Origin of the sequence: Streptomyces sp. NPDC047043 (assembly GCF_040644055.1) — a bacterium.
Lineage (GTDB): Bacteria > Actinomycetota > Actinomycetes > Streptomycetales > Streptomycetaceae > Streptomyces.
This window is the reverse complement of the sequence record NZ_JBEYVO010000027.1, coordinates 123,082-177,859: the sequence shown is the minus strand read 5'-3', so window position 1 is coordinate 177,859 and position 54,778 is coordinate 123,082. Positions and strand designations below refer to the sequence as shown.

Below are 54,778 nucleotides of genomic sequence, written 5' to 3'. Positions count from 1 at the left end.
GGCCCGAGGACGTGATCGCCTCCGTGCGCGCGGCACAGGGCGACCCCGCGGCGCAGGTCGTCGCGGGCCCCGGCGACCTCGCCGACCCGGCCGTGCCCGCCCAGCTGATCGCCACGGCCGCCTCCGCGCTCGGCGGCCGGCTCGACATCCTCGTCGCCAACCACGCCCTCAGCGGCAGCGACGGCACCCTCGACACGATCGACGCCGCGATGCTCGACGCGCACTGGGCGGTCGACACGCGCTCGGTGCTGCTGCTCGTCCAGGCGTACGCCCGACTGCGCGCCGAACTGTCGCCCCGCACCCCTGGCGGACGCGTCGTGATGATGACCTCCGGCCAGGACATCGCGGACGGCATGCCCGGTGAGATCGCCTACGCCCTGCAGAAGGGCGCCCTCGCCTCGATCACGCGCTCCCTGTCGACCAGGCTCGCCGAGCAGGCGATCACGGTGAACACCGTCAACCCCGGTCCCGTGGACACGGATTACGCGACCGGGGCGACGTACGAGGCGGTCGCCGCGCGCTTCCCCTCCGGCCGCTGGGGCATGCCGGACGATCCGGCCCGCCTCATCGCATGGCTCGCCACGGACGAAGCGGGTTGGATCACCGGTGAGGTCATCAACTCCGAAGGAGGTTTTCGGCGTTGACCTCGTGCGTCACAGCTCGGACAGCTCGTCCACCAGATCGTCCAGGCCCAGCGAGCCCTGGGAGAGGGCGGCCATGTGCCAGGTCTTGAGGTCGAAGCCGTCGCCCTGCCGCTCGCGCGCCTTCTCGCGGCCCAGCAGCCAGGCCCGCTCGCCCAGCTTGTAGCCGATGGCCTGGCCCGGCATCGACAGATAGCGGGTCAGCTCGCTCTCCACGAAGTCCGCGGGACGGCTGCTGTGCGAGGCGAAGAACTCCTGCGCCAGCGCGGGCGTCCAGCGCTCCCCGGGGTGGAAGGGCGAGTCGTCCGGGATCGTCAGCTCCAGGTGCATACCGATGTCGATGATCACTCGCGCTGCGCGCATCATCTGGGCGTCCAGGTAGCCCAGCCGGCGCTCCGGGTCGGTGAGGAAGCCCAGTTCGTCCATGAGCCGCTCCGCGTACAGCGCCCAGCCCTCGGCGTTGGCGCTGACCATGCCGACACTGGCCTGGTAGCGGGAGAGGTTCTCGGCGACGTGCTTCCACTGCGCCAGCTGGAGATGGTGGCCGGGTACACCCTCGTGGTACCAGGTGGACACCAGGTCGTAGATCGGGAAGCGGGTCTGGCCCATGGTCGGCAGCCAGGTGCAGCCCGGGCGGGAGAAGTCGTCCGACGGGGGCGTGTAGTACGGCGCCGCCGCGCTGCCGGGAGGCGCGATCCGGGACTCGACCCGGCGCACCCGCTCGGCCAGGTCGAAGTGGGTGCCGTCGAGCTTGTCGATCGCCTCGTCCATCAGGGACTGCAGCCAGCGCTGCACCTCGTCGACGCCCTCGATGTGCGTGCCCTGCTCGTCCAGGTGCGCCAGCGCCACCCATGGCGTGGCCGCACCGGGCAGGATCTTCTCGGCCTCGGCCTTCATCTCGCCCAGCAGCCGGTGGTACTCGGACCAGCCGTACGCGTACGCCTCGTCCAGGTCGAGGTCCGTGCCGTTGAAGTAGCGCACCCAGCGGGCGTACCGCTCGCGGCCCACCACGTCGGGCGCGCCCTCGACCGCCGGCGCGTACACGTCCCGCACCCAGTCGCGCAGCGCCACGACGGCCTCGGTGGCCGAGCGGGCCGCCGCGTCCAGCTCGGACCTGAGCGCCTCGGGCCCGGCGGCCGCGTACTGCTCGAACCAGCCGTGGCCCTCGCCGTCCGCGTCGGCCCACTGGCCGAGCTGCTCGACGAAGGTGGCGGTGGCGCGCGGCCCGCCGTACAGCTTCTGCTCCAGGCCGCGGGCGAGGGACTCCCGGTAGCCCTCCAGCGCGGCCGGGACCGCGCGCAGCCGCTCGGCGATCGCCGTCCAGTCCTCCTCGGACTGCGCCGGCGTCACGGTGAACACCTGACGCACCGCATGGGCGGGTGAGCTCAGATTGCTGACGGCACGCAGACCCTCCTCGGCCTCGTGCACGGCGAGCCCGGCGAGCAGCCGCTCGCGCAACAGGCGCGCGCACCGGCGCTCGACATCACTGTCCGCGCCGGGCTGCCGCTCCGCCTCCGCCAGCCGGGCCAGCGTCCGGCGCGACAGCTCCGCCTGCGCTTCCTCGCCCGCGGGCGAGAGGTCGGGCAACCTGCTGGAACTCTCCTTCACGCCGAGGAAGGTGCCGGTGATCGGATCGAGGGCGACGAGCTCGTCGACGTACGCGTCGGCGACTTCGCGGGGCAGCGGGCTCTTGATCTCAGACATGCGGCCATCCTCGTACGACGGCCCGCCGCACGTCACCCGGATTGAGCCGAGGGCGTAGGGCGCGTCCGCCGGAATCCGCCGACCTGAGGCCCTACGGCGGGAGCAGCGGCCCGCAGTCCCACTGCTGGAATATCAACCGCGTTTCCACCCGGGCCACTTCGCGCCGCGACGTGAACTCGTCCAGGACCAGCCGCTGCAGATCCGCCATGTCCGCGACCGCGACATGGACCAGATAGTCGTCCGGGCCCGTGAGATGGAAGACGGTCCGCGACTCCGGCAGCGCCCGGATCCGCTCCACGAACGGCCCCACCAACTCCCGCCGATGCGGTCTGACCTGCACGGACAACAAGGCTTCCAGCCCTCGCCCGAGCTTGGCCGGATCGAGCCGCAGCTGATGCCCGAGGATCACACCGGAACGGCGCAGCCGGGTCACCCGGTCCAGGCACGTCGACGGCGCGACCCCGACCTGCGCGGCGAGGTCTCGGTAGGTGGTCCGGGCGTCGTTCTGCAGCAGCCGCAGCAGATGAAGATCCACCGGATCCAGTACGACAGATTCGGCCATCGGCCGAACGTAGCACGGTATTCGATTCCTGTGACCCGGTCGTTGTTCACTCTTCCGGCATGGACTCTACGAGAGCTCTGGCCACGGAAGCCGTGCACGCGGGACGCGACGACCTCGCCCGACAGGGACTGCACGCGCCGCCGATCGACCTGTCGACCACCTATCCCTCGTACGACAGCCGTGGTGAGGCCGCCCGCATCGACGCCTTCGCCACGACCGGTGCCGAGCCGGAGGGCCCGCCCGTCTACGGCCGCCTCGGCAACCCGACCGTCGCCCGCTTCGAGACCGCGCTGGCCCGCCTCGAGGGCACCGAGTCCGCGGTCGCCTTCGCCAGCGGAATGGCCGCCCTGAGCGCCGTCCTTCTCGTACGGGCGTCGATGGGCCTGCGCCACGTCGTGGCCGTACGCCCGCTGTACGGCTGCAGCGACCATCTGCTGACCGCCGGACTGCTCGGCTCCGAGGTCACCTGGACCGACCCGGCCGGCATCGCGGACGCGCTGCGCCCGGACACCGGTCTGGTGATGGTCGAGTCCCCGGCCAATCCGACGCTCGCCGAAGTCGACCTGCGGGCCGTCGCCCACGCCTGCGGCTCGGTCCCGCTGCTCGCGGACAACACCTTCGCCACGCCGGTGCTCCAGCGCCCCGCCTCGCTCGGCGCCCGGCTGGTGCTGCACAGCGCCACCAAGTACCTGGGCGGACACGGCGACGTGATGGCGGGCGTGGTGGGCTGCGACGAGGAGTTCGCCGGGCGGTTGCGGCAGGTCCGCTTCGCCACGGGCGGCATCCTGCACCCGCTCGCCGGCTACCTGCTGCTGCGCGGCCTGGCGACCCTGCCGGTGCGCGTGCAGGCGGCCTCCGCGAACGCCGCCGAACTCGCCCGCCGCCTCACCGCCGACCGGCGCGTGACCCGCGTCCACTACCCGCGCATCGGCGGCGCGATGATCGCCTTCGAGGTCGCGGGCGACCCGCACGAGGTCATCGCCGACGTCAACCTGATCACCCCGGCGGTCAGCCTCGGCAGCGTCGACACCCTCATCCAGCACCCGGCATCCATCAGCCACCGCATCGTGGACGCGGAGGACCGGCGAGGATCCGGGGTGAGCGACAGGTTGCTCCGGCTGTCGGTGGGCTTGGAGGACGTCGAGGACCTATGGGCGGACCTGGACAGGGCACTGGGGACGGGGCCGCGCCCCGCCGGGGGCGCGGGGAACTGCGCGAGCAGCCACAACGCACCCGCAGCCGCCGACGACCACCCAACCCCTATGGCGCTTCGGCGTTGGTGACCCGCACCGCACCTTCGCCCAGCGGGGCGTCCCCGTCCAGCCGGGCAGTGATGACCAGGGTCCCCTCCTCGATCTGATAGTCGAGGGGGAGGCCCAACCCCCGCATCGCCGCGACCATGCCCGTGTTGGACGCCTGCGTCACGGCATACACACTCTCGCACCCCGCCTCGACCGCCATCGCCACCAACCGCTCCAGCAGCTCCCCACCGACACCGCGCCGCTGCCACTTGTCCTCGATCAGCAGCGCCACCTCCGTCTCGTCCCCGTCCCACAGCAGATGGCCGAGACCGACGAGCCGCCCCGACGCGGTCTGCACCGCCAGCGTGCGGCCGAACCGCGGACTGAGCAGATGGTTCAGATAGCGGTCGGCGTCACCGACCGGCCCGTGGTACCGCATCCCGAGCGTCCGCGCGGAGCACCGCTCGTGCATCTCCTTCGCGGCCTCCACATCACGCGGGTCGGCCCGCCGCACGGTGATCTCGTTGCCCTCGGGCAGCGTCAGCACGTCCTGGCTGTGCGGCACCCGCGGCCCGAGCCGGGCGTCCAGCTCCACCAGAGCCCGCGCCCGGGCGAACTCGGTCGGCGTGAACGGCAGATACGGCCGCTCCACGGTGATCACTCCACCTTCCGGCGCCCGCAGCCGCATCACGGTGTCCTCGAGAACTCCCTCCACCGGCACACCGTCCGGCCCGCGCCCCCCGCCGACCGGCGCGCCGGGCAGCTGACGGATGGTGTACCGGCCCAGCAACTGCCGAAGCGCCAGCGGCAGTTCGGCCGCGTCCAGGGCGGTACGGGCGGCCAGGCCCAGCACCCGGGTCGGAGCGTCCACCAGGTCGTGGGCGTCGGCCCGCTCGATCCAGGTGTCCACGCCGCCGGCCCCCGAGACCACCTGGGTGAGCTCGGACGCCATGAGCCCACCGGGAGCCCGCAGCAGGAACTCGTCCACCGTGCCCTCGGCCAGGGGATGCGTCTGCAGGCTGAGGATGTCGACCCGCTGCCCGGCGAGCGCCGTGCACAGCGCGGCCAGCGACCCCGGTTCGTCCTTCACCGTCGTCCGCATCCGCCACAGCGCGCTCTCCCCGGGCACGCTCCCCGGCGCCTGCACCGACGTCTCGGGCGGCCCGGCCTGCTGGTCCTGCGACAGCGGCCGGGCACCGGTATGGTCCGCCGGCGGCGCATGACCGTGGCGGCGTGACCACCATGTGTGGACCAGGGCGGCGAGTTCGCCGACGCTCCTTTGCCAGTGGTGTGCGGGACGGCTGTGCTTCGCAGGCGTCACTTCAGACATTTCTCGAGTCATGCAGCCACTGTGAAGGAAGGGTGTTGCGTGATCACGAACGCTTTGTGACTGATCGGTAAAGCGTGGTTATGCTCCTTTTGTTGATTTTTCTACGGTTGTCCTGCGCGGCGTCCCCCTCACATCAGGCGGCCGCCTCCGGCGACAGCGCGCTGCGCAGCCGACGGGCCTGCGTCACCACCCGTGAGGAACCGCGCCGGTCCGCCGTCTGCGCCAGGTGCGGTATCTCACCCCGCGCCCCGGACCGCTCGGCGCACTCCGCGGCCACGGCCAGCAGTTCCCCGAGCCCGCGGGCCGACGCCGCCGTGCCGTTGATGGCGAGCTCGGCGAGCAGGGCGGGCAGGGTGTGCCGCAGCATCTCCCAGATGGTGGCGTTGGCCCCGGTGGCCGCCGCGGCCTTCGCCGACTCCGCGAGCCGCAGCGGCTTCACGGCCCCGCGCCGCACCAGCTGCCCGAGATCCGCGCCCAGCCGCGCCGTGTCGAGCTGCCCGCGGGCCGCCAGCGTCAGCAGCGCGTCCACGGCGGCGAGCCGGTCCTCCGGGTGCCGTGCGCCGAGCCCGTACGCCAGGCACAGATGCACGGCCTCGCCCGCCTCGCCCCCGGACTCGGCGAGTTGGGGCAGGACGGCGGCGGCACCCCGGGAGTCGTCGACGGCCACGGCGGACAGGTCCCGCAGTATTCGCGCGGCCACGAGCTCGCGCCGCTCGGGGAGCAGGGCCAGCCAGTGCTGCCGTACGGCGTCGCTCCAGTGGTAGCAGTACCAGCGGTCCCCGTACACGCTGACGGGACGGCCCAGGGGCCGGTACTCCGCCGGGAAGTCCTGCTGCAGTTCCAGGAGTTCACCGCACTCGAGCAGGATGCGACTGCCGAAGATCCGCCGTCGGACGGTCGGCATCCCGGGGCCCGCTGCGCTCAGCCAGTGGGCGAGCCGCGTGCCCTCCGCCGTGCCGAGCGTGGCCGCGCGCTTCGCGGCCCGCGCGGCCGCCGTCCGGTCCGCGCGCCGCACCCGCAGCAACGCCTGCGCGAAGTCCGCCGGTGACACCCGCACGCCCAGGCGCCGGTACTCGTCGAGGCGGTCCACCAGCTCGTCCGGCTCCAGGAGGCCCGTGCTCCACGTCGGGGCCGACAGCAGGAACGGCAGCGGGTCGGTCTGCAGCCGGTACGCCACCTCCCACAGGCGCGCCGCGAAGGCCCGGGCAAGCCCGCTGTGCCCGCACTCGCGGGCCGTGGACCCGTGCTGGACGAACGCGTGCAGTGTCTTGAGGCGGACCCTGCCGCGCAGGGTGGCGAGGAGGAGGTCCAGGCCGTCCTGCGCATCCGACACGGCGAAGTCGGCCCCGTCGAAGCGGGATTCGGAGTCGTAGTCCGCGCTGTTCCACCAGCGGCGCGCGAGCACCGGCCGAAGCGCCTCCAGCAGGGCTTCCCGGTCGCGGTACGCATGGCGCACCAGACCGTCCAGCGCCCGCTCGAACTCGGCCACGCCGGACTCGGACGCCATGGCCGCCCCCACCTCTTCGGCCACCTCGGCCGCGGAGACCGGAGCGGGGGCGAGGCGTGTGGGCACAGGGACGGGCGGGAGCACCTCCTCGTACGCCACCGCGGGCGCCTGCTCGGGCACGGTGCCCAGAAGCTGAGCCGCCCGGCCCCGCAGCCCAGGGATCAACTGCTCGGACTCCGCCGCCAGTTGGGCGAGCACGTCAGTGTTCTCGACCTTCTTGAGGTGCCGCTCCACCAGCTTCAGCGCCCGCTCCTGGACGTCCGAGTCCTCGTGCCCGAAGGCCTGCGCGACCGCGGGCAGCAGCTCCTCGGCCGTGCCCGCGTCCCGGGTGAGTACCTTGCCGAGCAGCACCAACTGGGCGCGCACCAGCTTCTTCTCGGTGCGGAACAGCACCGCCGCCGACATCTCCGCCAGCTGACGCGGCGCCAGTTCGCCGTCGAGGGCCGGCGCGGCCAGCAGCGACTGGGCGTACGAGGCCACCGGAGAGACCGCGTCGGAGGCCAGGGCCAGCCAGTCGGCGGTCCGCTCCCGCTCCTCGCCCCGAGTGAGCTCGAGCAGCTTCAACAGGCGCAGGAACACCCGGTGTTCGGTGGTCGTGCCACCCCGCAGCAGACGGGCCACACAGGCGTCGACCATCACCTTGCGGTCGAGAACCCCCTCGGCCGTGAGACGGACGAGCGCCCCGGTCCAGCTGTCCGGCCCCTCCCCGCGCGGCCACTCGAGCAGACCGCCGACGTCGTTCGTCTCGAAGAGCGCGGCCACGAGCTGAGGCAGATACGGATCCGGCCGCAGGCGGTCGAGCAGCGTGCCCTTGCGCTGCATGGCCCAGCTCAGGTGGCTGATCCAGCCCCGCACATAGGCGTCGGTGACCGGCACCGGGCAGCCCGACAGCCACACCAGACCCGCCATCAGCTCGTACGGCACCCCGGACGTGGCCGGCCGCTGTGCCAGCCGGTGCGTCAGGTCGGCGAGCCACTCCTGGGAGCGGTCGCCGAGGAGGCGCAGCAGCAGGGTCGGCGAGGTCTGCGACCAGCGCATGTCGGCCGCGGCGATCCAGGCCGCGACGGCCGCCGCACCGGTCTGGCAGGCCACCCCGGCCACGAACAGCGGCGAGTACGCGCGGCGGGCATCCGCCTCCCAGGGCGCCGCCCTCAGCTCCTTGCGGAGCGCCTTCAACTCGGGGACGACAGACCGCCGTTCGGCATCCGTCATCTCGTCGAGCAGGTCGACCACCGTGGCCGTATGCCCCGCCCGTACCGCCTCCATCAGCGAACTCATCGCACACCCCCGTCGACCCGCGTCCTGTCCTGCTCCACCGCGGCGCCCCGCCGCACCATCCGCACCGCCAGCGCGTGCTTGCACGGCCCGCGCCCACCCCGGTACCTCGCCCACCACAGGCAACTGCAGGTGAGCACCCCCGCCTCGTCCCGCACCCGGTGCACATGCCCGTCCTCCGCGGTCACCGTCCCGAGGGCGCCGTCCAGGGCGACCGCGCCGGCGGCCACCAGCGCCCGGGCCGAACGCAGCCTGGGGTTGTGGCGCTCCACCCGCTCGGCGTCGTAGGGCAGCTCGCGGTGGAAGTAGGCCGCCTCCGCCGTGTCGTAGCCGACGCGCCCCGAGGTGCCGAGCCGGACCAGGGCCGCGCGCACCCGCTCGGCCGTGAGCCCCGAGGCGGCGGCGAGGTCGGCGACGTCGATGCGGGGCTCCCACGCCAGGAGCACCGAGACGAACTCCGCGTCCTCGGCGGCCTCGTCGGTGGCCAGCGCGTCGAGGACCCCGCCCTCGCCGGAGAAGCCGCGCGCGGCGTCCGGCGATAGGGTCAGCGTCAGCCGCATGCCGGGCAGCACGGCCTCCCAGGCGCTCGCCGTGGAGGCGCTGCCGGTGGCCGCGGGGCCGTACACCCGCAGAGCCGTCGCGTGCCGCAGCACCCGCTGGAGTGCGATCAGCCGCTCCGGGCCCGGCAGGCACACCGCGCCCGGCACCGCCCGCGTCGTCGGCCGCAGCGTGCGGCCCGCGGGCACCACCCAGCGCGCACCGGCCGAGGCGCCCCGCCCACCCCCGCGGGGCAGGGCGCGCAGGAACCGGACGGCCTCGGCGGCGGGCAGCTCGGCGCGCAGGTCGAAGCCGGCCGCGATGACCTGGGCCTCGGCGAATCCGCGCAGCCAGCGGTCGGGCAGCGGCACCTTCTTCTCCACGACCGGGCCGTCCAGCGTGGTGACCGCCAACTCCTCGGGGCCCACGCGCAGATGGAGCGGGTCGTCCGAGCCGATGCGGGAGAGGGCCTCGCGCAGCGGGTTGTTGACGTCGACGTTCGTCGTGCCGTGCCCCACCTCGCCGCCGTCGAGGCCCTCCTCCAGCACGTCCAGGCGGGCGTACACGCCGCCGCAGCCCGAGAAGGACTCGAAGCGCAGCCGGTCGCCGTTGCCCGTCACCACCGGGTCGAGCGAGGCGCGCAGCTGCCGCTGGTAGTAGCGCGCGGCGGCCACGTCCGCCACCGCCAGCAGCCCCGCGGAGGCCACCTGAGGACTCGTCAGGAACCCGGCGAAGAACCGGGGATGGTCCTCGGCACCGGACGGCGTCGCACCCCGGGAGGTCTCGAGTCCCAGGCGTCGCTCACCCGCCGAGGACTCCAGCACGGAGGGTCGGCGATAGGCCACGGCCTGCAAAGATCGCGTCATGGAAAAACCGTAGAGGCGACCACTGACAATCGGCCCTGACCTGCGAAAACGCCCTGCCGACGGGGGAGTTCGGGGGCCGGAACGGCGCCGCGCACCGGGGGATGACGCCGGTGCGCGGCCCTGATGAGAGGGTAACGGGAGTTACTGGCCGACCCGGCCCGGCTGCAGCGTCTGCGTGAACAGCACGGTGCCGTCGTACTCGCGCAGACGGACCGTCAGCTCGCCGCTGTCGCCGTCGATGTCGACCTCGCCGAAGAACTGGTAGCCCTCGGCCGGGGAGACGTTCGCGACGGTCGGTGCCTTGACGAAGACCCGGTCCGGGCCGAACGTGCCGTCCAGCGCGTTGGCCGCGAAGGCGCCCGCGTTGAGCGGGCCGGAGACGAACTCCCAGAACGGCTCGAAGTCCTTGAACGCGGCCCGCGACGGGTCGTAGTGCTGCGCCGAGGTGTGGTGCACGTCGGCCGTCAGCCACACCGTGCCGGTGATCCTGCGGTGCTTGATGAACCGCAGCAGCTCCGCGATCTGCAGCTCGCGGCCCAGCGGCGCGCCCGGGTCGCCCTGTGCGACGGCCTCGAAGTTCGCCTTGCCCTCGACTCCGTCGGGCACGACCAGGCCGAGCGGCATGTCCGCGGCGATGACCTTCCACACGGCACGCGACCGGGACAGCTCGCGCTTGAGCCACTCCAGCTGCTCGGCGCCGAGGATGCCCTGCGGGTCGGTGGTCTGGCTGTCGGGCGAGTTGGCGTTGCGGTACGTCCGCATGTCGAGCACGAACACGTCCAGCAGCGGGCCGTGGTTGACGACGCGGTAGATCCGGCCGTCCGGGTGCCCGCTGATGGTGGAGATCGGGAAGTACTCGGAGAACGCCTGCCGCGAGCGCAGGGCCAGGTCGTCCAGCTTCGTGCCGGCCGGGTAGGGGGTGCCGGTGCCGATGACCTCGCCCGGGTACCAGTTGTTGCGCACCTCGTGGTCGTCCCACTGGATGACGTTCGGCACCTGGGCGTTGAACCGGCGCAGCGCCTCGTCCAGCAGGTTGTAGCGGAAGTTGCCGCGGAAGTCGGCCAGGGAGACGGCGACGTGCGACTTCTCCTCGGTGGTGACGTTGCGGTAGAGGCTGCCGTCGGGGAGCGCCTGGGTCGCCGAGATCACGCCGTCGGCGTAGATGTTGTCGCCGCTGCACAGGAAGAAGTCCGGGTCGACCTTCGCCATGGCGTCGAAGATGCGGTAGCCGCCGATCGACTCGTTGATGCCCCAGCCCTGCCCCGCCAGGTCGCCGGACCACACGAACTTGACGCCCTTGCGCCGCTTGACGGGCGCCGTGCGGAAGGTGCCGGTGACCGGCTCGCCGGTGCGGCGCGGGTCGTCCGGGTCGGCCAGCAGCACCCGGTAGTGGATCTGCTCGCCCGACGGCAGCCCGCGCAGCCGGGTCGTGCCGGTGAAGTCCGAGTCCGCGCCGAGCAGCGGACCGTGCCATCTGTGCGGGTTGCGGAACGACTCGGTCGCGGACGTCTCGACGATCATCCGGGCCGGCCGGTCGGAACGCACCCACACCAGCCCGGAGTCGGTGGTCACGTCTCCGGCCTGCACGCCCCAACCCGCCTTGGGACGCCCGGACAGGGCGAACGCCGGTGCCGCGCCGAGGGCGGTGGGCAGGGTCAGGGCCGCCGACGCGGCGAGCGAGCCGCGCAGCACGCTGCGGCGGCCGGGGAACGGACGGTGTGACATGGATGCGCCTCCAGGGACGGGATCCGGCCAGTGTGCGATGCCACAACTACTGGTGCGCCGCAGCGCACACGGAAACCACAAGTGAACAACTGACCGCAGGGACAAGGGAACCGGCACGCGACAAGGGGGATCCCGGTGGCGAAAGGGATGAGCCCCCCGCCCGTTTTCCGCGCCGGTCACCCCGTGGTCATACGGCGGTCGCCTGGGCCATCAGCCGTACACCCGCCCGGATCCGCGCCGGCGACTGATGCGCGTATCCCAGGACCAGCCGTACCCCCTCGTCCCGTTCGCGCTCGCCACGCGCGTGCGTGTAGTCCGTCAGCGGGCGTACCGCCACACCGGCCGCGGCCACGCGCGCGAGGAAGCGCTCCTGGGGCCCGTACCGTGCCGGCAGCGCGGCGATGACGTGCAGTCCCGCGGCGATTCCCGCCACCTGCGAGCCCGGGAAGTGTTCCCCCAGGGCGGCCACGAGTGTGTCGCGCCGCTCGCGGTAGGCGCGCTGGCAGCGGCGCAGCTGGCGGTCGTAGTCGCCGCGCTCCACGAAGCGGGCGAACAGCGCCTGGTCCAGGGTGGGATGGCCGAGATCCATGGTCCGCTTGCGCTCGACGACCTCGCCGGCCAACGACTCCGGTACGAGCAGCCAGCCGAGCCTGAGGCCCGGTGCGAGGGACTTGCTGACCGAGCCCGTGTAGGCCACGTGTTCCGGGTCGAGCCCCTGGAGCGCGCCCACCGGGGCGCGGTCGTAGCGAAAGTCGCCGTCGTAGTCGTCCTCCAGGACGAATCCGTCCACCGACCGCGCCCAGTCGAGCAGTTCGGTGCGGCGGCCCGCGGAGTACGCGATCCCGGTGGGGAACTGGTGGGAGGGCGTCGTCACGACGGCCCGCACGCCCGACTCCCGCAACGGCCCGACGACGAGTCCGTCCTCGTCCAGGGGCAGCGGCACGGTGGTGACACCGGCCGAGGCGTACAGAGCGTTGTGCTGTGGGCTCCCGGGATCCTCGACGCCGACGGTGCGCAACCCGCGCGCGTGGAGCGCGAATCCGAGCAGCGTCGTCGCCTGGGCCACGCCGGAGACGACCACGATCCGCTCCGGGTCCGCGACCACGCCCCGGCGCCGCGCCAGCAGCTCCGCCAGCGCCGTACGCAGCTGCGGCAGCCCGCGCGGGTCGGGATAGCCGAGGTCGCGGTGGGGCAGATCGGCCAGCACCGCGCGGTGCGCCGCGGCCCAGGCCGTGCGCGGGAACAGCGACAGGTCCGGTGTGCCGGGCACGAAGTCGGCCTGTGTGCCGGGGGAGTGCGGGGCGAGGTCACGCGCGCGTGCGGGCGCGGCCCGCACGGCACCGCCGACCCACGTGCCCGCGCCCCGGCCGCTGCGCAGATAGCCCTCCGCCGTCAGCTGCTCGTACGCCTCGGTGATCAGCCCCCGCGACACCCCGAGGTCGGCGGCGAGATCCCGGCTCGACGGCAGCCGCGTGCCCGGCGCCAGCCTCCCCGAGCGCACCGCCTCCCGCAGCGCCGCCTGCAACGAGCGGCCACGCGTGCGTGCCGGAGCGGAGGCGGCCGGCAGCAGCAGCTCCCAGGCGGGCGAGGCGGCATGCGACCGCTCCGGGCCGGGAGGTGGAGTTCCGTCCCGATTGGTCTCCGATGACGTCATGGAAATGGACCTTAAACCGGACCGCCATCCTGCCTAGCGTCGCTGCCATGAACGCCACCACCATGCGCGGAGCCCTGCTCGCCGCGCTCGCCTGTGTCCTCGTCGGAGGGTCCTTCACCGCCAACAGCGTCCTGGGCCACTACCCGTACGCGGGCGGCCAGTTCCTGCGCTACGGCCTGGCGTGTCTGCTGCTCGCCCCGCTGGCCGGCACGGGCTCGACGGCGCGGCTGCGGGCGCTCACGCCCCGTCAGTGGGCCCGCCTGGCGCTGCTCGCCGCCGTCGGCATGGTCGGCTTCAACCTGGCCGTGATCGCCGCCGAGCGCACAGCGGAACCGGCGGTGCCGGGCGTCTTCGTGGGCTGCGCGCCGGTGGTCGTGGCCGTCGTCGTCCCGCTCCTGGAGGGGCGCCGGCCCCAACGCCTGGTTTTGTACGGGGCGTTGCTGGTGGCCGTCGGTGCCTTCGCGGTGCAGGGCTGGGGGCGTACGGACGGCGTGGGCATCGCCTTCTCGGCGTGCGCGCTGGCCGGCGAGGTCGGTTTCGCCGTGCTCGCGGTGCCCGTGCTGCGGCCGCTGGGGCCGCGGCTGCTGTCCGCCACGGTGTGCGGCATCGCCGCGGTCGAGTCCGCCGCGGCCGGTCTGCTCGCGGACGGCACGGCCTGGCTGCGGCGGCCCGACGGCACCGAGGCCGCCGCGCTGTTGTGGCAGGCGGCGGTCGTCACCGTCGTCGGATTCGTGTGCTGGTACATGGGCATGCAGCGGATCGGCGCCGAGCGGGCCACGCTGTTCTCCGGCCTCATCCCGGTCGCCGCGGCCGGCACGGCCCCGCTCGTCGGAACGGGCTCCTACGGGGCCGCACAGGCCGTGGGAAGCGCCCTGGTCGGCGCCGGAGTCGCCCTCGGATCCGGCGCGTTGAGCAGGCGGCCGGGCAGGTCAGCGGCTGCCGTCGAGGATGACGCGGGCGACCAGCGCCGGGTCGTCGTTCATCGGGCAGTGCCCGCAGCCGGGCAGTCGCACCAGGCGGGCGCGGGGGATGATCTGCTTGGCGCGCACCCCCTGACGGCGTACCAGCAGCATGTCACGGGTGCCCCAGGCCACGGTGACGGGAAGCCCGGGGATGTCGTCGGTGAAGTGGATGGCGCTGCCGGCCCGGAGGGTGTCGTCGAACCCGGTGGCCTGCGCAAGCGCCAGCGTCTCGGCGACCACGGCCTCGGGTGAACGGCGGCCGGGGCGGGCGTAGATCGTGCTCGTCAGCATCGTGCGGCCGGCCGCCGAGCGGGACAGCTGCTCGACCAGGGGCAGCGGCAGCCGCCGGGAGATGTGCCGCATCGTGAGCAGGATGCCGAAGGCGTAGCGCCGCTCGGCCTCCGACCAGAACCCGGCCGGGGACAGCGCGGTCACCGAGCGCACGAGCTTCTCGCGGCCCAGTTCCAGGGCGAGCAGCCCGCCGAGCGAGTTGCCCGCCACATGCGGACGTTCGAGCTCCAGCGCCTCGCAGAACGCGCCGAACACGGCGGTCGTCGTGGGCAGGTCGTACGCGAGTCCGTCGGGCAGCCCCGGAGACGCGCCGAACCCCGGCAGATCCACGGCGATCACATCGCGCTCGGTCGCGAGGATGTCCACCACCGGGTCCCAGGCCTGCCGGTGGTGACCGATGCCGTGCAGCAGGAGCAGCGGCTCGCCGCTGCCCACGCGCGCGTAGGAGACGGTCACGGGCTGCGGGCCACCCGCAGAGGGGACCTTGAAGGAGACGGTGGCGGACATGGGTGCTCCTCGTCTGGGGCTCGCTGACGGACGCCGTGTAGACAGCTTGTCAGCAATTGCTACCGACGGGTAGCCCCTGATCGGGTCGACCTCTCAGTCGTGCCACCTCAACGCGCCCTGCGCACCTCCAGGTTGAACTCCGCGTGCCCGAAATGCCGGAAAAGGTCGAGCCATAGAGGGAGCATCATCTCCACACTGCGGGCCGAGCGGATACCGCCCAGGTCCAGCACCCGGTGCGGCGGCCATCCGAACTCCCCGAGCAGCGCGGTGACCTGCTCCTTGGCGGCGGCGTCCTCGCCGCAGACGAAGAGCTGGTGCTCGCCCGGCACCAGCGACGGGTCCACCATCACCGTGCAGTTGACGGTGTTGAGCGCCTTCACCACGCGCGCGTGCGGGAACGTCCGCTGGATCTGCTCGCCCACGCTGTCCGACTCGACGGGGGACAGCCGCAGCTCCCCCTCCTCGAAGGCCAGGGGGTTGGAGACGTCGACGACGACCTTCCCGTCGAGGTTCGCCGCCCCGGCCGCCTCGAGCGCGGCCAGGGCCACCCGCCCGCCGACGGCGACCACGACCACCTCGGCGGAGGAGGCCGCCTCCGCGAACGTGCCGGCCCGTGCGCCCGCGCCCGTGCTCCGCGCCCACTCCAGGGCGGTCGGGTTGTCCTTGGTGCGCGAGCCCAGGGCCACCTCGTGGCCGAGCTCCGCCAGCTTGCCGGCGAGCGTACGGCCCACATCGCCCGTGCCCAGTACCGCGTACCGCATGGCCACCTCCGCAAGGCCGCCCGCCCTGGGCGGCTCTGGGTCATTCTGCTCCGGGACACGCGGTTTTTTCCTAGACATGACCGCAGGCGTCGCATGGGATGGGGCGGTGACCACGGACACCGGGACCGACGTCTTCGAAGAGCACCGCCCCGTCCTGCTGGGGGTCGCCTACCGCATGCTCGGCCGGGTGGCCGACGCCGAGGACGTGGTCCAGGAGGCCTGGCTGCGCTGGTCCGGCGCCGACCGCAGCGAGGTGCGCGAGCCGCGCGGCTACCTGGTGCGCATCACCACCCGCCTCGCCATCGACCGGCTGCGCCAGGTCAAGGCCCGCAACGAGGCGTACGTCGGACCGTGGCTGCCCGAGCCGTACGTGACCGACTTCGGGGACACCGTCCCGGACACCGCCGAACGAGCGGTGCTCGCCGACTCCGTCTCGCTGGCCGTCCTCGTCGTCCTGGAGTCGCTGTCGCCGCTGGAGCGGGCCGTGTTCGTGCTCAGGGAGGCCTTCGGCTACCCGTACGCGGACATCGCCGTCATGCTCGAGCGGGGCGAGCCGGCCGTGCGCCAGCTCGCCGGGAGGGCCCGCAAGCACGTCGAGGAGCGACGGCCGCGCTACGAGGTCGATCCCGCCCGGCGCCGTGAGCTCACCGAGCGGTTCCTCGCCGCCGCGGGAGGGGGCGACCTGGACGGGCTCATGGCGCTGCTGGCGCCCGACGTGCGGCTCGTCGGGGACAGCGGCGGAAAGTCGCGGGCGCCGCTGCGGGTCCTGGAGAGCGCCGACAAGGTGGGCCGCTTCCTGATCGGGGCCGCCCAGAAGGGCGTACCGGACCCGTCCTTTCGCTTCATGGAGCTCAACGGCGGCCCCGCCCTCGTGGCACTGTCCGCCGGCCGGCCCGACAGCGTCTTCCAGCTGGACGTCTTCCAGGGCCGAATCCAGGCGGTCTACATCATCCGCAACCCTGACAAGCTGCTGTCACTGACCGTGACCTGACCGGCCGCAGCAACCGCTCTCTGTCTTGCCTGTGGGATCGAGGATTGGTCTTGACCAAGGGTTTGGGCCGCCCTATGGTCGCAGATAAGTGCAACAACCTTTAATAAACAAGGGCGCTAAAACGCCGCCGGACCACGGCGATTGCGGAGGACAGGGTGGGGACCACGCAGCTGGAATCGGTGCCGGAACCGAAGTACTGGCACCTCAAGACCGTGCTCAGTGAGGCATTGGACTCCGAGTTCTCCGTGGGCGAGATCCTGCCCAACGAGCGCGACCTCGCCGCCCGCTTCGGCGTCGCCCGCGCCACGCTCCGCCAGGCCCTGGAACAGCTCGAACTCGAAGGCAGGCTGCAGCGCCGCCGCGGTGTCGGTACGACCGTCGCCCCGCCGCGCGTGGGCGTGGCCGTCGGCACCGAGCAGCACGCCTGGCCCGGGGCCGCCGGTGACGTGTGGCAGGCCGTCGACTGCACGGTGACGGCGCCGCCCGCCGCGGTCGCCGCCGCGCTGGAGATCGACCCGGACGAGCCCGTGCACACGGTGCGCCGCTCGCGCATGACGCACGGCCAGCCCGTCGCCGCCGAGCTGCTCTACATCCCGGCGTCCTCGGTGCCCGACCTCTCCGCCATAGACGCACCCTCCGGACCGGCACGCGCGCGTGCCGTGCTGCGCGAGCTGCAGCGGCTGGAGCTGGAGGGCCGGGACAGTTCGGTGGAGCTCGGCTCGGCCCGCGCGGACGACGCCAAGGAACTGGACCGGCTGCCCGGGGCGCCCGTCCTCGTCGTCACCACCCGCTTCCTCGCCGACGGCCGCACCGCGGCCCTCTCCGTCGCCACGTACCGCGCGGACACCTGCCGCCTGACCTTCGGCGATTCGGGCAGCGTGGAGATCCACCCGAACCCCGAGCGCCGGGCCTCCTGAGCCGCCCTGCCGCCCCAGCGACCGCGCCCCGGAACTCCTCCGGGGCGCGAGCCGTTTCACCCGCAGGGTTGCGTCGTCGGCGCGGGGGTGAAGCCGCCCGTCAGCGTCGCGCCGTCACCGTGCCCTCGACCGCGAACAGCTGTTCCTCCACGTGATCGAGGGCGAGCCGGAGCGCTCCCGTCGCGACGGCGGCCTCGCCCAGCAGGGACAGCGTCACCTTCGGGGGACGCAGGCAGTACCGGGCCAGTTCGCTGCGCAGGGGCTCCAGCACGCCGTCGAGGCCGGCCGCCCAGCCGCCGACGACGACCAGTTCCGGGTCGAGCGCCAGGACCAGTGCGGCCACGTCGTGGACGAGCCGCTGGATGAACCGGTCGACGGCCGCACGCGCCCGCTGGTCGCCCTCGCGGGCCTGCGCGAAGACCGCGGCGACGGCCTGCTCGTCGAGAGGGTGCAGCGGCTCGTCGGTGGTGGACAGCAGGGTCTCCGGGGTCACCTCACGGCCCAGCAGGTGCAGCGCGCCGATCTCACCGGCCGCGCCCCCGTAGCCGCGGTGCAGCTGCCCGCCGATCAGCGAACCGGCGCCCGGGCTGAGGCCGGCCAGCACGAACACCATGTCGTCGGACTCGATCGCCGCGCCCTTCCAGTGCTCGGCGACCGCGGCGGCATTGGCGTCGTTCTCGACCAGCACCGGGCACTTGAAGGAGCGGCCCAGCCGCTCGCCGAGATTCAGTCCCGTCCATTCGGGCAGCGCCGTGCCCAGCCGTACGGTCCCGTCCGCCTCGACGATCCCCGGCGTGGCGACCCCCACGGCCCGCAGGGAGTCGCGCGGCACGCCCGCCCGGCGCAGCAGCTCGGCCACGGCGGTGCGCAGCCGTTCCAGCCGCTCGTCCGCCGCAGCCGTCTCGTCGACCTCCTTGGCCTGCGCGCCCAGCACCCGGCCGTCCAGGTCGGCCAGGAGAGCGGCGACCCGGTGCGGCCCGATCTCCAGGCCCAGCAGATGCCCCGCCTCGGCCCGGAACCGGAACCTCCGTGCGGGCCGCCCCTGCCGCCGTACGACACTCTCGTCGGCCGCCTTCTCGACGACGTAGCCCGCCTCGATGAGCCCCTCGACAACGCCCTCGACGGTGGGCCGGGACAGCCCGGTCACCCGGGTGATCTCCGTCAGCGTCGCGGAGTCCGTGGCGCGCAGCGCGTGCAGCACCACCGCGGAGTTGATCCTTCGCAGCAGCGAGGGATCCCCGCCGGTCAGCCGCCCCAACGTCCGTCCTCCCAGCTCGTGCGCGTGTTGGCCGGATCGTACTCGGCGCGGCGGACCCCGGCGAGTGCCAGGGGCTCCTCAGGCAAATCAGCCCGGCGCCACGAACCCCGACTCGTACGCGGCGATCACGGCCTGCGTCCGGTCCCGCGCCCCCAACTTCGCCAGTACGGCGCTGACGTGCGACTTCACCGTCTCCGTGCCGACGACCAGCCGGGCGGCGATCTCCGCGTTCGACAGGCCACGGGCCATCAGCCGCAACACCTCGGCCTCCCGCTCGGTCAGCCGGGCCCGCTCCATCGCGGCCCGGGCCGCCCGGTTCCCGCCGTCGTCGCCGTACTCGGCGGCCAGCCGCCGCACGGAGGCCGGGAACAGCAGCGACTCGCCCTCGGCGACCAGCCGCACCGCATGCACGATCTCGGCCGGCCTCGCCCGCTTCAGCAGAAACCCGTCGGCTCCCGCCCGCAACGCCTCGTACACGTACTCGTCGTTCTCGAACGTCGTCACCACAAGGATCTTGGGCGGATCGTCCACCGTCCGCAGCACCGCGCGCGTGGCCTCGATGCCGTCCAGCAGCGGCATCCGTACGTCCATGGCGACCACGTCCGGCCGCAGTTGCCGCACCAGCGGGATCACCGCCGCCCCGTCGGCCGCCTCCCCGACGACCTCGATGTCGGGCTGCGCCTCCAGCACGGCCCGCAGGCCGGCGCGTACGAGCGGTTCGTCGTCGACAAGGAGAACGGTCACCGGCATCCGGCCAGCCTAGATCAACTCAGCGGCAGCTCCACATGTACCTGCCAGTCGCCCTCGTCCGGCCCGGTGCGCGCGCGGCCGCCCAGCAGCGCCGCGCGCTCCCGTATGCCGCGCAGACCGCTGCCCCTCCCGGGCCCCGGTATCTCGGCGGTCAGCGGATTGCGGACCTCGAGGGTGAGGGTGTTGCCGGTGACGTCCACGCGCACGCGTGTCGGCACGGCGCCCGCGTGCCGCAGCACATTGGTCAGGGCCTCCTGCAGGATGCGGTAGCCCTCCCGGGAGACCGGGCCCGGGACGGACTCCAGCGCACCGGAGACCTCCGAGTCGACCTTCGCGCCGGACGCGCGCGCGGACTCCAGCAGGCGGTCCGCCTCCGCCAGTGTCGGACGGCTGCTCACCGGCCGCTCCGCCTCCCGCAGTACGCCCAGCACCCGCTCCAGGTCCTCCAGCGCGGCCCGGCCGGTGTCCTCGATGGCGGCCAGCGCCCGGTCGGTGAATTCGGGGTCGCCCGCCGCGCGGGCCGCACCCGCCTGTACGACCGCCACCGTGAGGGCATGGCCGATGGAGTCGTGCAGTTCACGGGCGATGCGATTGCGCTCCAGGAGCTGATCCGTGCGCTCCTCCAGCGCCTCCAGGCGCTCGGCCGCGGACGGGCCCAGGAGACGGCGCGCAACCGCGGTGATCAGTGCACCCAGGCCGACGACGACCCCGTAGAGCGCGATGAGCGGCAGCGGCACCAACAGCCAGTACACCCAGTGCGGTTGGGCCTCGCGCAGCAGCGGGACGGCGTCGTCCGGCGAGTGTCCGAGCGCGATGCGGGCCAGCTCGTAGACGAGGCCCGGAAGCCACACACAGCTCGCCATCGCCACCGCACCCAACACCATGCGCGTCTCCAGCCACAGCATGGTGCGCAGCCGGTCCCGCCAGGCCGTCGCCGGGCTCACGGAGATCCCCGAGTCCTGCTCACCCGGCGTCAGCAGCAGCCGCGCCTGCACCCCCTCGCCCATCCGGACCGCGGGGATGAGCCCCACCGGGACGAGAACGGCCGCAGGAATCCAGGGAGTCGACATATCGATGTACAGCCACACGCTGACGATGAGCATCGGCACCCACAGGTGCAGCAAGCGCGTGTACGTCGTCCCCCGGAGCAACGGGCGCAGAAAGCGGGCCATTTCGTCATCGTGCCAGGCGCCACTGACAACGGACTTCCCCCGCGCGGGGGAGACGATCCGCACCGCCGGGGGAGGAGACCACCCCGCCCGACCGGCCACGCTGCTGCCATGACCAGCATCGACGTCCACGATCTCACCAAGGAGTACGGCACTCGACGCGCCGTCGACCACCTCACCTTCAGCGTCCGACCCGGCCGCGTCACCGGCTTCCTCGGCCCCAACGGCGCCGGAAAGTCCACCACCATGCGGCTGGTGCTCGGCCTCGACCGACCCACCTCCGGCACCGCCACGATCGGCGGCCGGCCCTACGCCGCACTCCGCGAACCCCTGCGCCACGTCGGCGCCCTGCTCGACGCGCAGGCCGCGCACGGGTCCCGTACCGGTCGGGACCACCTGCGCGTACTGGCGGCGAGCAACCGCATCCCCGGCCGCCGGGTCGACGAGGTGCTGGAGGAGACCGGGCTCGCCCCGGTCGCGCGGCGCCGCGTGAAGACGTACTCCCTGGGCATGCGTCAACGCCTGGGCATCGCCGCCGCGCTGCTGGGCGAGCCCGAGGTGGTCATGCTCGACGAGCCCTCCAACGGCCTCGACCCCGAAGGCATCATCTGGATCCGCGCGTTGCTGCGCCGGCTCGCGGGGCAGGGCCGCACGGTGCTGGTCTCCAGCCACCTCATGAGCGAGACGGCATCCTTCGCCGACCACCTCGTCGTCCTCGGACGCGGACGCCTCCTGGCCGACACCCCGATGCGGGAGTTCATCCACGCGCGCGTGCAGCCACGCGTACGCATCCGTACGACGGACGCGACGGCACTCAAGAGCGTCCTCGCCCGCCACGGCCACCACGCCGTGGAGCACGACGACGGGTACTGGACCGTGGACCACGCGCGCGTGGACGACATCGGACGGCTCGCCTCCGCCGCCGGCGTGCCGATCCTCGAACTCACCGCGGAAGAGGGCACGTTGGAGCAGGCCTATCTGGATCTCACCGGCGCCGAGACCGAGTTCACCGCACAGCCTCAGGAGGCCTGACCATGGCATTCACGCCCGCGCTCCACTCGGAGTGGCTCAAGATCCGTACGCTGCGGTCGCTCGTCGGCGGCCTGTGCGCGGTGCTGCCGGCCACCACAGTGTTCTCGGCGCTCGCCGCGACCGACAGCGGCGGAGCGGACTTCGACCCGTTGTTCTCGCTCTTCTTCGGCGTCAGCTTCGGCCAGATCGCGGCGATCGCCTTCGGCGTGACGGCCGTGTCCGCGGAGTTCCGGAGCGGCGCCCTGCACGCCACGTTGGCCGCGGTGCCGAGTCGTGGGCGATGGTTCGCGGCGAAGACGGTGGCGGTGGCCGTACCCGTGCTGCTCGTGGGGCTGGTGACGGGAGCCGTGAGCATGGCCGTCGGGAAGGCCGTCCTGGGGGTGAAGGCGGACGGGCTGACCTGGAGCGAAGAGCTGCGGGGCGTGGTCGGTTGCGGGATCTACCTGACGCTGATGGCCTTGCTGGCGGTGGGTCTGACCGCACTGCTGCGCAGCGGCGTCGCCACGCTGAGCATCCTGATCCCGTTCCTGCTGATCGTCTCGTTCGTGATCGGGGACATGTCCGGTTCCGTGGCGGATGTCCTGCCGGACCGGGCGGGGCAGGTGGTGTTCCACGAGTCGTGGGACGGAGCGTTGGGGCCGTGGACGGGGCTTGCGGTGACGGGGCTCTGGACGGGGGCGGCGTTGCTGGCGGGGGCGTGGAGTGTGCGGCGCAGGGACGCCTGACACCTCACCAAATGTCAGTGCCAGCCGCTTTACTGGACCACATGAACATCGCACAGCACATCGCTCTCATCGACGAGCTGTGCTTCCGCCCCTTTCCGGCGGGGCACGGCCACCACGAAGCCGTGTTAGAGAGCAGCCACGGCCTGCGAAGCGGCGACAGCGCGGAGCGGGCGGTGACGGCGGACCAATACCGCAAGGTCAAGGACGCCATCTACGAGCAACTGGAGGCGCGCTGGGGAGAAGAGGATCCCTTCAACCTGCAGACCGCCCTGCTGCGCACCGAACGAGAGCAGATACCCGAGCCGTGGGCCGCCATCAGCGCACGCGCGAGCGTGGCCGACGTCTGGGAGGTGGAGGGGACGGGCCGCTGGGTCGCCGTGTTCGTCGCCGACCGGGACGAGGCGGACGAGATCCAGCTCGTCGCCGTGGTCACCGAGATAGCCGCACCCTGACCGGCTAACCCCCCGAGGCCGCCACCCGCAACCGCCCGAACTCCTCCGCCATCGTCTGCGCCGTCCAATGCGCGTTCAGCCCGCTGGGGTTGGGCAGCACCCACACCCGCGTGTCCCCGATGACCCGTTCCTGTGGCCCCACCTGGGCCTTGCGGTCGTCGAATGCGACGCGGTACGCCGTGACCCCCACCACCGCCAGCCACCGCGGCTTCAACCGGCCCACCTTCAGCGCCAACTGCCGCCCGCCCTCGCGGTACTCCTCCGCACTCAGCTCGTCGGCCCGCGCCGTCGCCCGGGCCACCACGTTCGTGATGCCGAGCCCGTACGACAGCAACTCCCGCTGTTCCGACGGCTTCATGAGCCGCGGCGTGAAGCCCGACAGGTGCAGCACCGGCCAGAAGCGGTTGCCGGGCCGGGCGAAGTGATGGCCCGTCGCCGCCGTCATCAGACCGGGGTTGATGCCGCAGAACAGAACATCGAGGCCGTCCGCGACCACGTCCGGGACGAGACGGTCGCGGGCGGCCTCCAGTTCCGCCGGAGTGAAGCGGGTCAGAGGATCGCCCCCGGCGTGTAGCCCGCGGCCTCCGGGTGCTGCTTGACGATCTCCTCGATACGGCCGACGACGATGCCGACCTGGTCGGCCGCGGCGCCCGTGAAGGACAGCTTGTCGGCCATCAGCGCGTCCAGCTCGGCCCGGTCGAGCGGCAGCCGAGCGTCGGCGGCCAGCTTGTCGAGCAGCTCGTTGCGCTCGACGCCCTGCTCGCGCATCGCCAGCGCAGAGGCGACGGCGTTCTCCTTGATCGCCTCGTGCGCGACCTCACGGCCGACACCCGCGCGCACCGCGCCCATCAGCACCTTGGTCGTGGCGAGGAACGGCAGGTAGCGGTCCAGCTCGCGCGCGACGACCGCCGGGAACGCGCCGAACTCGTCCAGCACCGTCAGGAACGTCTCCAGCAGACCGTCCAGCGCGAAGAACGCATCCGGCAGCGCGACCCGGCGCACCACCGAGCAGGACACGTCGCCCTCGTTCCACTGGTCGCCGGCCAGCTCACCGGTCATCGAGGCGTAGCCGCGCAGGATGACCATCAGGCCGTTCACGCGCTCGCACGACCGCGTGTTCATCTTGTGCGGCATCGCGGACGACCCGACCTGGCCCGGCTTGAAGCCCTCGGTCACCAGCTCGTGCCCGGCCATCAGCCGAATCGTCTTCGCGAGCGAGGACGGCGCCGCCGCCAGCTGCACCAGCGCCGTCACGACCTCGTAGTCCAGCGAGCGCGGGTAGACCTGGCCGACCGAGGTGAAGGCCTGCGAGAAGCCCAGGTGCTGCGCGATCCGGTTCTCCAGGTCGGCCAGCTTGCCCGCGTCCCCGCCCAGCAGGTCCAGCATGTCCTGCGCCGTGCCGACCGGGCCTTTGATGCCGCGCAGCGGGTAGCGCCCGAGCAGCTCCTCGACCCGGCCGTACGCGACGAGCAGCTCGTCGGCGGCCGTAGCAAACCGCTTGCCCAGCGTCGTGGCCTGCGCGGCCACGTTGTGCGAGCGGCCCGCCATGACCAGCTCGCCGTACTCGCCGGCGAGCTTGCCCAGGCGCGCCAGGACGGCCACCGTTCGGTCGCGCATCAGCTCCAGCGAGAGCCGGATCTGCAGCTGCTCGACGTTCTCGGTGAGGTCGCGGGAGGTCATGCCCTTGTGCACGTGCTCGTGCCCGGCGAGGTCGTTGAACTCCTCGATCCGCGCCTTCACATCGTGCCGCGTGACCTTCTCGCGCTCGGCGATGGAGGCCAGGTCGACGGTGTCGAGGACACGCTCGTAGTCGGCGATCGCCGCGTCCGGCACCTCGATCCCGAGGTCCTTCTGGGCCCGCAGCACGGCGAGCCAGAGCTGCCGCTCCAGCTTCACCTTCTGCTCGGGCGACCAGAGCGTGGCGAGCTCGGCGGAGGCGTAGCGTCCGGCGAGGACGTTCGGGATGCGGGGCTTGGCGGGCGCAGAAGTCACGTGTACGGATTCTACTGGCGATTCCTGCAGGCCAGCGCCACAGCCCCCTTTGTCGGAAGCTACGAGACCTGGGTCACCGCAGCTCCTGCCCTGTGTCATGCAACTCCGAGTCCGCGAGCTCCGCCAGCACATCCGCATGGCACAGCTCGGGCGCGCACCAGCAGGCCAGTGTCCGCCCGCGCAGCTCCGGCACCAGCTCCAGCAGTTCGGGGCGCTCCAGCAGATATGCCCGGTACATCGCCATGACCTCGGCGCGGGTGCCGTCCCGGCGGCGCTTCGGGGTGTCGTAGGCGAAGGGGTTGTAGAGCGGGTGCCGGGGCAGGTCCCAGCCGCCCAGGGTCCAGCGGCGGCCGACGTAGACGACGTCTTCGGGGGCGTGTTCCAGCCGGGGGCCGAACTCGTGGATCCGGCCCCTGACGTTGATCACCCGCGTCGCCATGGGCGGTTACGCCGCCGGGCCCTCGTAGGGCAGCAGTTCGGGGCGCTTCGGGGGCAGGCCGTCGCCCGAGGAGCGGCCGGTCAGGCGGCGGCCGATCCACGGCAGCAGGTGCCGGCGGGCGAAGCGGACGTCGGCGACCCGGCGCATGGCCCATCCCGGGGGCGGGGTCGCCTCCATCGGCGTGTGCCAGTCGGCATCCTCGGGGTTGTAGCCGAGTGTCTGCCAGACCGCCTCGGCGACCCTGCGGTGGCCCTCGGTCGTGAGGTGCAGCCGGTCCACGTCCCACAGGCGCGGGTCGCTGAGCGAGGGGGCTCCGTAGAGGTCGACGACCAGTGCGCCGTGCTGTGCGGCGAGGTCGTCGACGGTGACGAAGAGCTCTTCCATGCGTGGCCGGAAGCGCTCCAGGACCGGACCCTGGCGGCCGGGGCTGCGCATCAGCACGAGCTGTTTGCAGGAGGGGGCCAGCCGTTCGACGGCCTCGGTGAGCAGGCCCTTCACCCGTCCCATGTCGCACTTGGGGCGCAGGGTGTCGTTGAGGCCGCCCACCAGCGTGATCACGTCGGGTCGCATGGCCGCGGCGACGTCGACCTGTTCGTCGACGATCTGTCCGATCAGCTTGCCGCGCACGGCGAGGTTGGCGTACCGGAATCCGGGGGTGACGGCGGCCATCCGTCCGGCGAGGAGGTCGGCCCAGCCTCGGTACGTGCCGTCGGGCAGCAGGTCCGACATGCCCTCGGTGAAGGAGTCGCCGACGGCGACCAGGCTGGTGTGAGTGGGGTTCTTCTGCATGGCGTCAGAGATGGTATCCCGGGCCCATACCCGTCGGTCGGTCGGCCCGGGCACCTCTCCGCGCGGCTCAGGCCGGCTGTCCGAACAGCTCGCGCAGTACGTCCTCCATGGTCACCAGGCCGGCCAGCCGTCCGTCGTCGCCGAGTACGGCGGCGAGGTGCGTGCGGCTGCCGCGCATCGCCGTGAGGACGTCGTCCAGCGGTGTGGTCTCCCGTACGCGCGCGATGGGGCGCATGTCCTGCACCCGGAACGGCACGTCCCGTGGCATGGCGTCGAGCGCGTCCTTCACGTGCAGGTAGCCGACGATCCTGCGGTTCTCGTCGACCACCGGGAAGCGGGAGAAGCCGGATTCGGCCGACAGCTGCTCCAGCTCCTCCGGTGTGACGCCCACGCGCGCGTAGACGACGCGTTCCAGTGGCATGACGACGTCGCGCACCGGGCGGCGGCCCAGCTCCAGCGCGTCGTGCAGCCGCTCCCGGGCGCGCTCGTCGATCAGGCCCGCCTCGCCCGAGTCGCGTACGATCCGGGCCAGCTCGGCGTCCGAGAAGGTGGCCGTGACCTCGTCCTTGGTCTCCACCCGAAGCAGCTTCAGCAGGGCGTTCGCGAAGGCGTTGATCGCGAAGATCACGGGGCGCAGTGCCCGGGAGAGGGTGACGAGCGGTGGGCCGAGGAGCAGGGCGCTGCGCACCGGTTCCGCCAGTGCGATGTTCTTGGGCACCATCTCGCCGAGCAGCATGTGCAGATAGGTCGCCAGGGTCAGCGCGATCACGAAGGACACCGCGTGTCCGGCGCTGGTCGGCACGCCCAGGGCGTGGAACACGGGCTCCAGCAGATGTGCGATCGCCGGTTCGGCGACCACGCCCAGGACCAGGGTGCACAGCGTGATGCCGAGTTGGGCGGCCGCCATCAGGGCGGACACGTGCTGCAGTCCCCACAGCACGCTCCTGGCGCGCCGGTCGCCCTCCTCGGCGTGCGGTTCGATCTGGCTGCGGCGTACGGAGATCAGCGCGAACTCGGCGCCGACGAAGAAGGCGTTGACGACGAGGGTCGCAAAGCCGATCAGCAGCTGTACGGCGGTCATCGGGCGTCCCCCTGCTCGTCCTTGGCGTGGGTCTCGTCGGCGGTGGCGGCTGCGTCGGTGAAGGGTGCGTGCATCAGCACCCGTGCGGCCCGGCGCCCCGAGGCGTCCACCACGTCGAGCCTCCAGCCGGCGACCTCCACACGGTCGCCGACGGCCGGGATGCGGCCGAGCTCGGTCGCGATGAGGCCGGCCAGTGTCTCGTACGGCCCCTCGGGCGCCCTGAGTCCGATGCGCGCGAGCTGGTCCACGCGCGCGGAGCCGTCGGCCGAGTACAGGGTCCGGCCCTCTTCGTCGCTGCCGGCGGTGGCCAGGTCGGGTGTCTCGTGCGGGTCGTGTTCGTCGCGGACCTCGCCGACGACCTCCTCGACGATGTCCTCGAGGGTGGCGACGCCCGCGGTGCCGCCGTACTCGTCGATGACCACGGCCATGGTGCGCTTGCCGGACAGGCGGTCCAGCAGCCGGTCGACGGTGAGGGTCTCCGGGACCAGGAGCGGTTCGCGCATCACCTCGGAGACGTGCACGCGGGTGCGGCGCTCGGCGGGTATCGCCAGGACGTCCTTGACGTGGGCGGTGCCGACGACGGAGTCGAGGTTGCCGCGGTAGACCGGGAACCGGGAGAGCCCGGTCGCCCGGGTTGCGTTGGCCACGTCCTCGCAGGTCGCCTGGACCTCGAGGGCGATGACCTGGACGCGTGGCGTCATCACGTTCTCCGCGGTCAGGTCGGCGAGGTTCAGGGTCCGCACGAACAGCTCGGCGGTGTCCGCCTCCAGGGCGCCCTCCTTGGCGGAGTGCCGGGCCAGTGCCGCCAGCTCCTTGGGGCTGCGGGCGGAGGCCAGTTCCTCGGTGGGCTCCAGGCCGAAGCGGCGCACCACGCGGTTGGCCGTGTTGTTGAGGTGCGTGATGAAGGGGCGGAAGGCCGCGCTGAACAGGCGCTGTGCGTTGCCCACCCGCTTGGCCACGGCCAGCGGTGAGGAGATGGCCCAGTTCTTGGGCACCAGTTCGCCGACGACCATCAGGAAGACGGTCGACAGCGCCGTGCCGAGCACCAGGGCGAGCGAGCTTGCCGCGGAGGAGGAGATGCCGAGCGCTTCGAGCGGGCCCGCGATCAGCTTGGCGATCGAGGGTTCGGCGAGCATGCCGACGACCAGGTTGGTGACGGTGATGCCGAGCTGGGCGCCGGAGAGCTGGAACGTCAGGCTCCGGACGGCCTTGAGGGCACCGGACGCACCCGTCTCGCCGCGCTCGACGGCCCGTTCCAGCTCGCCGCGCTCGACCGTGGTCAGCGAGAACTCGGCCGCAACGAAGGCGCCGCAGGCGAGCGAGAGCAGGATCGCCACCAGCAGGAGGAGCACTTCGGTCATCGGGTCACCTCCGTCCCATCGTCGGACAGGGGCGGGAGGAACGCGCGATGTCGTGCACTGCGCGTACTACTGGGAGGCTCGCCCATGGGCGGACGCTCACACCTTTCATTGGAGGGCCGGATCGGATTCGGATGCGGTCCCCCAATGGTAAAGGATCGGCAAAGGTGATCAGTGTGTGAGGTGCTTCACCCACCGCCGCCAGTGTTCCTCGGGTGTGTACCCGGCCGCCCGCCAGGCGTGCTGCCCGGTCTCGTTGCGCACCAGCACCATCGCATCGCCGCGCCGGCCGCCGAGCCGTACGAAGCGCTCCTCCGCGGCGGCGAGCAGCGCCGAGCCGATGCCCTGTCGGCGCCGCTCCGGGTGCACCGCCAGCCGGTACAGATGGCAGCGCCAGCCGTCGAAGCCGGCGATCACCGTGCCGACCAGTTCGCCGCCGAGCTCGGCCAGGATCAGCGCCTCGGGGTCACGGGCGACCAGCCGCTCCACGCCGTCCCGGTCGTCGCTGATGCTCGTGCCCTCCGCGGCCGTCTTCCAGAAGGCCAGCACGGTGTCGAGGTCGGCGGGCGCCGCGGCCCGTATGTGCAGATCAGTCATGCCGTGATCCCATCACGGGCGCCGGACGGGGAGGCGGAATTCCGGCATGCGGACGGTCGGCGGACGGTCATCGCCCGCGCAGCTTCTCCATGACCGGCCCGAACGCCTCCATGGACCCTTCGAGCACCGTCAGATACGTGAAGCCGTACCTCTCGCGCCGCTCCAGCACCTGCGCGACGATCTCGTCCACGGTGCCGATCAGCACGATGGGCAGCTCCAGTGCCTGTTCGAGGGTCAGGTTCGGTATCCGGCGCAGGAAGGGAGCCGCCACGGCCTCGCGGTCGTCGGTGACGACCACCGACTGGATGAGCAGGTTCAGTTCGGCCGGTTCCTTACGGCCCTGGGCCAGCCGGCTGTAGCGGGCGACGCGCTCGTCGAGTTCCTCGGCGGTGGCCGGGGTCACCTGTCCGTCGGTGCTGCCCGGCACCAAGGAGGCGCCCGCAAAGGCCGCGATGTCGGCGTGCTCGGCGGCCAGCTCCAGCATCCGGTTGCCGTTGCCGCCGATCAGCAGCGGCACGCGCGGTTTCTGGGCCGGCTGCGGCTGGTGCTCGTCGGAGCTCAGCAGGCGCTCCAACTCCTCGACGGTGTGCCGCAGATGGTCCACCCGCTCGCCCGGCGAGCCGAACGGCAGCCCGGCCTCGTCGTGCTCGGCCTTGACGTAACCCGCGCCGAGTCCGAGTTCGAGGCGTCCGCCGGTCAGGGCGTCGGTCGTGGCCACTTCGCGGGCGAGCAGTGTGGGGTTCCAAAATCCCGCGTTGAGCACGAACGTGCCCACCCGCGGCCGCTCGGTGACCGCTGCCGCCGCGACCAGCGCCGGGAACGGCGAGGGCTTGCCGAGATGGTCGGGGATGAGGATCACGTCGTAGCCGAGTTCCTCTGCCTGCCGGCACCTGGCGCGCCATGCGTCGGTGGGGGCGGTGGCGTTGAGGTTGACGGCGAAACGGAACGGGCGCGGCATGAACTCTCCTCAGCAGCAAGCGACTTGAGTGCTCACTGTGATTGCACCACTCGGGTGGGACGTGCCGCCAGTACGTCCATGGCGGATGCACGCATCGCGCCCCTTCACCGGCCCCGCAAGCGCTCCACGACGGGACCGAACGCCTCCATGTACGGTTCGAGCACGGTGAGATACGAGAAGCCGTACCGCTCGCGCTGTGCCAGCACCTTCGCGACGATCTCGTCCAGGGTGCCGATGAGGATGGTGGGCAGGTCCAGCACGGCCGGCAGGCTCAGTTCCGGACGTCGTTCCAGCAGCGGCCGCAGCACGGCCGCCGGATCCTCGGTGACGACCGCCATCTGGAGGAGCAGGTTCAGTTCGGCCGGTTCCTTGCGGGCCTGGGCCAGCCGGAGGTAGCGGGCGACACGCTCGTCGAGTTCCTCGGCGGTGGTCGGGGCGAGCTTTCCGGTCGTGCTGCCCGGTTGGAGATATGCCCCCGCGAAGGCCGCGATGTCGGCGTGCTCGGCGGTGAGCCGCAGCATCCGGTTGCCGTTGCCGCCGATCATCAAGGGCACACGGGGCTTCTGGACGGGCTGCGGCTGCCCGTCGGACGTGAGCAGCCGCTCCAACTCCCCGATCGTGCGCTGGAGATGGTCCACCCGCTCGCGCGCCGAGCCGAAGGGCAGTCCTGCGGTGTCGTGCTCGGTCCGTACATAGCCGGTGCCCAGGCCGAGTTCGAGGCGCCCGCCGGTCAGGGCGTCCGTGGTGGCGACCTCGCGGGCGAGCAGCGTGGGGTTCCAGAAGCCCGCGTTGAGCACGAAGGTGCCCAGCCGCGGCCGCTCGGTCGCCTCCGCCGCCGCGACCAGCGCCGGGAACGGCGCGACCATGCCGAGGTGGTCGGGGACCAGGATCACGTCGTAGCCGAGTTCCTCGGCCCGCCGGCACTTGGCGCGCCACTCGGCGGCGGGGGACGGGGTGATCAGGCTTGCTCCGAAACGGAACGGGCGCGGCATGAACTCTCCTCACCAGCAGGCGAATTGAGGACCTGCCGCCATCCCATCACTCGTGCGCGATCGCCGCCAGTACGTTCATGCGGGATGCACGCAACGCCGGCAGCAGCGCCGCCACGATGCCCACCACCGCCGAGCCGATCACCACCGCGACGATGGTGGTCCACGGGATCGCCAGCGCCTTCATGCCCTGCAGGGCCAGCACCTGCTGGACGCACACGCCCCACACCAGCCCGAGCGCGAGCCCCAGGACCGCGCCGAACACGGCGATCACCACCGACTCGAGCCGGATCATCCGGCGCAGCTGGCGCCGGGCGAGCCCGATGGCCCGCAGCAGCCCGATCTCCCGGGTCCGCTCCACGACCGACAGGGCAAGGGTGTTGACGACGCCGAGCACCGCGATGATGATCGCGAGCCCGAGCAGCGCGTACACGAGGTAGAGCAGCACGGCGATCTGGTCGTGCACCAGCTTCTTGTAGTCGGCCTGGTCGCGCACCTGGACCTGCGGATACGGCTCGAGGTTCTTGTCCAGGTTCTTGCGCAGCTGGTCGGGGCTGGTGCCGGAGGCCGCGTTCACGTACAGCGCGGAGTCCTGTCCGCCGGGCACGTACTTCTCGACCGTCGCGATTCCGAAGAACAGCCCGCCCTGCATGCCGAACCCGCCGGAGTTGTCCTGGTCGGTGAGCGCGGTGACCTTCAGCTCGGTCTTCTTCCCGGCGGGGAACTCGACGGGGATGGTGCTGCCGACCCGGACGCCGTGGTCCTTGGCGAAGTCGACGTCCATGCCGATGCTGCCGGGCGCGAGGGCCGCCGCCGAGTTCCCGGCCGCGTAGGTCACGTGGGCGACGTCGTCGACCCCGTTGTCGTATCCCGCCGCGGTGGTCTCGATGCGCTTGCCGTCCGGCAGTCGTACGGCGATCGGTGCGAACCGCTGTCGTACGACGAGGCCGACGCCCTCGGTGCCGCGGACCTTGTCGGTGACCTCCTGCGTGAACGGTACGAAGTTGCTGTTCTGGATCACGAAGTCGGCGCCCAGCGTCTTGTCGATCTGCTGGTCGAAGGACTTCGACATGGAGGCGCTGGCCACCGACATGCCGCCGACCAGGGCGAGGCCGACCATGAGGGCGGCCGCGGTGGCGCCCGTACGGCGCGGGTTGCGCAGGGCGTTGCGCTGGCTCATGCGGCCGATCGAGCCGAACAGGGCCGGGAACGCGGCGCCCAGTACGCGGATCACCGGGCGGACCAGGAGAGGGCCCGCGATGACGGTCGCGATCAGGGTCAGTACGACGCCGAGCCCCAGCAGCGAGGCCGACGAGGCCGTCTTCGTCGCGGTGGCACAGCCGACGAGGGCGGCGGCGCCGAGCACCCCGACGATCGAGCCGACGATCGCCCGTACCCGCAACGGCTTTCCGATACCGGCGATTTCGGCGTCCGCGAGCGCGGCCATCGGCGAGACGCCGGCCGCGCGCCGGGCCGGCAGGTAGGCCGCCACGAAGGTGACGCCTACGCCGACGACGTACGCCGCCACTGGGGTTCCCCAACCGACCACCATCTCGGTGGTCTTGAGGTTCATCCCGAACACGCTCATGAGTTTGATCAGCCCGGCCGCGAGCCCGATGCCCGCCGCCAGGCCCAGCGTCGAGCCGACCAGGCCGAGCAGGATCGCCTCGGTCAGCACGGACCGCCGCACCTGGCGCCGGTCGGCGCCGAGGGCCCGGAGCAGGCCCAGCTCCCGGGTGCGCTGGGCGATCAGCATGGAGAAGGTGTTGACGATCAGGAAGACGCCGACCAGGACGGCGATCCCGGCGAAGCCGAGCATCACGTACTTGATGACGTCGAGGAACCCGCCGAGGTCCGAGGCGGCCGACTTGGCCTGCTCGTCGGCGGTCTTCACGTCATAGGTGCCGGTGCCGATCTCGGCGACGATCCGGGTCTTGAGCTGGGCGTCGCTCACGCCCTTGGCCGCGTCCACCGAGATGCTGGTGGCCTTGCCCGCCGAGCCGAGCAGCTGGGTCGCGGCGGTCTTCGGGTCGAGGAAGACCAGGGCCGCGCCCGGGTTGGTGGTGGTGAAGGTGGCGATGCCGACGATCTGCACCTTGAAGGTGCCCGGCTGGGCCAGCACGGTGAGGGTGTCGCCGATCTTCACGTGCTTCTTGTCGGCGGTGTCGGCGTCCAGCAGCGCCTCGCCGCCGGACTGCGGGGCGTGGCCCGAGGTCAGCTTCACGGGGCTGCGGGCGGTGAGGTACCAGTCGGTGGCGATGGTGGGTGCGCCGGTGGTCGGCCCGACCGACTTGTTCTTGCTGTCGACGACCGTGATGTTCTGCACGCTGACGTCGGCGTGGGTCGAGGCGACGCCGTCGACCCTCGCCACGCGGCCCGCGAGGGAGGCGGGCACGGTCTCGGCCTCCCCCGTCGGCACCTGGGACTTGAGGTCCTGTCGCGGCTCCACCGTCACATCGGCGGACGTGGAGTGGAACAGCCGGTCGAAGGTGCGGGTGACGGTGTCGGAGAAGATCAGGCTGCCCGCGACGAACGCCACGGACAGGACGATCGCCAGCGCGGAGAGCAGCAGGCGTCCCTTGTGCGCGAGGAAGCTCCTGAGCGTCGCCTTCAGCACGGGTTCAGTCCTTGTCCAGGGTCACGTCTGCGGAGGGGCCGTCCGTCATGTCCGCGGAGGGGCCGTCGTCCTCGAACTGGCTGCGGATCACGTCGAACCGCTTCATGCGCTCCAGCACCGCCTCCGCCGTCGGCCGTTGCATCTCGTCCACGATGCGCCCGTCCGCGAGGAACAGCACCAGGTCGGAGTGGGCGGCGGCGCCGGGGTCGTGGGTGACCATGACGACCGTCTGGCCGAGTGCGTCGACGGCCTGGCGCAGGAAGGCGAGCACCTCGAGGCCGGCCCGCGAGTCGAGGTTGCCGGTCGGCTCGTCCGCGAAGATCAGCTCGGGCCGGGAGGCCAGCGCCCGCGCGCAGGCCACGCGCTGCTGCTGGCCGCCGGACAGCTGCGCGGGCCGGTGTTTGAGCCGGTCGCGCAGCCCGAGCGTGTCGATGACCTGGTCCAGCCATTTCTCGTCGGGTTTCTTGCCCGCGATGTCCATGGGCAGGGTGATGTTCTCGGCCGCGTTCAGCGTCGGGATGAGGTTGAACGACTGGAACATGAAGCCGATCCGGTCCCGGCGCAGCCGGGTCAGCTCGCGCTCCTTCAGCCCGGTGATCTCGGTGTCGCCGAGCCACACCTGCCCGGCCGACACCGTGTCCAGGCCCGCCAGGCAGTGCATCAACGTGGACTTTCCGGAGCCCGAAGGGCCCATGACCGCGGTGAAGCGGCCGCGCGCGATGTCCACGTCCACCGAGTCGAGGGCCAGCACGGTCGTCTCGCCCGTGCCGTACGCCTTGGTCAGACCGCGGGCGCGGGCCGCGATCCCGTCGGGCGACGCATGGCCCGGGGCGTGCTCCGCAGCAGGTGTGGACAAGGCCGCCTCCTCGCTCGTGGACACTCGACCTCCTCGTCCCGGCCGAGCGTAGTGTGATCCTGGGCACACTCGAAATCCCTCGGAGGTCCAGGGTGGTCTCCACCGCAGGTCGGGTCCCTGAGACCGGTGTAAGGGGCACTTTCCACCCGGGGGAGGACCTCTTGTCGTGCTAGCACTTCAGCGCTAGCTTCGAAGTATGGCGAAGACCCAGCTGAACGTGAGAGTGGACGAGGGCACGGCCCGCGCCGCCCGCGAGCGCGCCTTGGCCCGTGGCATGAGCGTCAACCGCTACATCGAGGAACTCGTGAAACAGGACACCGGAGAGGTCGGCCAGACGTTCGTGGAGGCCGCCGCAGACTTCATGAAGCAGTACGAGACGGTCTTCGCCGAGGAGTTCGGCAGCGAGGACGACAACACCCGCGAAGCTCGCCGCTGATCCCTTGAGCAACCTCAGCATCGATCTCGCCTGGCTTCTCATGCTCGCCGAACAGAAGACGCCCGGGGACCCCCAGGTCACCGACTGGGGTGCCCTCGTCGCGGCCGTCGCACGCCACGACGCCGAGATCTTCGACGTCCCGGTCTACGACGACCCGCACGCACGCGCGGCGGCCCTGCTCCAACTCCTCATCCACGTCCCCGCGTTGGAGCGCTCGAACGCCCTCTTCGCCTCGGCCGTCGCGTACGCCTACCTCGTCGCCAGCGGCCTGAGGGTGACCACCTCGCCGGTGCAGGTGCGCGACCTGGCCCGCCTGGTCAAGAGGGGCAATGCCACGGTGTACGACATCGCGGCGGAGCTGCGCAGCTGGACCATGTGATCGGGGCGGTCAGGCGGCCCTTTCGCCGGTCTCCGGCCGCCACGCCGTACCGAGCACGCAGTACGAGGTGGGCAGCTTCGGCCCCTTGTCCGGCATCAACAGCCGCCGGTAGGGGCCGAGTTCGAACCCGGCGTCGCGCAGTGCGGCGATCGGGTCGCGGGCCAGGTGGCAGCCGCCGTTGATCGGCGGCCACAGGGTGCGGTCCAGGGCGCGCTGGGTGAGGACCATCGCCGGTCCGCCGCCCCGCCCGTGCTCGAAGAACCGCACGACACCGCCGGGGCGCAGCACGCGCCGTACCTCCGCGAGCGCCCGCTGCACGTCGCGCACGCTGCACAGCACCAGGGAGACCACCGCCGCGTCGAACGCCTCGCTCTTGACGGGGAGCGCCTCGGCCGCGCCCGGTGCGACGTCCACCGGTACCTCGGCGCGCAGGGCGTTCTCGACGGCCAACTGGCGCAGCATGCGCTCCGGTTCGATCGCGACGACCTCCGAGACCGTGCTCGGATAGTGCGCGAAGTTCAGTCCGTTGCCCGCGCCGATCTCGATGACCCGCCCGGACAGGCCGGCCAGCAGCCGGCCGCGGATCCCGCCCATCCCCATCCGGGTCTCGGCGGACACGCTGATCCGGGCGTAGTAGCGGGCGAACAGCGGGTGGTGCACGGGATCCCGCGCCACCTTGGCGGCGCCGGGGGTCCTCAGCGGCATGGGGACCTCCTCTGCAGGACGGGCCTTACCGCGATTCTCCCCCGTACGAGCCCCGTGCACCCCCGCCGTCGTTGTCAGGCTCGGCTCAGGCGATGAAGTCCCGCACCTGCTCGTACACGCCGTAGTCGTTGTTCATGTCGGTGTGCGAGATGCATCCGACCTCGACGTTGGTCGCGCCGCTCAGGATCGCGGTGGTGTCCGGGGTGAGCGCGTCGTCGCAGTTCGACCAGTAGCTGGCGTACGAGACGCTGCCCGGTGTCTCGTCGCCGGAGTTCAGCGAGGTCAGGAAGGAGCTTCCGGTGTACATCTCCGCGCAGGAGGTGTAGAGCCACTTGCACCACGAGGCGGTCGTGGTGCCGTGGTTCACGCCGGCCGCCGAGACGAAGTCGTCGACGTACGACGTCCCGCCGAGGTTCTTGAGGTAGTAGCGCGCGCTGAGCGCGCCCATCGAGTGGACGACCAGGTCGACCTTCGAGGCGCCCGTCTGCGCGAGCACGCTCTTGACCTCGGTGGCCAGCTGCTGGGCGGTGGTGACGTTCGACTGCGACCAGTCGTACGACGACGCGAACAGCTCGGAGGAGGAGTAGCCGTCGGCCTCGAAGTCGGCGATCCAGTCGTCCCAGCTGCTGGCCGAACTGCTCAGGCCGTGCACGAAGACGATCGGGTTGTGGGTCGCCGCGTGAGCGGGCGCGGCGGACAGGGAGAGAGACAGAAGGAGCGATGAGACCACGGCCGACACGGCCGTGACGATGCGACGCTTGAAGCGCTGCATGATGCCTCCTGGTACGGGTGGGGTTGCCAGGAGTGTCGGATCGGGTCTACGCGCGCCGCATCGGCGAAATCGCCGGTCTTTACGGGTCAATTAACTCGCCAGTAACGTCATTCACGTGGTGACTCAGGTGAACCCCCCGCCCCTAGACCGCACTTCGCCACCGCAGCGCGACGCCTCCGCGCTTCCCGAGGGCGTCCGGACCCGGGTACTGCACGCGGTGTACGGCGACCCCCGCGCCGCCGCCGAACTCGTGCCGTTGCTCACCGAGCGCCAGTGGGCCGGCCTCGACCCGCTGCCCACGGACCCCGCCGCACTGGCCCCCGCCCTGCTGCGGGCGCACCGCGCGGAGATCCGGGCGCTCCCGGACGACACCCGCCTCCTGCTGCTCCTCGCGGCGGCCGACCAGTACCCGGTCGCCACCCACGCCTTCCTGCGCGCGGTCGCCGCCGCCCGACTGGACACCCGCCCACTGGAGGCCGCCGACACCGCCGGCATCGCGCACGCGGGCGCGGGCGGTGTCGTCTTCCGCGACGCCTGGACGAGGATCGCCGCGTACGAGACCGCCTCCCCGGCGGACCGCCGCGACGTGCACCGGCTGCTGGCCCGCGTCCTGCGCGGCGACGGCGAGACACCCCGCCGCTCCTGGCACCGGGGCGCGGGCGCGCTCGGCCCGAGCGGACGGCTCGCCGCGGAGCTGGGCGCCGCCGCGGGCCAGGCACGGGACACCGGCCAGCTCACACTGGCCCGCGCGCTGACCGAACGCGCCGCCGGGCTCTGCCCCGACCCGTCCGACCGGACCCGCCTGCTCACCCGCGCCGCCACCGACGCCTGGCACGCGGGCGACGCCGACCGGGCTCACCACCTGGCGGCAACCGCCACGGCCGACGACGCCCTGACGGGCCTGTTCGCCCTCCGCGCGGGGAACGCGACGGAGGCCTTCGACGCACTGCTGGCGGCGGCAGCTCGGACCGGCGCGGATGGGCGAGGGAACGGTTCTGCACCTGTCGACGGTTCTGCACCCGCTGACGGTTCTGCGGCTCCCGGCGGCGCGTCGGCCGACGATGGCACGACCCCCGCCGCCCACCTCCTCGCCCGGGCCACCGAAGCCGCCATGTACACCGGCGACCTGCGCCGCTGCCGGGAGGCCGCCGGTGTGGCCGAGCGGCTGGAGGTCGTGCCGCCCGGCACGCTGGGCGGGCTCGCCGCCGCGTTCGAGGGACGCTACGAGGACGCCCGGGATCTGCTGGAGGCGGCGGCCGGGCGGTGCGGTCCGGGAGGGGACCCCACCCTGCTGGTGCACGCCGGCATCGCCGCCCTCCTGCTCGGCGACCACACCCGCGCCGCCACCGCCACGGTGCGGGCGGCCGCATCGGCACGCGCGCGTGGCGTCACCGCAACCGCCGTACAGGCACAGGAGTTCCGGGCCTACGCCGAGTTCTGGACCGGACGCCCGCACGCCGGGGCGGCCACCGCCATGGACGCCCTGCGGCAGGCGTACGCCACCGGCCAGGACAACGGCGCCTGCCATCTGCAGGCCGCCCTCGCCATGTTCGCGGCGGTCACCGGCGACGCCGACACCTGCCGGGACCGCGCGGCGGCCGCACGGTCGTACGCCCTGCCCCGCGGTCTGGGACTGCCCGCCGCGCTCGCCCAGTGGGCGCTCGCCTTCCTCGACCTGGCGGACGGCCGCTTCGCCGGCGCGGCGGTGCGGCTGCGCGCCCTTGCCGGCTTCGGCCCGGGCCACGGCCACCGGGCCATCCGGCACCTGGCCACCCCGCACTACGTCGAGGCGGCCGTCCGCACCGGCGACACCCGCGTCGCCCGGGCCGCGCACGCCGACTACCACCGCTGGGCCACCGCCGTGCGCAGCCCCGACGACCTGGCCCTCAGCGCCCGCTGCCGGGCCCTGCTGGCGCCCGGCGCCGAGGCCGTCGAGCACTACCGCACCGCACTCGACCTGCACGCGCGCGGCACCCGCGACTTCGAACGCGCCCGCACGGAGCTGCTGTTCGGCAGCGCACTGCGCCGGCTGCGCCGTCGTACGGAGGCACGCGACCGTCTCGCCAGCGCCCTGGAGGCGTTCGACTGTTTCGGTGCCCCGCACTGCGCGGTGCAGGCCCGCGCCGAACTCCGCGCGCTGGGCGCACCCGCCGCCGCGTCGCGAGGAGGCGACGACGACCCCACCACGCGCCTGACGGCACAGCAGCTGCTGATCGCGCGGATGGCCGCCGACGGCGCCACCAACCGCGAGATCGCAGCCCGCCTGGCCCTCAGCCCCCGCACCATCGACCACCATCTGCGGGGCGTGTTCAGCCGGCTGGGCATCCGCTCACGGATCGAACTGGTACGGCTCTTCGGCGACGACGGCCCCGTCCGGTGACCGGGCCGCGCCGCTCATCCGAATGGCACATCGGTCGCTCATCGTGAAGATGTCGCTGCAAAGCGGGACGACTTCGGGCAAATACTCTGCTCCTCGCAGCCGTGCGGACACGCTGCGCCACGACGACTCGAGGAACGACGAAGGGTGTCGACATGTCAGATCCAGGCCGCCCGGTGAGACGCCCGTCCCGGTTCGTCCTCGCCTCGCTCGCCGCCGCGGCCGCGCTGCTGGCGACCGGCCTGTCGCAGCCGGCGCCCGCCGCCGCGGTGCCGCCCACCACCGCCGACGGGGATGCCGTCACCGCCGACACGGTTGCCATGGAAGGCGGCGCCCCGGCCGACGTCACCACCTTCTCCACGGGGTGGCAGACGCCCTGGGACATCACCTTCATGCCGGACGGACGCTCGGCGCTGGTGACCGAGCGGCTCACCTACCAGGTCTACCGCCTCGGCCTCGACGGCAAGAGGACGGACGTCGGCGAGGTCCCCAACACGGTCCCCGAGCCCTATGACGACGGCCCAGGCGGTCTGCTGGGAGTCGAGCCGTCACCGACCTGGGACGGCAAGAAGGACAAGCAGGTGTTCTTCGTGCACACCACGAAGACCCAGACCCAGATCGTCAGGATGGACTACGACGGCAAGAAGCTCAGCCACTACAAGACGCTGATCACCGGGATCAAGCGGATCGGGAACCACAACGGCGGCCAGATCAAGTTCGGCCCCGACGGCTACCTCTACGTCACGACCGGCGACGCCTACACGCCGAATCTCGCGCAGGACAAGAAGTCGCTCAACGGAAAGATCCTCCGGATCACCAAGACCGGCGCCCCGGCCCCCGGCAACCCGTTCGGCGACCGCATCTACAGCTACGGCCACCGCAACCCGGAGGGCCTGGCCTGGGACCGCAACGGCCGCCTGTGGGAGGCGGAGGTCGGCGACCAGACCTGGGACGAGGTCAACCTCATCAAGCCGGGCGCCAATTACGGATTCCCGGTCTGCGAGGGCGCCTGCGACCACCCCGGCATGACCAACCCGACCGTCGTCTTCCACCCGGAGTGGGGCGTGCCCTCCCAGGTGCTCGTCATCAACAACGTCCTCTACGTGTCGTCGCTGCGCGGCAAGCGGCTGTGGCGCATCCCGATCGTGGGGGACAGCGAGTACGTCGGCACGCCGGTCGACTTCTTCCCCGGCAAGTACGGGCGCCTGCGCGCCATGGCCCAGGTGCCCGGCAAGGACGAACTGCTGCTCGGCACCAGCGATCTCGGATACGGCAAGGACAAGATCCTCCGCGTGTCCATCAAGTGACCACCCGCCCCGAAACCACCCACGGAAAGCCCAGAGAGGAAGTACCCGTCATGAACGAGACCACGCAGCAGCTCAAGCCCGTCGAACAGATCCCCTCGAAGGACACGGACAAGGCCACCTGGCAGCCGCCCTCCTACGAGATCGTCGACACCGCGCTCGAGGTCACCGCCTACTCCCTCAGCTCCCGCTAGCCGACGCCATGCTGCTGCTCGTACTCGGCACCGCCGCCGGTGGCGGCATCCCCCAGTGGAACTGCGCGTGCCCCGGCTGCTCCGGGGCGCGCGCCCATCCGCACCGGCGCCGCCGTCACGCCTCCCTCGCCGTACGCACCGACGACGGCCGCTGGTACATCGTCAACGCGACACCCGACATCGGCGACCAGATCGAGGTCCAGGAAGAACTCCACCCGGGCCCCGGCCGCCGGCAGACACCGATCGCCGGACTCGTCCTCACCGACGCCGAACTCGACCACACCCTGGGCATCGCCCGGCTGCGCGAGGCCGACGGACTCGAGGTGATCACCACGGCCCCGGTCCGCCAGGCGCTCCTGGACCGCCTGCACCTCGGTGACGTACTGGCGCCGTACACCTCCCTCACCTGGCGCGAACTGCAGCCGCGCGGCGCCGAACCCCTCGACCCCGGCACCTCGGGCCTGCAGCTCAGCGGCATCCCGGTGTCGGGCAAGCGGCCGCGGTACGCCGCCGACGCTCCGGACGACGACGCCTGGGTCGTCGCGCTGCGCCTGTACGACCCGGCCTCCGGCGCGACCGCGCTCTACGCTCCCGCCCTGGCCGCCTGGCCCGACCGCCTCCAGCAGGCCGCCGTGGAGGCCGACTGCGTGATCGTCGACGGCACCTTCTGGGACGACGAGGAGCCCCGCCGCACGGGCATCTCCGAGCGCACCGCCACCGGCATGGGCCACCTGCCCATCGAGGGCCCGGGCGGTACGGCCGAACGGCTCGCCGGCCTGACCGCCCGATGCCTCTACACGCACCTCAACAACACCAACCCCCTCGTCGACCCGGCAGCTCCGCAGCACAAGCGGCTGGCACGGCTGGGCCTCGAGGTGGCGTCCGACGGGATGGTGATCGAACTTTGAATCCGGCCGCCGTGACCACGGCACCCACCCCGCTCGCGGAGCCCTGGAGCCCCGCGGAGTTCGAGGCACGACTGCGCGCGGTGGGGGAGGAGCAGTACCACGACAGCCACCCCTTCAACCTCCGTATGCACAGCGGCGATCTGAGCCGCGAGGAGCTGCGCCGCTGGATCACCAACCGCTTCCACTACCAGCGCCACATCCCCGTCAAGGACGCGCTGATCACCGCCAAGCTGGACACCCCCGCACTGCGCCGGATGTGGCTGCGCCGCATCCAGGACCACGACGGGCTGCAGGACGGCGAGGGCGGCATCGAGCGCTGGCTGCGGCTCGGTGAGGCGGCCGGGGTGGACCGCGAGACGCTGCTGCGCGCCGACACCGTGCTGCCGGGCGTACGGCTGGCGGTCGACGGATACGTCAACTTCTGCCGGCTGCGCCCGCCGCTCGAAGCCGTCGCCGCCTCGCTGACCGAGCTGTCGGCGCCGGATCTGATGACCACCCGCATCGAGGCCTTCGAGCGCCACTACCGGTGGATCGAACCCCATGGCCTCGCCTACTTCCGTACCCGTGTCTCCCAGGGTCGGCGCGACAGCGGCGAGGCACTCGACCTCGTGCTCGACTGGGCCCGCACCCGGGACGACCAGGAGCGTGCCGTGGCCGCGCTGCGCTTCAAGTGCGACGTCCTGTGGTCGCTGCTCGACGCCGTGGACCGGGCGGGCCGCCGGGAGCAGGCATGAGGGCGGCGGCGGTGGCCGACTGGCGGCCCGTGCTCGCGCCCGCCGTCGTCCTGCGGCACGACCGCGCACGCGACACGGACCTGCTGCTCCTTCCCGAACGCGTCGTCGTCCTGCACGGCGGGGCCGGCCCGATCGTCGGCCTGTGCGACGGCACCCGCAGCGTGCGCGACATCGTCGACGACCTGGCCGAACGCTTCCCCGGCTCCTCCGTGGCCACCGACGTCCCCGCCTTCCTCGAACGGCTGCGCACGGAGGGCTGGCTCCGATGACCGTCACCGACCCGGCGCCCACCGCCGCCCTGGCACCCGCGCCCGCCCGCCCCTGGGCCCTGCTGGCCGAACTCACCCACGCCTGCCCGTTGCACTGCGGGTACTGCTCCAACCCCCTGGAGCTGACGCGGCGCTCGCGCGAGCTGACCACCGAGCAGTGGACGGAAGTGATGTGCCAGGCGGGCGAGTTGGGCGTCGTCCACACCCATCTCTCGGGCGGCGAGCCGCTGTTGCGGCCGGACTTGGAGCAGATCGTCACCGCGGCCGAGCGCGCCGGGATCTACACCCAACTGGTCACCAGCGGTGTGGGCTTGGACCGGGCCCGGCTGTCCGCGCTCGCCGCCGCCGGACTGCGCAGCGTCCAGCTGTCCGTCCAGCATGCCGACCCGAGCGCCTCCGACCGGATCGCCGGCCGCCGTTCCTTCGCCGAGAAGGAACGGGCCGCCGCGCTCGTACGGGCCGCCGGTCTCCCCCTCGGCCTCAACGTCGTCCTGCACCGCGAGAACCTCGACGCCATCGACGCCGTCATCGAACTGGGCGTGTCCTGGGGCGTGGACCGCATCGAACTCGCCAACGCGCAGTTCTACGGCTGGGGTCTGCTCAACCGCGCCGCGCTGCTCGCCACCCGCGACCAGCTCACCCGCGCCCGCGACGCCGTAGAGCGATGGCGGGAGCGGCTCACACCGGACGGCCCCGAACTGGTCTGGGTCGTCCCCGACTACTTCGACGGCGTGGCCAAGCCGTGCATGGGCGGATGGGGAGCGGTGTCGCTGACGGTCGCCCCGGACGGCACCGTCCTTCCTTGCCCGGCCGCGGCCTCGCTGCCGGACCTGGACCCGCCGAACGTCCGCGACCGTTCGCTGGCCTGGATCTGGGACCACTCCAAGGCGTTCACCCGCTACCGCGGGACCGACTGGATGGCCCAGCCCTGCCGCAGCTGCTCCCGCCGCGACGAGGACTTCGGCGGCTGCCGCTGCCAGGCCTTCGCCCTCACGGGAGACGCCACCCGCGCCGACCCTGCCTGCAGCCTCTCGCCGGACCACGGACTGATCCGGGCGCTGGCCGACGACAGCTCGGACGGGACGGGAGCGATCAGGCGGCGGGCACCGAGCCGGCCCGAGTCCACCGGGAGCAGACGACGGTCGGAGGCGTGAGCCTGCACCGGGCGTTATGTTGACCGCATGTACTCGGCACAGGTCTCCGGGCATGTGAACGCCCCGCCGTCGGCGGTCTACCGGGCGCTGGTGGACGCCGACGCGATCGCGCACTGGCGGGTGCCGGCCGGCATGAGCAGCCACGTGCACGAATTCGATGCCCGCGAGGGCGGACGGTTCCGCGTCTCACTCACCTACGACACACCGGCCGGCACCGGCAAGTCGGCGTCGCACACCGACACCTACCACGGCCACTTCGCGCAGCTCGTGCCGGACGAGCAGGTGGTCGAGGTGCTCGAGTTCGAGACCGCGGATCCCGCCCTGCGGGGCACGATGACGATGACGACCACACTCACCGCCGTGCACGGCGGCACCGACGTCCTCGTTCGGCACGAGGGGATCCCCGACGCCGTGCCTGCCGCCGACAACGAGACGGGCACGCGCATGGCCCTGGCAAACCTCGCCCGGCTCGTCGAGGCGAGCGAGCCTTCCGACGGCGTCTAAGGCGCCTCGCGCACCCGGAACGCCTCCGCGTCCCACGTCCCGTCCAGCCGCGGTGCCAGCCAACTCGGCGCCGTGGCACGGAAGTCGGCGGGAGCGAGCGATCCGGCGCCCATGGGCAGCGCGCCCAGCAGCGGGGCCCCGGCGACGTCCGTCAGGTCCGTGATGTTGCAACGCATCGCGAGATCCGGGGAGTCGGGCCAGCCGCCGATGACGACGCCCAGCAACTCCACGCTCCGCGAGCGCAGTTCGCGCGCGGTCAGCTCCGTCGTGTTCAGGGTGCCCAGGCCCGCAGACGCCACCACGAGCACCGAGGCCCGCAGCATCTCCGCCGCGTCCGCCAGTGTCCCGCCCGCCGGGTCGAACCGGACGAGCAGTCCGCCCGCGCCCTCCACCAGCACCAGATCGTGCTCGGTGGCCAGCTTGCCGGCGGCCTCGGCGACGTCCCGCGGATGCACCGGCGCCATCCCGGCCCGCCGCGCGGCCGTCCCGGGCGCCAACGGCTCGGGATAGCGGGCGAGTTCGCTCGCCGTCACGGCACCCGCGAGCCGCGCCACTTCCTGTGCGTCCCCGCGCTCGTCCGGCCGTACACCCGTCTGCGCGGCCTTCAGTACGGCCACCGACCGGCCGGCCGCGACCGCCGAGGCGGCGACGGCGGCGGTCGTGATGGTCTTGCCGACCTCCGTGCCCGTGCCCGTGATCACCAGGATCGGCATGCTCATCCTTCCCGTGCCGCCGCGCACACCGCGCGTGCGATCCGTGCCAGGTCCTCGTCCCCGGTGACGTACGGCGGCATCGTGTAGATCAGGTCGCGGAACGGCCGCAGCCACACGCCCTCGCGCACGGCGGCGGCCGTGGCGGCCTTCATGTCGACGTCGTGGTCGAGCTGGACGACCCCGATCGCGCCGAGGACGCGTACGTCCTTGACGCCCGGAAGCCCGCGGGCCGGTGCCAGGCCCTCCCGCAGGCCCGTCTCGATCCGCTTGACCTCGCCGAGCCAGTCCTGGCCGAGCAGCAGCTCGATGGAGGCACAGGCGACGGACGCCGCAAGGGGGTTGCCCATGAAGGTCGGGCCGTGGGCGAGGACCGGGACCTCGCCCTGCGAGATGCCGTCCGCCACACGGGCAGTGCACAGCGCCGCCGCCATGGTCATGTAGCCGCCGGTCAGCGCCTTGCCCACGCACATCACGTCCGGCGTCACCGCCGCGTGGCCGGCGGCGAACAGCGCGCCCGTGCGCCCGAAGCCGGTCGCGATCTCGTCGAACACCAGCAGCACACCGTGCGCGTCGCAGGCCTCGCGCAGCACCCGCAGATACGCGGGGGAGTGGAAGCGCATCCCGCCCGCGCCCTGCACCACCGGCTCGACGATCACCGCGGCCAGCTCGTCCGCGTGCCGCTCGATCGCCGAACGCAGCTGCTGCGCGTACGACTCCTCGTACTCGACCGGAGGCGGGTCCACGAACACCTGCTGCTGCAGCACCCCGCTCCACAGCTGGTGCATCCCGCCCTCGGGGTCGCACACCGACATCGGCTGCCAGGTGTCGCCGTGGTAGCCGCCGCGCCAGGTCAGCAGGCGCTGCTTGGCGGGTCGGCCCAGGGAGCGCCAGTACTGCAGGCACATCTTGACCGCGACCTCGACCGACACCGAGCCCGAGTCGGCGAGGAAGACGTGCTCCAGGCCCTCGGGCGACATGTCGACAAGGTGCTTTGCGAGCCGTACGGCGGGCTCGTGCGTGAGCCCGCCGAACATCACGTGGCTCATCCGGCCGAGCTGCTCGCGCGCGGCCTCGTTGAGCACCGGGTGGTTGTAGCCGTGGATGGCCGACCACCAGGACGACATGCCGTCGACCAGTTCGCCGGAGCCGTCCGCCAGCCGCAGCCGTACCCCGCTCGCCGATTCCACGACGAGCGGTTCCTGACGGCCCGGCATGGGCCCGTACGGGTGCCACACATGCCGTCGGTCGAGCTCCAGCAGCTCGGACACGGGCAGGTCAGGCATTGGGTGCGAGGTCCGTTCCGACGCCGCGGTGGCGCAGGGCGACCAGGTCGGTGCGGGGCTCGTTGACCGCGGGCGCCGTGGCGGGCGTACCGCAGACTCCGCCGCTCTCGTGCGACCCGCACCCCGCGTCCTCGTGGGACCCGCAGCCGGCACCGGCGTGCGAACCGCAGCCGCCGCCCGCGCTCACCCGGTGCTCCGGAAGGGTGACCTGGTCGGCGCCCTCCACCTCGAAGCCGGCGTCCGAGATCATCTCCAGGTCGGCCTGGCCGGCCTGGCCCTCGGTGGTCAGGTAGTCGCCGAGGAAGATCGAGTTGGCCAGGTTCAGGGCCAGCGGCTGCATCGAGCGCAGATGGACCTCGCGGCCGCCGGCGATGCGCACCTCGATGTCCGGGCAGACGAACCGCACCATCGCCAGGATCCGCAGGCAGCGCTGCGGGGTGAGGTTCCACTCCTTGGCCAGCGGGGTGCCCTCGACCGGGATCAGGAAGTTGACCGGCACCGAGTCCGGGTCCAGCTCGCGCAGCGAGAACACCACGTCGACCAGGTCCTCGTCGCTCTCGCCCATGCCGGCGATCAGCCCGGAGCAGGCGGACAGACCGGCCGCGTGGGCCTTGTTCACGGTGTCGACCCGGTCGGCGTACGTGTGCGTGGTCGTGATGTCCCCGTACGTCCCCTCGGACGTGTTCAGGTTGTGGTTGTAGGCGTCCGCGCCCGCCTCGCGCAGCCGCTCCGCCTGGCCGTCGGAGAGCAGACCGAGGCAGGCGCACACCTCGACGCCCTCGTGTCGTTCCTTGATCGCCTTGATGGTGCCCGCGACCCGCTCCACGTCACGGTCCGTCGGCCCGCGCCCGGAGGCGACCAGGCAGACCCGCTTGGCGCCACCGGCCAGACCGGCCGCGGCGGCCTCGGAGGCCTGTTCGGGCTTGAGCCAGGTGTACTTCAGGATGTCGGCCTTGGAACCGAGCCGCTGGGAGCAGTAGGAGCAGTCCTCCGGACAGAGCCCGGACTTGAGGTTGACGAGATAGTTGAGTTTCACCCGTCGGCCGAACCAGTGCCGGCGCACCTTTCCGGCCGCGGCCACCACGTCCAGCACGTCGTCGTCGGAAGTGGCCAGGACGGCCAGAGCTTCCTCGCGGGTCGGCAGCTCGCGCCGAAGCCCCTTGTCCACCAGCGTGTTCAGCAGGTCCATGAGAGCCGATCCTGTCTTACGGAAGCGCTCCCGGCCAAGGAGAGATTGAACAAGAGAGGCACTTCGTCGTGTGGGTATTGCCACATCATGGGGTGCGGCCCGTGCGGCTAGTGTCTGTCCACTGCCTACAAAAGCCCCGGAGGAGTCATGGCGTTCGGCTGGATCGACGAGCAGGCGGAGCTGCGCCGCCGCGCCGGGCTCGTACGGACCCTGCGCCCGCGCCCGGCCGACTCCCCGCTGCTGGATCTCGCGAGCAACGACTACCTGGGTCTGGCCCACCATCCGGCCGTCGCCGAGGGCGCGGCCGAGGCGGCGCGGACCTGGGGCGGCGGCTCGACCGGGTCCCGGCTCGTCACCGGTACGACGGAACTGCACACCGAGCTCGAGCGCGAACTGGCCGACTTCTGCGGCTTCGAGGCGGCGCTCGTCTTCTCCTCCGGCTACGCGGCCAACCTCGCCGCGGTCACCACGCTCGCCCCGCACGGCTCCCTGATCGTCTCCGACGCGGGCAACCACGCCTCCCTGATCGACGGCTGCCGGCTGGCCCGCGCCACCACACAGGTCGTGCCGCACTCCGACCCGGAGGCGGTCCGCAAGGCACTGCGCACGCACGAGGGCACCGCGGTGGTCGTCTCCGACACGGTCTTCTCCGTCGACGGCGACGCCGCCCCGCTGGCCGAGTACGCCGCCGCATGCCGCGAGCGCGGCGCGGGACTGCTCGTCGACGACGCCCACGGGCTCGGCGTCCTGGGCGACGGCGGCCGGGGCGCGGCGCGGGCGGCGGGCCTCGCGGGCGCCGACGACGTGGTCGTCACCATCACGCTGTCCAAGTCGCTCGGCAGTCAGGGCGGAGCGGTGCTCGGGCCCGCCCGGGTCATCGACCACCTGGTCAACGCGGCCCGCACGTTCATCTTCGACACCGGCCTGGCCCCCGCGGCGGCGGGTGCGGCCCTGGCGGCCCTCAGGCTGCTGCGCCGCGAGCCGCAGCGCGCGGCGCGGGCCCGCGAGGTGGCGGCGGAACTGCACGCACGCCTGACCGCCGCGGGTCACGAGGCGGTACGTCCGGACGCCGCGGTCGTCTCCGTGCGCGCGCCGTCCCCGGAGGAGGCCGTGCAGTGGGCGGCCGACTGCCGTACGGCAGGCCTCGCCGTGGGCTGTTTCCGTCCGCCGTCCGTGCCGGACGGCATCTCACGGCTCAGGCTGACCGCCCGCGCGGACCTCTCCGGGGAACAGATCGAACGCGCTGTACGCGTGATCGGCGAGACGCGACCATGAGTCGGCGTGACACGGCCGTGTGCCGCACGATGCGGAACTGATCAGGAACGGAACGCGGCCGTGAAGCCCGCCCAGCTCTCGGGGGAGAAGAGCAGCGCGGGTTTGGCCGGGTCCTTGGAGTCGCGCACGGCCAGCAGTCCGGCGCAGGGACCGGAGGGCGGCAGTGCCGTCTCGACGCAGTTGTTCGCTCCCGTGCTGTAACTGCTGCGCAGCCACCGCACACCGTGCAGATCGGTACTGGAAGGTACGTTCCGAGGCAGTGCAGACATGGTGCCTCCTTACGCGTTACGTGCCGTCACCTAGCCCGGCGATGTAATCCAATGAGTCCTCGGGCGAAAGGGCGTGGATCTGAAGGGCGTTGAAGGCCTCGGTATAGGCCTGGAGGTCTTCTTTCCGTTCGAGGTAGAGGCTACTCGTCAAGTGGTCGAGAACAACCACGTCCAGATCAGAAGTGCGCGAAAATGAGAAGATAACGAAAGGCCCAGTGACGCCGACATGTGCCCCGGCGGCGAACGGCAGTACCTGAAGCCGTACTTGGGGTAGACGCGCCGCCTCGAGGAGCCGCCCGAGTTGTTGCGCCATGACGTCGGGGCCGCCGATCTCACGGTGCAGCACCGCCTCGTCGAGCACCGCGCTCAGCTCCAGCGGCGGATCGGCCCGCAGTACGTCCTGTCTGGCCAGCCTCACCTCGACCAGGGCGTCCAGCCGTTCGTCGTCCAGCCCGTCGACCGCGGCCCGGGTCACCGCGCGCGCGTACTCGGGCGTCTGCAGCAGACCGGGCACGACGGAGGTCTCCAGCGTGCGCATCGCGCTCGCCTGGGACTCCAGGCTGATGAAATCGCGGTAGGTCGGCGGCAGTACGCCGCGATAGGCGTGCCACCAATGATGGCGGCCGCTGCCCTCGTCGGAACCCGCCAACACCAGGATCAATTCCCGCAGTTGGGCGTCGGCAACGCCGTAGACGTCGAGAAGTAACCGCACATCGGCCGGTTTCGCCCCGCTGGACCCGGTCTCGATCCGGCTCACCTTGGACTGGTGCCAGCCCACCATTCTGGCCGCCTCGCCACTGGTGAGCCCCGCACCCGTGCGCAACGCACGCAGTTCGGCGCCCAGCTTCCGGCGGCGCACCGCGGGACCGTGCTGCATGCGCTACTCCTTACTCCTTCCGGGCCACCCAAATACGGTCTCCCGTCGCAGAGTTCACCGCTTTGAGCGACAGATATATGCATATCTTGGTGGATCGCCACCCGTGACCGGCGCGGTAATGGCAGTCTGGCGAAGAAGCACCAGTCCGGAACCGTACTCGAACCATCCGCTCCGTGTCGGACTCCGGTCCCGTGGGAAAGGGACGACCGCGCCATGGCAGACCATCTGGAAGCATCCGTCACTCTGCCGAGCGTTCCCGCCTCGGTCTCCGCGGCCCGCGGTTACGTGGTCACCACCCTGGCGGAATGGGGGCTGCCGGCCGACACGGAAGTGGCCGAGACGGTCCGCCTCATCGTCTCCGAACTCGCCACCAACGCCGTACAGCACACCTTCGGGCTGTCCCCCACCTTCACGGTGGACATCGAGCTCGACCGCGACGAACAGCTGCGCATCGGCGTCACCGACAGCCACCCCCGCTTCCCGAAACGCCTGCCGGCCGCCGTCCAGCAGGACAACGGCCGCGGCATGGTGATCATCCGCTGGCTGGCCGCCGAGTGCGGCGGCCGCCTCCATGTGCGCCCCACCCGCGAGGGCGGCAAGACGGTGTCCATCGAACTCCCGTGGACCATCAAGGCCCAGCCGGTGACGGCCGGGGGCCCGCAGGAGCCGTAACGGATCCCTAGGCGCTCGGTGCCGTCTCCCGGTCCTGTGCCGGGGTGCTGACGTGCCGTCGGCTCTCGTCGGCCTGCGCGGCACGCCACACCAGCCGGGGCAGCAGTCCCCACAGGGCGAGGCAGACGAGCAGCGTGCCCGCGCCCGCCGCCACCGCGCCCGCCCGGCCCGCCGTCACATCCACGACGAGCAGCACCGAGCCCGTGAACGCGAGCACCAGAACGCTCATGCCGAGGGTGGCCAGCCGCGAAGAGACCTGCACGATCCGGGGCTTGGCGCCCCGCTGGAAGAGCGAGCGGTGCAGGGCGGCGGGCGCGGTGAACAGGGCGGCCGCGAGCACCGCGAGCAGAAGCGTCGTCACGTACGTGGCGCGCTGGACCGTGTCGAGGGACGGGAAGCGCGGGGTGAAGGCCAGGGTCAGCAGGAAGGCGAAGAGGATCTGCACCCCGGTCTGGGTGACGCGCAGTTCCTGGAGCAGCTCGCCGAAGTTGCGGTCGGCGCGCTCCAGCGGGGTCTCGTTGCGTGCGGTGCAGGTGCGGTGGTCGGACATGGCCCACGGGTAACCAGCCCGGCCGGGGTCAGGCCCGCGGGGGCGACGGCCGGTCAGGTCGGCGCCGCCCCCGCGGGAGAGTCAGCTGACCCGGCCGTACCAGACGCTCTTGGTCCAGATCTTCTGCAGCTTTACGACGTCCCCGGTCTTCGGGGCGTGCCAGATCTTCCCCTTCCCGGCGTAGATGCCCACGTGGTAGACGTTGGAGCCCGAGTGGAAGAACACGAGGTCTCCGGCCTTGCGGCTCTTCGACGAGATGTGGTGGGTCTTGTTGTACTGCTGGGCCGCCGTACGGGGCAGCTTCTTGCCCGCCTTCTTGAACGAGTACAGCGTGAGCCCTGAGCAGTCGAACCGCCGTGGCCCCGTGGCGCCCCACTTGTACGGGGAACCCTTTTTGGAGGCCGCGATCTGAAGTGCCTTCGTCGCCGGCGTGGCGGCCGCGGCGTCGGAGGCGACACCCGGGACCACGATGGAGCCGCCCACAGCGGCGATGGTCAGAGCCGAGGCCGTACCGGCCCGGGCCATCAGCGACGGGACACGATTGAGCGCAGTCATGCGCAACCCTTCGTCAGCCGCCTGTGAAGGATGACCTGTCGGATTCGGGCTGGCGAAGTTGCCCGGCCGCTGACGCGGCTTCACCCCAAGGGCTGCTCGACCCGGTCATGGCGTGACCGTTTCGGCGACCCGTCTAGCTTGGGTCCTCCACTCCTGCCGATCCACTCCTGTCGACCGGTCATCCGGGCGGCGGCAGGACTCGGCGTCCGCCCGGACCGCCCCGCCGCTGCGGCGGGGGCTTGTCGTCAGGAAGGGATCTTCACCTAAAGAAGTCCGAAAATCCCAATGGAAACGGGTGTTTGTGTTGTTACTCACCACTCACCCGTTCGGGTGGACACCCCTGTGTTCGAGGGGGCGTTGAGGCCCCCGACGAGCCTCGGACCTGCGGCGGAACACTTCATTCCGCCTTCCGGTCAGGCGCGTTGCGCAACCCTGACGGTCGCGAAAAAGGAGCTGTGTCTACTCCAAAAGGGGGTACGCCATTTGGTCCGTTTGAACACCGGTCCGGACGCCTCGCCGTGGGGGCGGGACGTCCGGACCCCTCGCGTGTGCGTCAACTGTCGGACTGCGGCGGCACGGTGACCCGGGCCGTGCGCCGCTCCCCGTCCAGGACCCTGAGGGCCCGCCCCAGCGTGGGGGCGTGCAGCTCGGTCTCGCCCCGCTGGTGCATCAGCGCGAGCGCGTCGCGCAGTTCGGCGGCCTTGCTCACCAGCGCCTGCGCGGCGCGCAGCCCGCGGTACGTGTCCCCGTGGTGCGCCGGGTTGATGCGGCCGAGCAGATCGACCACGTCGAGGTAACGGTCGATCAACTCTCCCTCGGCGCGGGTGAGTGCGGGCAACGGCGGAAGTTCGGGTGGGAGCACCGGCCGCTCACCGCCCCGTGGGCGGGGCGAGGGTGGACTTGCGGCTGGGGATGATCTGGTCCACCAGCCCGTAGTCCACCGCCCCTTGGGCGTCCAGGATCTTGTCCCGCTCGATGTCCGCGTTCACCTGCTCCAGGCTGCGTCCCGTGTGCCGTACGAGCATCTCCTCCAGGCGGCTGCGCATCCGCGTCAACTCCTCGGCCTGGATGGCCAGATCACTGGCCTGTCCCTCGACGGGCTCGGCCAGCGCCGGCTGGTGGATCACCACGCGGGCACCCGGCAGCACGAACCGCTTGCCCGGTGCGCCGGCGCCCAGCAGCACCGCGGCGGAGGAACCCGCCTGTCCCAGACAGGTCGTCTCCACGTCGCAGGTGACGTACTGCATCGTGTCGTAGATCGCCGTCATCGCGCTGAACGAGCCGCCCGGCGAATTGATGTACAGCGCGATGTCCCGGTCGGGGTCCTTGTGCTCCAGGTACATGAACTGCGCCATCACGTCGTTCGCCGAGGTGTCGTCGATCTGCGTGCCGAGGAAGACGATCCGCTCCTCCAGCAGCTTCGAGTACGGATCCATCGACTTGGTTCCGTAACTCGTGCGCTCGGTGAACTCGGGCAGGACGTAGCGGGCGGTCGGTCGGGTCATGGGATACCCCTCCTTCGGCGTCTGTAAAAAATGTACAGGACGTACGTGACGTTATGATGGGGGTATGGCCTACGAGATTCCGGTGACGCAAGCCAGGGCTGAGCTCGCCGACCTGATCAACCGGGTGGTGTACGGCGGTGAGCGCGTCGTCGTGACGCGGCACGGCAAGCCCCTCGTCGCCCTCGTTTCCGCCGCCGACCTGGCACGACTGGAAAAGCTCCAGGAGCTCGAGGAGCCGGCCGAGGAGCAGGTGATCAGCTCGGTCTCCTCGGTCCGAGAGGTGGCGTCCGCTCCCCGCGAACAGCAGCGCTTCGGCATCGCGGCGCACCACCGGGGGACCAGCGCGTCGTAGGAGGCGCAACGCGAAGACCGTGCACCCCGTCCGCTACTGCGGGGTGCACGGTCGGTCCTGCGGCGAGGGCGTGGGCGGTCAGCCCACGGGGGCGAGCTGCCGGTCGACGGCCGGCTCCGCGGTCTTCGTCCGTCCCTTGAGCGCGCTGCCGAGCAGTACGGCGCCCAGGCCCAGCGCGGCCCACCAGGTGAGCGTCAGGGCGGGGCCGGTCGCCGCCGCGCCGTCGAAGAACGACACCGAGCGGAGCAGCGTCGTGCCGGCACCCGGCGGCAGCCACTGGCCGATGGTGCCGACCGGCTCCGGCAGCATCTGGGGCGCCGAGGACGCGCCGGAGAAGGGGTTGCCGAACAGCATCACCACGCCGGCGACGATCCCGATGCCGGCATGGCCGAGGAGTGCGGCGAGCCCGGCGACCGCGCCGCTCACGGCCAGCGTGGCAAGACCCAGCACTCCTGCTTCCGTCCACCAGTCGCCGGTGAGCACCCCGAGCCAGCTGTCCGCGATGCCGGCGCCGGCCACGCCGACCAGGGCGGCGGCGCCGACCAGTGCGGTCACGGCACGGAAGCCGCGCAGCCCGAGCACGGTCACCACCGCGCCCGCCGTGATCCCGGCCAGGGCGAGCGGCAGCACACTGGAGGTCAGGGCCGCGCCGCGCGGGTCGTTCTCCGGTGCGGCCACGACGTCGACCGTCCGGACCTGCGTGCCGTCGGCGGACGCCTGCTGCGCCACCGCCTGCTGCAGCATCTGTGCCACGACCGGGCCGGCGGCCGAGGCGGTCAGCAGCTCGGGGCCCTGGGCGGTGACGACGACCGCGCCGTATACGGTCCGGTCCTCGATGGCGTCGCGGGCCGCGGCCTCGTCGGCGTAGTGGTGGATCTCGAACGCGCCCTTGTGCTGCGCCAGCTGTTTCTCCACCTGGGCCGTCGCCGCGGTGGGCCCGGCCAAGCCGAGCGGCAGGTCGCGCGGGGCGGTGCGGGCGGCGGGCCAGGCGAAGGCCCACAGTGCCAGGGCGGCGAGCACGGGGACCAGGACGACGACCGCGATCAGGCGGCGGGTCCGTGTCCTTGCGGGGGTAGCGGATGTGGCGGACATGGGCTTCCTCTCCGGGGTGGAGTAAAAAGAAGGATCGTTCGTTTTGGTTGTGTCACCACCGTCCTGCCGTCCGGGGTCGCTTGTCAAGAAGGAATGTTCGTTTTAATTTGGGGGCATGGCCCGTGTATCCCAGGAACACCTCGACGCCCGCCGCCGGCAGATCCTCGACGGCGCCGC

At 71.9% G+C, this 54,778-nt stretch carries 56 protein-coding genes, 1 pseudogene and 1 riboswitch (2 of these 58 running past the window's edge); of the genes and pseudogenes, 22 read left to right on the top strand and 35 right to left on the bottom strand.

The window, feature by feature from the left end:
• Window positions 1-644: the 3' portion of an SDR family oxidoreductase gene (locus ABZ880_RS36545; protein WP_361272164.1), read on the top strand. 202 nt of this gene lie to the left of the window's left edge; only the last 644 of its 846 coding nucleotides appear in the window; its start codon lies off the left edge, out of view; its stop codon occupies window positions 642-644.
• Between the two features lie 9 nt (window positions 645-653).
• On the opposite strand, the gene ABZ880_RS36540 is transcribed toward ABZ880_RS36545, so the two are convergent.
• Window positions 654-2,345 carry a DUF885 domain-containing protein gene (locus ABZ880_RS36540; protein ID WP_361272161.1) on the bottom strand — a complete coding sequence of 564 codons (1,692 nt, stop codon included), beginning with the start codon at window positions 2,343-2,345 and terminating at the stop codon, window positions 654-656.
• 91 nt (window positions 2,346-2,436) lie between these two features.
• Window positions 2,437-2,907, bottom strand: coding sequence for an Lrp/AsnC family transcriptional regulator (locus ABZ880_RS36535; RefSeq protein ID WP_361272158.1), 471 nt, complete (start codon window positions 2,905-2,907; stop codon window positions 2,437-2,439).
• A 59-nt stretch (window positions 2,908-2,966) separates the two neighbouring features.
• Between ABZ880_RS36535 and ABZ880_RS36530 the strand changes: the two genes are divergently transcribed.
• Window positions 2,967-4,190, top strand: coding sequence for a PLP-dependent transferase (locus ABZ880_RS36530; protein WP_361272155.1), 1,224 nt, complete (start codon window positions 2,967-2,969; stop codon window positions 4,188-4,190).
• On the opposite strand, the gene ABZ880_RS36525 is transcribed toward ABZ880_RS36530, so the two are convergent.
• From ABZ880_RS36525 to ABZ880_RS36505, 5 genes are all read right to left on the bottom strand, one after another.
• Window positions 4,168-5,478: a GNAT family N-acetyltransferase gene (locus ABZ880_RS36525; protein ID WP_361272152.1), complete on the bottom strand. Its 1,311-nt coding sequence runs from the start codon at window positions 5,476-5,478 to the stop codon at window positions 4,168-4,170. The genes ABZ880_RS36530 and ABZ880_RS36525 overlap by 23 nt on opposite strands.
• Before the next feature lie 133 nt (window positions 5,479-5,611).
• Window positions 5,612-8,263 carry a DUF6493 family protein gene (locus tag ABZ880_RS36520; protein ID WP_361272149.1) on the bottom strand — a complete coding sequence of 884 codons (2,652 nt, stop codon included), beginning with the start codon at window positions 8,261-8,263 and terminating at the stop codon, window positions 5,612-5,614.
• Complete coding sequence (locus ABZ880_RS36515; RefSeq protein ID WP_361272146.1) at window positions 8,260-9,663, bottom strand: SWIM zinc finger family protein; 1,404 nt, start codon at window positions 9,661-9,663, stop codon at window positions 8,260-8,262. The genes ABZ880_RS36520 and ABZ880_RS36515 overlap by 4 nt, the downstream gene beginning before the upstream one ends.
• A 141-nt stretch (window positions 9,664-9,804) precedes the next feature.
• Window positions 9,805-11,388: an alkaline phosphatase D family protein gene (locus tag ABZ880_RS36510; protein WP_361272143.1), complete on the bottom strand. Its 1,584-nt coding sequence runs from the start codon at window positions 11,386-11,388 to the stop codon at window positions 9,805-9,807.
• Window positions 11,389-11,575: 187 nt separating this feature from the next.
• The gene (locus tag ABZ880_RS36505) at window positions 11,576-13,042 is read right to left on the bottom strand and encodes a PLP-dependent aminotransferase family protein (RefSeq protein ID WP_361272140.1); all 1,467 of its coding nucleotides are present in this window, start codon (window positions 13,040-13,042) and stop codon (window positions 11,576-11,578) included.
• Between ABZ880_RS36505 and ABZ880_RS36500 the strand changes: the two are divergent.
• Window positions 13,033-13,926: pseudogene (locus ABZ880_RS36500) on the top strand (EamA family transporter); the annotation flags it as partial. The gene ABZ880_RS36505 and the pseudogene ABZ880_RS36500 sit on opposite strands and share 10 nt — an antisense overlap.
• 45 nt (window positions 13,927-13,971) lie before the next feature.
• Here ABZ880_RS36500 and ABZ880_RS36495 read toward each other — a convergent pair.
• Window positions 13,972-14,802 (bottom strand): alpha/beta fold hydrolase, encoded by an 831-nt coding sequence (locus ABZ880_RS36495; protein ID WP_361272138.1) that lies wholly within the window; start codon window positions 14,800-14,802, stop codon window positions 13,972-13,974.
• Window positions 14,803-14,909: 107 nt separating this feature from the next.
• Entirely contained in the window at window positions 14,910-15,563 is a 654-nt protein-coding gene (locus tag ABZ880_RS36490) for an NAD(P)-binding domain-containing protein (protein ID WP_361272135.1), read from the bottom strand.
• 106 nt (window positions 15,564-15,669) lie between these two features.
• Here ABZ880_RS36490 and ABZ880_RS36485 point away from each other — a divergent pair, with 106 nt between their 5' ends.
• Both ABZ880_RS36485 and ABZ880_RS36480 read left to right on the top strand, forming a co-directional pair.
• Entirely contained in the window at window positions 15,670-16,554 is an 885-nt protein-coding gene (locus ABZ880_RS36485; protein ID WP_361272132.1) for an RNA polymerase sigma-70 factor, read from the top strand.
• 155 nt (window positions 16,555-16,709) lie between these two features.
• Window positions 16,710-17,471, top strand: a complete 762-nt coding sequence (locus tag ABZ880_RS36480; protein ID WP_361272129.1) for a GntR family transcriptional regulator — start codon at window positions 16,710-16,712, stop codon at window positions 17,469-17,471.
• A gap of 100 nt (window positions 17,472-17,571) precedes the next feature.
• Here the strand turns inward: ABZ880_RS36480 and ABZ880_RS36475 are convergent, their stop codons facing one another.
• The 3 genes from ABZ880_RS36475 to ABZ880_RS36465 form a co-directional block, all read right to left on the bottom strand.
• Entirely contained in the window at window positions 17,572-18,729 is a 1,158-nt protein-coding gene (locus ABZ880_RS36475; protein WP_361272127.1) for an ROK family protein, read from the bottom strand.
• A gap of 87 nt (window positions 18,730-18,816) precedes the next feature.
• Window positions 18,817-19,479, bottom strand: a complete 663-nt coding sequence (locus ABZ880_RS36470) for a response regulator transcription factor (protein ID WP_361272124.1) — start codon at window positions 19,477-19,479, stop codon at window positions 18,817-18,819.
• A gap of 14 nt (window positions 19,480-19,493) precedes the next feature.
• A complete protein-coding gene (locus tag ABZ880_RS36465) occupies window positions 19,494-20,651 on the bottom strand; it encodes a histidine kinase (protein WP_361272120.1) in 1,158 nt (385 codons plus the stop codon).
• A 108-nt stretch (window positions 20,652-20,759) separates the two neighbouring features.
• On the opposite strand from ABZ880_RS36465, the gene ABZ880_RS36460 reads away from it, so the two are divergent.
• From ABZ880_RS36460 to ABZ880_RS36450, 3 genes are read left to right on the top strand one after another with little or no spacing between them, the layout of a single operon-like run.
• A complete protein-coding gene (locus tag ABZ880_RS36460; RefSeq protein ID WP_361272117.1) occupies window positions 20,760-21,680 on the top strand; it encodes an ABC transporter ATP-binding protein in 921 nt (306 codons plus the stop codon).
• A gap of 2 nt (window positions 21,681-21,682) precedes the next feature.
• Window positions 21,683-22,405, top strand: coding sequence for an ABC transporter permease (locus ABZ880_RS36455; RefSeq protein ID WP_361272114.1), 723 nt, complete (start codon window positions 21,683-21,685; stop codon window positions 22,403-22,405).
• 41 nt (window positions 22,406-22,446) lie between these two features.
• A complete protein-coding gene (locus ABZ880_RS36450; protein WP_361272111.1) occupies window positions 22,447-22,857 on the top strand; it encodes a hypothetical protein in 411 nt (136 codons plus the stop codon).
• Between the two features lie 4 nt (window positions 22,858-22,861).
• Here the strand turns inward: ABZ880_RS36450 and mug are convergent, their stop codons facing one another.
• From mug to ABZ880_RS36395, 11 genes are all read right to left on the bottom strand, one after another.
• Complete coding sequence (gene mug / locus ABZ880_RS36445) at window positions 22,862-23,410, bottom strand: G/U mismatch-specific DNA glycosylase (protein WP_361272212.1); 549 nt, start codon at window positions 23,408-23,410, stop codon at window positions 22,862-22,864.
• On the bottom strand, window positions 23,407-24,849 hold the full coding sequence (gene purB, locus ABZ880_RS36440) for an adenylosuccinate lyase (RefSeq protein ID WP_361272108.1): 1,443 nt from the start codon (window positions 24,847-24,849) through the stop codon (window positions 23,407-23,409). Before purB ends, mug begins: the two co-directional genes overlap by 4 nt.
• Before the next feature lie 73 nt (window positions 24,850-24,922).
• Window positions 24,923-25,288: a DUF4326 domain-containing protein gene (locus ABZ880_RS36435; RefSeq protein ID WP_361272105.1), complete on the bottom strand. Its 366-nt coding sequence runs from the start codon at window positions 25,286-25,288 to the stop codon at window positions 24,923-24,925.
• Window positions 25,289-25,294: 6 nt separating this feature from the next.
• A complete protein-coding gene (locus tag ABZ880_RS36430; protein ID WP_361272102.1) occupies window positions 25,295-26,077 on the bottom strand; it encodes an SGNH/GDSL hydrolase family protein in 783 nt (260 codons plus the stop codon).
• Window positions 26,078-26,144: 67 nt separating this feature from the next.
• Complete coding sequence (locus tag ABZ880_RS36425; RefSeq protein WP_361272099.1) at window positions 26,145-27,158, bottom strand: hemolysin family protein; 1,014 nt, start codon at window positions 27,156-27,158, stop codon at window positions 26,145-26,147.
• Complete coding sequence (locus ABZ880_RS36420; RefSeq protein ID WP_361272096.1) at window positions 27,155-28,519, bottom strand: hemolysin family protein; 1,365 nt, start codon at window positions 28,517-28,519, stop codon at window positions 27,155-27,157. Before ABZ880_RS36420 ends, ABZ880_RS36425 begins: the two co-directional genes overlap by 4 nt.
• 168 nt (window positions 28,520-28,687) lie before the next feature.
• Window positions 28,688-29,113, bottom strand: a complete 426-nt coding sequence (locus ABZ880_RS36415; RefSeq protein WP_361272093.1) for a GNAT family N-acetyltransferase — start codon at window positions 29,111-29,113, stop codon at window positions 28,688-28,690.
• A gap of 67 nt (window positions 29,114-29,180) precedes the next feature.
• A complete protein-coding gene (locus ABZ880_RS36410) occupies window positions 29,181-30,071 on the bottom strand; it encodes an LLM class F420-dependent oxidoreductase (protein ID WP_361272089.1) in 891 nt (296 codons plus the stop codon).
• A 104-nt stretch (window positions 30,072-30,175) separates the two neighbouring features.
• Window positions 30,176-31,063, bottom strand: coding sequence for an LLM class F420-dependent oxidoreductase (locus ABZ880_RS36405; RefSeq protein WP_361272086.1), 888 nt, complete (start codon window positions 31,061-31,063; stop codon window positions 30,176-30,178).
• A gap of 46 nt (window positions 31,064-31,109) precedes the next feature.
• Entirely contained in the window at window positions 31,110-33,677 is a 2,568-nt protein-coding gene (locus tag ABZ880_RS36400) for an ABC transporter permease (RefSeq protein ID WP_361272080.1), read from the bottom strand.
• 4 nt (window positions 33,678-33,681) lie between these two features.
• A complete protein-coding gene (locus tag ABZ880_RS36395) occupies window positions 33,682-34,533 on the bottom strand; it encodes an ABC transporter ATP-binding protein (protein WP_361272210.1) in 852 nt (283 codons plus the stop codon).
• A gap of 196 nt (window positions 34,534-34,729) precedes the next feature.
• Here ABZ880_RS36395 and ABZ880_RS36390 point away from each other — a divergent pair, with 196 nt between their 5' ends.
• The gene (locus tag ABZ880_RS36390; protein ID WP_361272078.1) at window positions 34,730-34,969 is read left to right on the top strand and encodes a toxin-antitoxin system HicB family antitoxin; all 240 of its coding nucleotides are present in this window, start codon (window positions 34,730-34,732) and stop codon (window positions 34,967-34,969) included.
• Window positions 34,970-34,973: 4 nt separating this feature from the next.
• Window positions 34,974-35,348 (top strand): fic family toxin-antitoxin system, toxin component, encoded by a 375-nt coding sequence (locus tag ABZ880_RS36385; protein ID WP_361272075.1) that lies wholly within the window; start codon window positions 34,974-34,976, stop codon window positions 35,346-35,348.
• 9 nt (window positions 35,349-35,357) lie between these two features.
• Here ABZ880_RS36385 and ABZ880_RS36380 read toward each other — a convergent pair whose 3' ends face one another.
• Window positions 35,358-36,053: a class I SAM-dependent methyltransferase gene (locus tag ABZ880_RS36380; protein ID WP_361272072.1), complete on the bottom strand. Its 696-nt coding sequence runs from the start codon at window positions 36,051-36,053 to the stop codon at window positions 35,358-35,360.
• Between the two features lie 85 nt (window positions 36,054-36,138).
• Window positions 36,139-36,825, bottom strand: a complete 687-nt coding sequence (locus tag ABZ880_RS36375) for a triacylglycerol lipase (protein WP_361272069.1) — start codon at window positions 36,823-36,825, stop codon at window positions 36,139-36,141.
• A gap of 115 nt (window positions 36,826-36,940) precedes the next feature.
• Between ABZ880_RS36375 and ABZ880_RS36370 the strand changes: the two genes are divergently transcribed.
• The 8 genes from ABZ880_RS36370 to ABZ880_RS36335 all read left to right on the top strand — a co-directional run bounded on the left by ABZ880_RS36370 (window position 36,941) and on the right by ABZ880_RS36335 (window position 44,269).
• Complete coding sequence (locus tag ABZ880_RS36370) at window positions 36,941-39,205, top strand: LuxR C-terminal-related transcriptional regulator (RefSeq protein WP_361272067.1); 2,265 nt, start codon at window positions 36,941-36,943, stop codon at window positions 39,203-39,205.
• 152 nt (window positions 39,206-39,357) lie between these two features.
• Window positions 39,358-40,509 (top strand): PQQ-dependent sugar dehydrogenase, encoded by a 1,152-nt coding sequence (locus tag ABZ880_RS36365; protein WP_361272065.1) that lies wholly within the window; start codon window positions 39,358-39,360, stop codon window positions 40,507-40,509.
• A 50-nt stretch (window positions 40,510-40,559) separates the two neighbouring features.
• Complete coding sequence (pqqA, locus tag ABZ880_RS36360; RefSeq protein ID WP_361272062.1) at window positions 40,560-40,700, top strand: pyrroloquinoline quinone precursor peptide PqqA; 141 nt, start codon at window positions 40,560-40,562, stop codon at window positions 40,698-40,700.
• Window positions 40,701-40,708: 8 nt separating this feature from the next.
• Window positions 40,709-41,608 (top strand): pyrroloquinoline quinone biosynthesis protein PqqB, encoded by a 900-nt coding sequence (gene pqqB, locus ABZ880_RS36355; protein WP_361272060.1) that lies wholly within the window; start codon window positions 40,709-40,711, stop codon window positions 41,606-41,608.
• An 11-nt stretch (window positions 41,609-41,619) separates the two neighbouring features.
• Complete coding sequence (gene pqqC, locus ABZ880_RS36350; RefSeq protein ID WP_361272058.1) at window positions 41,620-42,342, top strand: pyrroloquinoline-quinone synthase PqqC; 723 nt, start codon at window positions 41,620-41,622, stop codon at window positions 42,340-42,342.
• Complete coding sequence (pqqD, locus tag ABZ880_RS36345; RefSeq protein ID WP_361272055.1) at window positions 42,339-42,611, top strand: pyrroloquinoline quinone biosynthesis peptide chaperone PqqD; 273 nt, start codon at window positions 42,339-42,341, stop codon at window positions 42,609-42,611. The genes pqqC and pqqD overlap by 4 nt, the downstream gene beginning before the upstream one ends.
• On the top strand, window positions 42,608-43,765 hold the full coding sequence (gene pqqE, locus ABZ880_RS36340; protein WP_361272053.1) for a pyrroloquinoline quinone biosynthesis protein PqqE: 1,158 nt from the start codon (window positions 42,608-42,610) through the stop codon (window positions 43,763-43,765). Before pqqD ends, pqqE begins: the two co-directional genes overlap by 4 nt.
• 27 nt (window positions 43,766-43,792) lie before the next feature.
• Window positions 43,793-44,269 (top strand): SRPBCC domain-containing protein, encoded by a 477-nt coding sequence (locus ABZ880_RS36335; protein ID WP_361272050.1) that lies wholly within the window; start codon window positions 43,793-43,795, stop codon window positions 44,267-44,269.
• Here the strand turns inward: ABZ880_RS36335 and bioD are convergent.
• The 3 genes from bioD to bioB are packed head-to-tail and all read right to left on the bottom strand — an operon-like array spanning window position 44,266 to window position 47,454.
• The gene (gene bioD, locus ABZ880_RS36330; protein ID WP_361272048.1) at window positions 44,266-44,982 is read right to left on the bottom strand and encodes a dethiobiotin synthase; all 717 of its coding nucleotides are present in this window, start codon (window positions 44,980-44,982) and stop codon (window positions 44,266-44,268) included. The two genes, ABZ880_RS36335 and bioD, sit on opposite strands and share 4 nt — an antisense overlap.
• Window positions 44,983-44,984: 2 nt before the next feature.
• Complete coding sequence (locus ABZ880_RS36325; RefSeq protein ID WP_361272045.1) at window positions 44,985-46,265, bottom strand: adenosylmethionine--8-amino-7-oxononanoate transaminase; 1,281 nt, start codon at window positions 46,263-46,265, stop codon at window positions 44,985-44,987.
• Window positions 46,258-47,454 carry a biotin synthase BioB gene (bioB, locus tag ABZ880_RS36320; protein WP_361272043.1) on the bottom strand — a complete coding sequence of 399 codons (1,197 nt, stop codon included), beginning with the start codon at window positions 47,452-47,454 and terminating at the stop codon, window positions 46,258-46,260. The genes ABZ880_RS36325 and bioB overlap by 8 nt, the downstream gene beginning before the upstream one ends.
• 147 nt (window positions 47,455-47,601) lie before the next feature.
• Here bioB and ABZ880_RS36315 point away from each other — a divergent pair, with 147 nt between their 5' ends.
• Window positions 47,602-48,729: an 8-amino-7-oxononanoate synthase gene (locus ABZ880_RS36315; RefSeq protein WP_361272040.1), complete on the top strand. Its 1,128-nt coding sequence runs from the start codon at window positions 47,602-47,604 to the stop codon at window positions 48,727-48,729.
• A 41-nt stretch (window positions 48,730-48,770) separates the two neighbouring features.
• Here ABZ880_RS36315 and ABZ880_RS36310 read toward each other — a convergent pair whose 3' ends face one another.
• A complete protein-coding gene (locus tag ABZ880_RS36310; protein ID WP_361272038.1) occupies window positions 48,771-48,998 on the bottom strand; it encodes a DUF397 domain-containing protein in 228 nt (75 codons plus the stop codon).
• 16 nt (window positions 48,999-49,014) lie between these two features.
• The gene (locus tag ABZ880_RS36305) at window positions 49,015-49,875 is read right to left on the bottom strand and encodes a helix-turn-helix transcriptional regulator (RefSeq protein ID WP_361272035.1); all 861 of its coding nucleotides are present in this window, start codon (window positions 49,873-49,875) and stop codon (window positions 49,015-49,017) included.
• A 213-nt stretch (window positions 49,876-50,088) separates the two neighbouring features.
• On the opposite strand from ABZ880_RS36305, the gene ABZ880_RS36300 reads away from it, so the two are divergent.
• Window positions 50,089-50,547: an ATP-binding protein gene (locus ABZ880_RS36300; RefSeq protein WP_361272033.1), complete on the top strand. Its 459-nt coding sequence runs from the start codon at window positions 50,089-50,091 to the stop codon at window positions 50,545-50,547.
• Between the two features lie 7 nt (window positions 50,548-50,554).
• Here the strand turns inward: ABZ880_RS36300 and ABZ880_RS36295 are convergent, their stop codons facing one another.
• From ABZ880_RS36295 to ABZ880_RS36280, 4 genes are all read right to left on the bottom strand, one after another.
• Window positions 50,555-51,097: a DUF6328 family protein gene (locus ABZ880_RS36295; protein WP_361272030.1), complete on the bottom strand. Its 543-nt coding sequence runs from the start codon at window positions 51,095-51,097 to the stop codon at window positions 50,555-50,557.
• 81 nt (window positions 51,098-51,178) lie between these two features.
• Entirely contained in the window at window positions 51,179-51,652 is a 474-nt protein-coding gene (locus tag ABZ880_RS36290; RefSeq protein ID WP_361272027.1) for a C40 family peptidase, read from the bottom strand.
• A gap of 3 nt (window positions 51,653-51,655) precedes the next feature.
• Window positions 51,656-51,867: riboswitch (cyclic di-AMP (ydaO/yuaA leader) on the bottom strand.
• 338 nt (window positions 51,868-52,205) lie between these two features.
• Window positions 52,206-52,514, bottom strand: a complete 309-nt coding sequence (locus ABZ880_RS36285) for a hypothetical protein (protein ID WP_361272025.1) — start codon at window positions 52,512-52,514, stop codon at window positions 52,206-52,208.
• 7 nt (window positions 52,515-52,521) lie between these two features.
• Window positions 52,522-53,157, bottom strand: coding sequence for an ATP-dependent Clp protease proteolytic subunit (locus ABZ880_RS36280; RefSeq protein ID WP_361272022.1), 636 nt, complete (start codon window positions 53,155-53,157; stop codon window positions 52,522-52,524).
• A gap of 64 nt (window positions 53,158-53,221) precedes the next feature.
• Between ABZ880_RS36280 and ABZ880_RS36275 the strand changes: the two genes are divergently transcribed.
• On the top strand, window positions 53,222-53,509 hold the full coding sequence (locus tag ABZ880_RS36275) for a type II toxin-antitoxin system Phd/YefM family antitoxin (protein WP_361272019.1): 288 nt from the start codon (window positions 53,222-53,224) through the stop codon (window positions 53,507-53,509).
• 78 nt (window positions 53,510-53,587) lie between these two features.
• Here ABZ880_RS36275 and ABZ880_RS36270 read toward each other — a convergent pair whose 3' ends face one another.
• Window positions 53,588-54,601, bottom strand: coding sequence for an ABC transporter permease (locus tag ABZ880_RS36270; protein ID WP_361272016.1), 1,014 nt, complete (start codon window positions 54,599-54,601; stop codon window positions 53,588-53,590).
• 115 nt (window positions 54,602-54,716) lie between these two features.
• Here ABZ880_RS36270 and ABZ880_RS36265 point away from each other — a divergent pair, with 115 nt between their 5' ends.
• On the top strand, window positions 54,717-54,778 hold the 5' portion of the coding sequence (locus ABZ880_RS36265; RefSeq protein WP_361272013.1) for a helix-turn-helix domain-containing protein. It continues 589 nt past the right edge of the window; only the first 62 of its 651 coding nucleotides appear in the window; the start codon lies at window positions 54,717-54,719; its stop codon lies beyond the right edge, outside the window.

Coding starts and splice junctions, on each gene's coding strand:
- ABZ880_RS36470 (WP_361272124.1), bottom strand. CDS start 19,479: ATGCCGGTGACCGTTCTCCTTGTCGACGACGAACCGCTCGTACGCGCC.
- ABZ880_RS36300 (WP_361272033.1), top strand. CDS start 50,089: ATGGCAGACCATCTGGAAGCATCCGTCACTCTGCCGAGCGTTCCCGCC.
- pqqD (WP_361272055.1), top strand. CDS start 42,339: ATGAGGGCGGCGGCGGTGGCCGACTGGCGGCCCGTGCTCGCGCCCGCC.
- pqqB (WP_361272060.1), top strand. CDS start 40,709: ATGCTGCTGCTCGTACTCGGCACCGCCGCCGGTGGCGGCATCCCCCAG.
- ABZ880_RS36505 (WP_361272140.1), bottom strand. CDS start 13,042: ATGACGTCATCGGAGACCAATCGGGACGGAACTCCACCTCCCGGCCCG.
- ABZ880_RS36495 (WP_361272138.1), bottom strand. CDS start 14,802: ATGTCCGCCACCGTCTCCTTCAAGGTCCCCTCTGCGGGTGGCCCGCAG.
- ABZ880_RS36460 (WP_361272117.1), top strand. CDS start 20,760: ATGACCAGCATCGACGTCCACGATCTCACCAAGGAGTACGGCACTCGA.
- ABZ880_RS36540 (WP_361272161.1), bottom strand. CDS start 2,345: ATGTCTGAGATCAAGAGCCCGCTGCCCCGCGAAGTCGCCGACGCGTAC.
- ABZ880_RS36315 (WP_361272040.1), top strand. CDS start 47,602: ATGGCGTTCGGCTGGATCGACGAGCAGGCGGAGCTGCGCCGCCGCGCC.
- ABZ880_RS36375 (WP_361272069.1), bottom strand. CDS start 36,825: ATGCAGCGCTTCAAGCGTCGCATCGTCACGGCCGTGTCGGCCGTGGTC.
- ABZ880_RS36335 (WP_361272050.1), top strand. CDS start 43,793: ATGTACTCGGCACAGGTCTCCGGGCATGTGAACGCCCCGCCGTCGGCG.
- ABZ880_RS36275 (WP_361272019.1), top strand. CDS start 53,222: ATGGCCTACGAGATTCCGGTGACGCAAGCCAGGGCTGAGCTCGCCGAC.
- bioB (WP_361272043.1), bottom strand. CDS start 47,454: ATGGACCTGCTGAACACGCTGGTGGACAAGGGGCTTCGGCGCGAGCTG.
- ABZ880_RS36430 (WP_361272102.1), bottom strand. CDS start 26,077: ATGCAGAAGAACCCCACTCACACCAGCCTGGTCGCCGTCGGCGACTCC.
- ABZ880_RS36325 (WP_361272045.1), bottom strand. CDS start 46,265: ATGCCTGACCTGCCCGTGTCCGAGCTGCTGGAGCTCGACCGACGGCAT.
- ABZ880_RS36450 (WP_361272111.1), top strand. CDS start 22,447: ATGAACATCGCACAGCACATCGCTCTCATCGACGAGCTGTGCTTCCGC.
- ABZ880_RS36515 (WP_361272146.1), bottom strand. CDS start 9,663: ATGACGCGATCTTTGCAGGCCGTGGCCTATCGCCGACCCTCCGTGCTG.
- ABZ880_RS36530 (WP_361272155.1), top strand. CDS start 2,967: ATGGACTCTACGAGAGCTCTGGCCACGGAAGCCGTGCACGCGGGACGC.
- ABZ880_RS36520 (WP_361272149.1), bottom strand. CDS start 8,263: ATGAGTTCGCTGATGGAGGCGGTACGGGCGGGGCATACGGCCACGGTG.
- pqqA (WP_361272062.1), top strand. CDS start 40,560: ATGAACGAGACCACGCAGCAGCTCAAGCCCGTCGAACAGATCCCCTCG.
- ABZ880_RS36365 (WP_361272065.1), top strand. CDS start 39,358: ATGTCAGATCCAGGCCGCCCGGTGAGACGCCCGTCCCGGTTCGTCCTC.
- ABZ880_RS36425 (WP_361272099.1), bottom strand. CDS start 27,158: ATGACCGCCGTACAGCTGCTGATCGGCTTTGCGACCCTCGTCGTCAAC.
- pqqE (WP_361272053.1), top strand. CDS start 42,608: ATGACCGTCACCGACCCGGCGCCCACCGCCGCCCTGGCACCCGCGCCC.
- ABZ880_RS36435 (WP_361272105.1), bottom strand. CDS start 25,288: ATGGCGACGCGGGTGATCAACGTCAGGGGCCGGATCCACGAGTTCGGC.
- ABZ880_RS36535 (WP_361272158.1), bottom strand. CDS start 2,907: ATGGCCGAATCTGTCGTACTGGATCCGGTGGATCTTCATCTGCTGCGG.
- ABZ880_RS36410 (WP_361272089.1), bottom strand. CDS start 30,071: ATGCCGCGCCCGTTCCGTTTCGCCGTCAACCTCAACGCCACCGCCCCC.
- ABZ880_RS36390 (WP_361272078.1), top strand. CDS start 34,730: ATGGCGAAGACCCAGCTGAACGTGAGAGTGGACGAGGGCACGGCCCGC.
- ABZ880_RS36510 (WP_361272143.1), bottom strand. CDS start 11,388: ATGTCACACCGTCCGTTCCCCGGCCGCCGCAGCGTGCTGCGCGGCTCG.
- ABZ880_RS36305 (WP_361272035.1), bottom strand. CDS start 49,875: ATGCAGCACGGTCCCGCGGTGCGCCGCCGGAAGCTGGGCGCCGAACTG.
- bioD (WP_361272048.1), bottom strand. CDS start 44,982: ATGCCGATCCTGGTGATCACGGGCACGGGCACGGAGGTCGGCAAGACC.
- ABZ880_RS36490 (WP_361272135.1), bottom strand. CDS start 15,563: ATGCGGTACGCGGTACTGGGCACGGGCGATGTGGGCCGTACGCTCGCC.
- ABZ880_RS36405 (WP_361272086.1), bottom strand. CDS start 31,063: ATGCCGCGCCCGTTCCGTTTCGGAGCAAGCCTGATCACCCCGTCCCCC.
- ABZ880_RS36455 (WP_361272114.1), top strand. CDS start 21,683: ATGGCATTCACGCCCGCGCTCCACTCGGAGTGGCTCAAGATCCGTACG.
- ABZ880_RS36380 (WP_361272072.1), bottom strand. CDS start 36,053: ATGCCGCTGAGGACCCCCGGCGCCGCCAAGGTGGCGCGGGATCCCGTG.
- ABZ880_RS36465 (WP_361272120.1), bottom strand. CDS start 20,651: ATGGCCCGCTTTCTGCGCCCGTTGCTCCGGGGGACGACGTACACGCGC.
- ABZ880_RS36280 (WP_361272022.1), bottom strand. CDS start 53,157: ATGACCCGACCGACCGCCCGCTACGTCCTGCCCGAGTTCACCGAGCGC.
- ABZ880_RS36295 (WP_361272030.1), bottom strand. CDS start 51,097: ATGTCCGACCACCGCACCTGCACCGCACGCAACGAGACCCCGCTGGAG.
- ABZ880_RS36525 (WP_361272152.1), bottom strand. CDS start 5,478: ATGTCTGAAGTGACGCCTGCGAAGCACAGCCGTCCCGCACACCACTGG.
- ABZ880_RS36290 (WP_361272027.1), bottom strand. CDS start 51,652: ATGACTGCGCTCAATCGTGTCCCGTCGCTGATGGCCCGGGCCGGTACG.
- ABZ880_RS36310 (WP_361272038.1), bottom strand. CDS start 48,998: ATGTCTGCACTGCCTCGGAACGTACCTTCCAGTACCGATCTGCACGGT.
- ABZ880_RS36270 (WP_361272016.1), bottom strand. CDS start 54,601: ATGTCCGCCACATCCGCTACCCCCGCAAGGACACGGACCCGCCGCCTG.
- ABZ880_RS36420 (WP_361272096.1), bottom strand. CDS start 28,519: ATGACCGAAGTGCTCCTCCTGCTGGTGGCGATCCTGCTCTCGCTCGCC.
- ABZ880_RS36415 (WP_361272093.1), bottom strand. CDS start 29,113: ATGACTGATCTGCACATACGGGCCGCGGCGCCCGCCGACCTCGACACC.